Origin of the sequence: Shewanella sp. AS1 (assembly GCF_021412565.1) — a bacterium.
GTDB lineage: Bacteria > Pseudomonadota > Gammaproteobacteria > Enterobacterales > Shewanellaceae > Shewanella.
Window position 1 is genome coordinate 403101 of sequence record NZ_JAKCLJ010000001.1, and the last position, 55815, is coordinate 458915.

The 55815-nt window shown below is 48.4% G+C and carries 59 protein-coding genes and 1 other annotated feature (2 of these 60 running past the window's edge); of the genes, 36 read left to right on the top strand and 23 right to left on the bottom strand.

Annotated elements, in window-relative coordinates; translation table 11 throughout:
* Both LZP69_RS01835 and LZP69_RS01840 read right to left on the bottom strand, forming a co-directional pair.
* Positions 1–47, bottom strand: the 5' portion of a protein-coding gene (locus tag LZP69_RS01835; RefSeq protein ID WP_234198473.1) for an anhydro-N-acetylmuramic acid kinase. The gene continues 1063 nt to the left of window position 1, outside the view; 47 of the gene's 1110 nt are visible here — the first part of the coding sequence; its start codon is at positions 45–47; its stop codon lies off the left edge, out of view.
* A gap of 8 nt (positions 48–55) precedes the next feature.
* Positions 56–1444 carry a peptidoglycan DD-metalloendopeptidase family protein gene (locus tag LZP69_RS01840; RefSeq protein ID WP_234198474.1) on the bottom strand — a complete coding sequence of 463 codons (1389 nt, stop codon included), beginning with the start codon at positions 1442–1444 and terminating at the stop codon, positions 56–58.
* Between the two features lie 125 nt (positions 1445–1569).
* Between LZP69_RS01840 and tyrS the strand changes: the two genes are divergently transcribed.
* Positions 1570–2766: a tyrosine--tRNA ligase gene (tyrS, locus tag LZP69_RS01845; protein ID WP_234198475.1), complete on the top strand. Its 1197-nt coding sequence runs from the start codon at positions 1570–1572 to the stop codon at positions 2764–2766.
* A gap of 75 nt (positions 2767–2841) precedes the next feature.
* On the opposite strand, the gene LZP69_RS01850 is transcribed toward tyrS, so the two are convergent.
* The 5 genes from LZP69_RS01850 to mtnN all read right to left on the bottom strand — a co-directional run bounded on the left by LZP69_RS01850 (position 2842) and on the right by mtnN (position 6233).
* Entirely contained in the window at positions 2842–3321 is a 480-nt protein-coding gene (locus LZP69_RS01850; RefSeq protein WP_234198476.1) for a nuclear transport factor 2 family protein, read from the bottom strand.
* A 1-nt stretch (position 3322) separates the two neighbouring features.
* A complete protein-coding gene (locus tag LZP69_RS01855) occupies positions 3323–3943 on the bottom strand; it encodes a trimeric intracellular cation channel family protein (RefSeq protein WP_234198477.1) in 621 nt (206 codons plus the stop codon).
* The gene (locus tag LZP69_RS01860; RefSeq protein ID WP_234198478.1) at positions 3940–4329 is read right to left on the bottom strand and encodes a DUF2721 domain-containing protein; all 390 of its coding nucleotides are present in this window, start codon (positions 4327–4329) and stop codon (positions 3940–3942) included. Before LZP69_RS01860 ends, LZP69_RS01855 begins: the two co-directional genes overlap by 4 nt.
* Before the next feature lie 178 nt (positions 4330–4507).
* Positions 4508–5527 (bottom strand): cobalamin biosynthesis protein CobD/CbiB, encoded by a 1020-nt coding sequence (locus LZP69_RS01865; RefSeq protein ID WP_234198479.1) that lies wholly within the window; start codon positions 5525–5527, stop codon positions 4508–4510.
* Between the two features lie 13 nt (positions 5528–5540).
* Positions 5541–6233: a 5'-methylthioadenosine/S-adenosylhomocysteine nucleosidase gene (gene mtnN / locus LZP69_RS01870; RefSeq protein ID WP_234198480.1), complete on the bottom strand. Its 693-nt coding sequence runs from the start codon at positions 6231–6233 to the stop codon at positions 5541–5543.
* 200 nt (positions 6234–6433) lie between these two features.
* Here mtnN and LZP69_RS01875 point away from each other — a divergent pair, with 200 nt between their 5' ends.
* The 5 genes from LZP69_RS01875 to LZP69_RS01895 all read left to right on the top strand — a co-directional run bounded on the left by LZP69_RS01875 (position 6434) and on the right by LZP69_RS01895 (position 11572).
* Complete coding sequence (locus tag LZP69_RS01875; RefSeq protein ID WP_234198481.1) at positions 6434–6820, top strand: SirB2 family protein; 387 nt, start codon at positions 6434–6436, stop codon at positions 6818–6820.
* A gap of 8 nt (positions 6821–6828) precedes the next feature.
* Positions 6829–7608, top strand: coding sequence for a transglutaminase family protein (locus LZP69_RS01880; protein WP_234198482.1), 780 nt, complete (start codon positions 6829–6831; stop codon positions 7606–7608).
* 97 nt (positions 7609–7705) lie between these two features.
* Positions 7706–8956, top strand: a complete 1251-nt coding sequence (locus tag LZP69_RS01885; RefSeq protein WP_234198483.1) for a DUF819 family protein — start codon at positions 7706–7708, stop codon at positions 8954–8956.
* A 69-nt stretch (positions 8957–9025) separates the two neighbouring features.
* Positions 9026–9874, top strand: coding sequence for a 3-deoxy-8-phosphooctulonate synthase (gene kdsA, locus LZP69_RS01890; RefSeq protein ID WP_234198484.1), 849 nt, complete (start codon positions 9026–9028; stop codon positions 9872–9874).
* 159 nt (positions 9875–10033) lie between these two features.
* Positions 10034–11572: an AbgT family transporter gene (locus LZP69_RS01895; protein ID WP_234198485.1), complete on the top strand. Its 1539-nt coding sequence runs from the start codon at positions 10034–10036 to the stop codon at positions 11570–11572.
* 89 nt (positions 11573–11661) lie between these two features.
* Here LZP69_RS01895 and LZP69_RS01900 read toward each other — a convergent pair whose 3' ends face one another.
* A complete protein-coding gene (locus LZP69_RS01900) occupies positions 11662–12027 on the bottom strand; it encodes a DUF413 domain-containing protein (RefSeq protein WP_234198486.1) in 366 nt (121 codons plus the stop codon).
* A gap of 163 nt (positions 12028–12190) precedes the next feature.
* Between LZP69_RS01900 and LZP69_RS01905 the strand changes: the two genes are divergently transcribed.
* Positions 12191–13075 (top strand): LysR family transcriptional regulator, encoded by an 885-nt coding sequence (locus LZP69_RS01905; protein ID WP_234198487.1) that lies wholly within the window; start codon positions 12191–12193, stop codon positions 13073–13075.
* Here the strand turns inward: LZP69_RS01905 and LZP69_RS01910 are convergent.
* The 4 genes from LZP69_RS01910 to LZP69_RS01925 form a co-directional block, all read right to left on the bottom strand.
* Positions 13072–13176, bottom strand: a complete 105-nt coding sequence (locus LZP69_RS01910; protein WP_234198488.1) for a methionine/alanine import family NSS transporter small subunit — start codon at positions 13174–13176, stop codon at positions 13072–13074. The genes LZP69_RS01905 and LZP69_RS01910 overlap by 4 nt on opposite strands.
* Complete coding sequence (locus LZP69_RS01915) at positions 13173–14669, bottom strand: sodium-dependent transporter (protein WP_234198489.1); 1497 nt, start codon at positions 14667–14669, stop codon at positions 13173–13175. The genes LZP69_RS01910 and LZP69_RS01915 overlap by 4 nt, the downstream gene beginning before the upstream one ends.
* Before the next feature lie 78 nt (positions 14670–14747).
* Positions 14748–15737: a ketopantoate reductase family protein gene (locus tag LZP69_RS01920; RefSeq protein ID WP_234198490.1), complete on the bottom strand. Its 990-nt coding sequence runs from the start codon at positions 15735–15737 to the stop codon at positions 14748–14750.
* Between the two features lie 16 nt (positions 15738–15753).
* Positions 15754–16119: a VanZ family protein gene (locus tag LZP69_RS01925; RefSeq protein ID WP_234198491.1), complete on the bottom strand. Its 366-nt coding sequence runs from the start codon at positions 16117–16119 to the stop codon at positions 15754–15756.
* A gap of 201 nt (positions 16120–16320) precedes the next feature.
* Between LZP69_RS01925 and LZP69_RS01930 the strand changes: the two genes are divergently transcribed.
* On the top strand, positions 16321–16806 hold the full coding sequence (locus LZP69_RS01930; protein WP_234198492.1) for a YajQ family cyclic di-GMP-binding protein: 486 nt from the start codon (positions 16321–16323) through the stop codon (positions 16804–16806).
* A 45-nt stretch (positions 16807–16851) separates the two neighbouring features.
* Here LZP69_RS01930 and LZP69_RS01935 read toward each other — a convergent pair whose 3' ends face one another.
* The 4 genes from LZP69_RS01935 to LZP69_RS01950 all read right to left on the bottom strand — a co-directional run bounded on the left by LZP69_RS01935 (position 16852) and on the right by LZP69_RS01950 (position 20192).
* Positions 16852–18282 carry an AmpG family muropeptide MFS transporter gene (locus LZP69_RS01935; protein WP_234198493.1) on the bottom strand — a complete coding sequence of 477 codons (1431 nt, stop codon included), beginning with the start codon at positions 18280–18282 and terminating at the stop codon, positions 16852–16854.
* 160 nt (positions 18283–18442) lie between these two features.
* Positions 18443–18787: a hypothetical protein gene (locus LZP69_RS01940; protein WP_234198494.1), complete on the bottom strand. Its 345-nt coding sequence runs from the start codon at positions 18785–18787 to the stop codon at positions 18443–18445.
* Between the two features lie 185 nt (positions 18788–18972).
* Positions 18973–19557 carry a peptidylprolyl isomerase gene (locus LZP69_RS01945; RefSeq protein ID WP_234198495.1) on the bottom strand — a complete coding sequence of 195 codons (585 nt, stop codon included), beginning with the start codon at positions 19555–19557 and terminating at the stop codon, positions 18973–18975.
* A 68-nt stretch (positions 19558–19625) separates the two neighbouring features.
* Positions 19626–20192 (bottom strand): YajG family lipoprotein, encoded by a 567-nt coding sequence (locus LZP69_RS01950; protein WP_234198496.1) that lies wholly within the window; start codon positions 20190–20192, stop codon positions 19626–19628.
* 363 nt (positions 20193–20555) lie between these two features.
* On the opposite strand from LZP69_RS01950, the gene LZP69_RS16730 reads away from it, so the two are divergent.
* Positions 20556–20732 carry a hypothetical protein gene (locus LZP69_RS16730; protein ID WP_442800653.1) on the top strand — a complete coding sequence of 59 codons (177 nt, stop codon included), beginning with the start codon at positions 20556–20558 and terminating at the stop codon, positions 20730–20732.
* Positions 20733–20820: 88 nt separating this feature from the next.
* Here the strand turns inward: LZP69_RS16730 and LZP69_RS01960 are convergent, their stop codons facing one another.
* The gene (locus LZP69_RS01960) at positions 20821–21978 is read right to left on the bottom strand and encodes a methyltransferase (protein ID WP_234198497.1); all 1158 of its coding nucleotides are present in this window, start codon (positions 21976–21978) and stop codon (positions 20821–20823) included.
* Positions 21979–22199: 221 nt separating this feature from the next.
* Here LZP69_RS01960 and LZP69_RS01965 point away from each other — a divergent pair, with 221 nt between their 5' ends.
* The 12 genes from LZP69_RS01965 to LZP69_RS02020 all read left to right on the top strand — a co-directional run bounded on the left by LZP69_RS01965 (position 22200) and on the right by LZP69_RS02020 (position 32637).
* Positions 22200–22784, top strand: coding sequence for an alpha-ketoglutarate-dependent dioxygenase AlkB family protein (locus tag LZP69_RS01965; protein WP_234198935.1), 585 nt, complete (start codon positions 22200–22202; stop codon positions 22782–22784).
* Positions 22785–22994: 210 nt separating this feature from the next.
* Entirely contained in the window at positions 22995–23294 is a 300-nt protein-coding gene (locus LZP69_RS01970) for a BolA family protein (protein WP_234198498.1), read from the top strand.
* Between the two features lie 190 nt (positions 23295–23484).
* Positions 23485–23994 (top strand): S-ribosylhomocysteine lyase, encoded by a 510-nt coding sequence (gene luxS, locus LZP69_RS01975; RefSeq protein WP_234198499.1) that lies wholly within the window; start codon positions 23485–23487, stop codon positions 23992–23994.
* Positions 23995–24515: 521 nt separating this feature from the next.
* Positions 24516–25850, top strand: a complete 1335-nt coding sequence (locus tag LZP69_RS01980) for a Na(+)-translocating NADH-quinone reductase subunit A (protein WP_234198500.1) — start codon at positions 24516–24518, stop codon at positions 25848–25850.
* Positions 25850–27049 (top strand): NADH:ubiquinone reductase (Na(+)-transporting) subunit B, encoded by a 1200-nt coding sequence (locus tag LZP69_RS01985; RefSeq protein ID WP_234198501.1) that lies wholly within the window; start codon positions 25850–25852, stop codon positions 27047–27049. The genes LZP69_RS01980 and LZP69_RS01985 overlap by 1 nt, the downstream gene beginning before the upstream one ends.
* Positions 27042–27827, top strand: coding sequence for a Na(+)-translocating NADH-quinone reductase subunit C (locus LZP69_RS01990; protein WP_234198502.1), 786 nt, complete (start codon positions 27042–27044; stop codon positions 27825–27827). Before LZP69_RS01985 ends, LZP69_RS01990 begins: the two co-directional genes overlap by 8 nt.
* Positions 27827–28459, top strand: coding sequence for an NADH:ubiquinone reductase (Na(+)-transporting) subunit D (locus tag LZP69_RS01995; RefSeq protein WP_234198503.1), 633 nt, complete (start codon positions 27827–27829; stop codon positions 28457–28459). Before LZP69_RS01990 ends, LZP69_RS01995 begins: the two co-directional genes overlap by 1 nt.
* A 5-nt stretch (positions 28460–28464) precedes the next feature.
* Complete coding sequence (gene nqrE / locus LZP69_RS02000) at positions 28465–29073, top strand: NADH:ubiquinone reductase (Na(+)-transporting) subunit E (protein WP_234198504.1); 609 nt, start codon at positions 28465–28467, stop codon at positions 29071–29073.
* Positions 29074–29118: 45 nt separating this feature from the next.
* Positions 29119–30366, top strand: a complete 1248-nt coding sequence (nqrF, locus tag LZP69_RS02005; RefSeq protein ID WP_234198505.1) for an NADH:ubiquinone reductase (Na(+)-transporting) subunit F — start codon at positions 29119–29121, stop codon at positions 30364–30366.
* 140 nt (positions 30367–30506) lie between these two features.
* The gene (locus tag LZP69_RS02010) at positions 30507–31523 is read left to right on the top strand and encodes an FAD:protein FMN transferase (RefSeq protein ID WP_234198506.1); all 1017 of its coding nucleotides are present in this window, start codon (positions 30507–30509) and stop codon (positions 31521–31523) included.
* Between the two features lie 164 nt (positions 31524–31687).
* Positions 31688–31909: a (Na+)-NQR maturation NqrM gene (gene nqrM, locus LZP69_RS02015; protein ID WP_234198507.1), complete on the top strand. Its 222-nt coding sequence runs from the start codon at positions 31688–31690 to the stop codon at positions 31907–31909.
* Positions 31910–32109: 200 nt separating this feature from the next.
* Complete coding sequence (locus LZP69_RS02020) at positions 32110–32637, top strand: Mpo1 family 2-hydroxy fatty acid dioxygenase (protein WP_234198508.1); 528 nt, start codon at positions 32110–32112, stop codon at positions 32635–32637.
* A gap of 52 nt (positions 32638–32689) precedes the next feature.
* Here LZP69_RS02020 and LZP69_RS02025 read toward each other — a convergent pair whose 3' ends face one another.
* Entirely contained in the window at positions 32690–33961 is a 1272-nt protein-coding gene (locus LZP69_RS02025; RefSeq protein ID WP_234198509.1) for an HlyC/CorC family transporter, read from the bottom strand.
* Between the two features lie 125 nt (positions 33962–34086).
* The gene (locus LZP69_RS02030; protein ID WP_234198510.1) at positions 34087–34875 is read right to left on the bottom strand and encodes a cytochrome C assembly family protein; all 789 of its coding nucleotides are present in this window, start codon (positions 34873–34875) and stop codon (positions 34087–34089) included.
* Positions 34876–35178: 303 nt separating this feature from the next.
* Between LZP69_RS02030 and ffh the strand changes: the two genes are divergently transcribed.
* The 10 genes from ffh to LZP69_RS02080 all read left to right on the top strand — a co-directional run bounded on the left by ffh (position 35179) and on the right by LZP69_RS02080 (position 45076).
* The gene (gene ffh / locus LZP69_RS02035) at positions 35179–36552 is read left to right on the top strand and encodes a signal recognition particle protein (RefSeq protein WP_234198511.1); all 1374 of its coding nucleotides are present in this window, start codon (positions 35179–35181) and stop codon (positions 36550–36552) included.
* Between the two features lie 205 nt (positions 36553–36757).
* A complete protein-coding gene (gene rpsP, locus LZP69_RS02040; RefSeq protein ID WP_234198512.1) occupies positions 36758–37009 on the top strand; it encodes a 30S ribosomal protein S16 in 252 nt (83 codons plus the stop codon).
* Positions 37010–37029: 20 nt separating this feature from the next.
* Positions 37030–37560: a ribosome maturation factor RimM gene (gene rimM / locus LZP69_RS02045; protein ID WP_234198513.1), complete on the top strand. Its 531-nt coding sequence runs from the start codon at positions 37030–37032 to the stop codon at positions 37558–37560.
* A 15-nt stretch (positions 37561–37575) separates the two neighbouring features.
* Positions 37576–38322: a tRNA (guanosine(37)-N1)-methyltransferase TrmD gene (gene trmD / locus LZP69_RS02050; protein WP_234198514.1), complete on the top strand. Its 747-nt coding sequence runs from the start codon at positions 37576–37578 to the stop codon at positions 38320–38322.
* A 35-nt stretch (positions 38323–38357) separates the two neighbouring features.
* Positions 38358–38708, top strand: a complete 351-nt coding sequence (gene rplS / locus LZP69_RS02055; protein ID WP_234198515.1) for a 50S ribosomal protein L19 — start codon at positions 38358–38360, stop codon at positions 38706–38708.
* 448 nt (positions 38709–39156) lie between these two features.
* A complete protein-coding gene (locus LZP69_RS02060) occupies positions 39157–40248 on the top strand; it encodes a 3-deoxy-7-phosphoheptulonate synthase (protein ID WP_234198516.1) in 1092 nt (363 codons plus the stop codon).
* 13 nt (positions 40249–40261) lie between these two features.
* Positions 40262–41401: a bifunctional chorismate mutase/prephenate dehydrogenase gene (gene tyrA / locus LZP69_RS02065; RefSeq protein WP_234198517.1), complete on the top strand. Its 1140-nt coding sequence runs from the start codon at positions 40262–40264 to the stop codon at positions 41399–41401.
* Positions 41402–41749: 348 nt separating this feature from the next.
* Positions 41750–43414, top strand: coding sequence for a hydroxylamine reductase (gene hcp / locus LZP69_RS02070; RefSeq protein WP_234198518.1), 1665 nt, complete (start codon positions 41750–41752; stop codon positions 43412–43414).
* Positions 43415–43502: 88 nt separating this feature from the next.
* A complete protein-coding gene (locus tag LZP69_RS02075) occupies positions 43503–44555 on the top strand; it encodes a hybrid-cluster NAD(P)-dependent oxidoreductase (RefSeq protein ID WP_234198519.1) in 1053 nt (350 codons plus the stop codon).
* Positions 44556–44740: 185 nt separating this feature from the next.
* Positions 44741–45076, top strand: a complete 336-nt coding sequence (locus tag LZP69_RS02080; RefSeq protein ID WP_234198520.1) for a hypothetical protein — start codon at positions 44741–44743, stop codon at positions 45074–45076.
* A 109-nt stretch (positions 45077–45185) separates the two neighbouring features.
* Here the strand turns inward: LZP69_RS02080 and pheA are convergent, their stop codons facing one another.
* Together pheA and hpf are read right to left on the bottom strand one after the other, a co-directional pair.
* The gene (pheA, locus tag LZP69_RS02085) at positions 45186–47171 is read right to left on the bottom strand and encodes a prephenate dehydratase (protein WP_234198521.1); all 1986 of its coding nucleotides are present in this window, start codon (positions 47169–47171) and stop codon (positions 45186–45188) included.
* A 20-nt stretch (positions 47172–47191) separates the two neighbouring features.
* Positions 47192–47314, bottom strand: a sequence feature (Phe leader region).
* Positions 47315–48350: 1036 nt separating this feature from the next.
* Positions 48351–48716, bottom strand: coding sequence for a ribosome hibernation-promoting factor, HPF/YfiA family (gene hpf / locus LZP69_RS02090; RefSeq protein WP_234198522.1), 366 nt, complete (start codon positions 48714–48716; stop codon positions 48351–48353).
* Between the two features lie 275 nt (positions 48717–48991).
* On the opposite strand from hpf, the gene LZP69_RS02095 reads away from it, so the two are divergent.
* Positions 48992–49678 (top strand): cytochrome b/b6 domain-containing protein, encoded by a 687-nt coding sequence (locus LZP69_RS02095; protein ID WP_234198523.1) that lies wholly within the window; start codon positions 48992–48994, stop codon positions 49676–49678.
* 105 nt (positions 49679–49783) lie between these two features.
* Here LZP69_RS02095 and LZP69_RS02100 read toward each other — a convergent pair whose 3' ends face one another.
* On the bottom strand, positions 49784–50245 hold the full coding sequence (locus tag LZP69_RS02100; protein ID WP_234198524.1) for a c-type cytochrome: 462 nt from the start codon (positions 50243–50245) through the stop codon (positions 49784–49786).
* Positions 50246–50477: 232 nt separating this feature from the next.
* Here LZP69_RS02100 and trpR point away from each other — a divergent pair, with 232 nt between their 5' ends.
* On the top strand, positions 50478–50753 hold the full coding sequence (gene trpR, locus LZP69_RS02105) for a trp operon repressor (protein WP_234198525.1): 276 nt from the start codon (positions 50478–50480) through the stop codon (positions 50751–50753).
* 91 nt (positions 50754–50844) lie between these two features.
* Here the strand turns inward: trpR and slyD are convergent, their stop codons facing one another.
* Positions 50845–51423, bottom strand: coding sequence for a peptidylprolyl isomerase (gene slyD / locus LZP69_RS02110; RefSeq protein ID WP_234198526.1), 579 nt, complete (start codon positions 51421–51423; stop codon positions 50845–50847).
* 476 nt (positions 51424–51899) lie between these two features.
* Here slyD and thrA point away from each other — a divergent pair, with 476 nt between their 5' ends.
* The 3 genes in view from thrA to thrC are tightly spaced (at most 10 nt apart) and all read left to right on the top strand, a layout consistent with a single transcriptional unit that may run on beyond the window.
* On the top strand, positions 51900–54362 hold the full coding sequence (gene thrA, locus LZP69_RS02115; protein WP_234198527.1) for a bifunctional aspartate kinase/homoserine dehydrogenase I: 2463 nt from the start codon (positions 51900–51902) through the stop codon (positions 54360–54362).
* On the top strand, positions 54359–55312 hold the full coding sequence (gene thrB, locus LZP69_RS02120) for a homoserine kinase (protein ID WP_234198528.1): 954 nt from the start codon (positions 54359–54361) through the stop codon (positions 55310–55312). The genes thrA and thrB overlap by 4 nt, the downstream gene beginning before the upstream one ends.
* 10 nt (positions 55313–55322) lie before the next feature.
* A protein-coding gene (thrC, locus tag LZP69_RS02125) for a threonine synthase (protein WP_234198529.1) crosses the window boundary here: on the top strand, positions 55323–55815 show its 5' portion. 788 nt of this gene lie beyond the right edge of the window; only the first 493 of its 1281 coding nucleotides appear in the window; it begins with the start codon at positions 55323–55325; its stop codon lies off the right edge, out of view.

Consider the following 55815-nt stretch of genomic DNA (forward strand, 5'->3'; position numbering starts at 1 on the left):
TCCATGCTGGTGCCCGACATCAGGCCGATATAGTATTTTGCAGTCATCTGTTGTCCTATTGGGCGGCGAGTTGCACTTGCTTGTTCTTTTCCAGCTGCGCCATCAATTGCTGACTCAGGGCGAGGAACTGCGGCTTCTCTTTACTGTTGATGGCCTGAGATTGTGGCAGTTTTACGGTGCGGGGATTGCGGTGCACCCCATTGACGATAAATTCATAATGCAGATGGGCACCTGTAACCCGGCCTGTTGCGCCTAAGGTGCCGATGATCTGTCCCTGCTTGACGCTTTGCCCCTGTTTAACTTTGCGCTTTTTAAGGTGCAGGTACTTAGTTGTGTAAGTGTCATTGTGTTTGATGAACACATAGTTGCCATTGTACTGGCTGTAACCGGATTTGATCACCCGGCCATCGCCCGCCGACTTGATTGGGGTGCCGACGGCTGCGACATAATCGACGCCGCGGTGGGCCTTAACCTGACCGGTAACTGGGTGGAGTCTGCGGGGATTAAAGCTGGAGCTGACATATTTAAAGTCAACCGGCGAGCGCAGGAAGGCCTTACGCATGCTGCGGCCATCGTCGGAATAGTAGTTGCCGTCTGTGTAACGCACGGCCGTGTATCTGTCGCCCTGGTTAATAAATTCGGCAGCGAGTATATTGCCGTTCTTGAGAAAGACGCCATCGGCGTAGGTCTCTTCGAACAGTATGGCGAAGGTATCGCCCTCTCTGAGATCCAGCGCAAAATCGATATCCCAGCCGAATATGGTTGCCAACTGCATAATCTGATTGGGGGTTAAGCCTGCACCGACACCGGCGTTCCAGAAGTTGTTGTTAATGGTGGCGTTGGCAAATCGGGTGCGATTCTCTACCTGTTTACTGGTGACGTTTTCGCTGTAGCCGTCCTCCTGCTTGCTGATCACTAAGGTGGAGATGGCATCGAGATGGTAACGTAATTTTGTCAGCTCGCCCGCTTGGTTTTTGACTATCTCTATCTCTTCGCCGGGCATGATTTTAAGCAGATTCTTTTTTGCCTTGGGCAGCTGAGTGATCTCATAGACATCTTTTGGGGTCAGATCGGCGCGTTTAAAGAGTGCCGCCAGGGTATCGCCGCTGCGAACGGTAAACTGCTTGCTTATCTCCACCGCCTTAGTGGTGACATGCTCATCGCTTTGTGATTTTGATGATAGAGAGTTGCTCATCGGAGGATTGGGGGTACGAAACGCCAGTGGCACAGGATAAGCATTCACAGACGGATTTTGTGCTTGTGTGTCACTATCGCTCTGGCCTGCAATAGTGACGGTACCAGAGAGGGAATGGTTGGTTGAGCGTGAGGCTTGGGCATCCTCTGTGGGGATAAACAGGACGATTAGGGTGATCACCACTAAGATACTCAAGATGATTTGATGCAATCTGGGTAACAATTTTAAGAGAGTGATGACCTTTACCATTGACTCCGATACCATTTTCTAACTCTTAAGGCGATGCAGTTAGTGTACACTCTTTCATTTGTGCTGGCTAACAAGTAACATTGTTGCCCAATATTGAACTACAGGCTCTTAGGAGTAGCTGCCAGATGGCTGATTTAGACCAAGCATTAGCAGAAATTAAACGCGGAACCGACGAGATCCTTCTCGAAGCGGATCTGCTTGAAAAGCTCAAAGAGGGCCGTCCTCTACGTATCAAGTTAGGCGCCGATCCTACCGCGCCCGATATCCATCTCGGTCATACTGTGATCCTCAATAAGATGCGTACCTTTCAGGAGCTGGGTCATGAAGTGATCTTCCTGATCGGCGATTTCACCGGCATGGTGGGCGACCCGAGCGGCAAGAACAGTACCCGTCCTCCGCTGACCCGTGAGCAGGTGCTGGCCAACGCAGAGACCTATAAAGAGCAGGTCTATAAAATTCTCGATCCGGCCAAGACCCGCATCGAGTTTAACTCAAGCTGGTTGGAGCCACTGGGCGCCGCGGGTATGATCCGCTTGGCTTCGCAGCAGACCGTGGCGCGTATGATGGAGCGTGACGATTTTAAGAAGCGTTATGCCTCAGGCCAGTCGATCGCCATTCACGAATTTATGTATCCATTGCTGCAGGGCTATGATTCAGTTGCACTGCAAGCCGATGTGGAGCTGGGCGGTACCGACCAGAAGTTCAACCTGCTGATGGGCCGCGAGCTGCAAAAAGCCGAAGGTCAGAAGCCTCAGGCGGTGATCATGATGCCGTTGCTGGAAGGCTTGGATGGCGTGAAGAAGATGTCTAAGTCGGCCCACAACTACATTGGTGTCAGCGAGCCGGCCAATGAGATGTTCGGCAAGATCATGTCTATCTCTGATGATTTGATGTGGCGTTACTTCGATCTGCTCTCGTTCCGACCATTGGCAGAGATTGCGCAGCTGAAAGCCGATGTTGAGCAGGGCACTAACCCAAGGGATGTGAAGATCCTGCTGGCCAAAGAGATCATCGCCCGCTTCCATGACGAGGCGGCGGCTGAGGCGGCACATCAGGAGTTTATCAACCGTTTCCAGAAGGGCGCCTTGCCTGACGATCTCGCCGAAGTTGAGATCGCGGCCGCTGAAGGGATAGCTATCGCTAACCTGCTCAAAGAGGCGGGACTCGTGGGTTCAACCTCTGATGCGATGCGTATGATCAAACAGGGCGCCGTTAAGATGGATGGGGTGAAGTTAGATGATACCCGTATGCAGTTAACGGCTGGCACCTGCGCCGTGTTCCAGGTGGGTAAGCGTAAATTTGCCAAAGTGACCTTAGTGTAGCCTCACTTACTTTACTCAAATAAAAAGCCTGCTTTATGCAGGCTTTTCTGTTTGGGCTTATACCAAGCTGGCAGATTATTGGGTCGCCAGCTGATCATTCATTGTCTGGTAATCCATCAGATCTTCATGCTCCCGGATCCTGTGGTTAGCTAAGTCCACATCGACTGTGGTAACGCCGGGGATGGCCAGTTCAATCACCTTGCCCGGTTTACCAAATAGACTGCCGGGGCCGCGGTAATGATAGTTGCCTATCATGATGACTAGCGAGCCTGAGTTGTACATATGCTCGATATTAAAGTCATATTCCAGAACGCCGCGATGAGCACGCTCGAAAAACTCTAAGATATCACGGCGGCCCGTGTACTTCTTGCTGGCAGTTCTGTCGAAAAACACGCTATCACGGTTATAGAAAGAGGCGAGGGTGCGATAATCATGATCGGTAATAGCCTGAATATATTGCACCGCCATCTGCTGCTCGGCAGGCATATCGCCGGGATTTGCAGCTGCACCGCTCGAGAGTAGCGCCAGCAGGCTATAGAAAAAGTATCTGATCATCTTATGGTTTCTTTAAATCAAATGCTGGAAGTCTTAAATGCCATTTGATGGCTGCTAAACGTATAATCAGGGCACTCACCATAGCGATAGCCAGCGCCAATTTTCCCGCACCAAAAAAATGGTAGGCTAGGGTATAACTAATTCCCCCAAAAATCGAGGCGGTCGCGTAGATTTCTGTGCGCAATATCATGGGGACCTGGCGACAGAGCATGTCGCGGATCATGCCGCCGCCCACGCCTGTGATCAGTCCCATCACCACAGCTATCATGCCGCTAAAGCCCAGATTTAAGGCTTTTTCAGCACCGATGACAGTAAACAGTGCTAGCCCTAGGGCATCGGCGACAGGCAGTACATAGGGATTTATCCGCCAGGGTTTACGGATAAAGATCAGGGTTAAGAACACGGTAAGTAAAATCACCAGTAGATAGTTGGCATCGCGGATCCAAAACACAGGCGTCGCCCCGAGCAAGGCATCACGTATGCTGCCGCCCCCGATAGCGGTTACCGATGCCAGCACGATAACGCCAAAGGGATCCATACGATGACGTCCGGCCGCTAAAGCGCCGGATAGGGCAAATACCGCCGTACCGCAAAGGTCGAAGAAATAGATCCACTCTTTCATTGATCGAGTTCTTTCAGGTGGTAGTTGAGGGCATCGACCGAGATACGGATCTCGATCACCGACAGCAAGAGTGAATAGAGCAGCAGTAACAGACTCGAACCGAAGATGAGAGAGCCTGTCTTATTAAAACCTATGTAGATAAAGATCATACACAGGACACACAGGGCAAAACTGAGCACCCCCGCCTCCTGCATCCGGCGGATGATCACTATGCGTTGGCGCAGATTTTTCAGCTGTCCGCTGTGTACTGGTGTGCCCTGGCTGCTGAGACTTCGGATCAGTGCCGCCAGAGAGAAGAAACGGTTGGTATAGGCAAGCAACAGCAGTGAGATTGCCGGAAACAGCAAGGCTGGTGTTGTCAGTGAAATATGTAGACTTTCAAACAAGGAGTTTGCCTATTGTGAAAATTTGTTACGACTAATTGGCATAATACCAATACCCGGAGACTTGTCTAGTGAATACCTTGGCATGATCGGCGGCCATTTACCCAATTGCTTGAGCTTTATACTGCCGACCTTGTTCCATGGCCAGATAGGCATTGATTTGTTCTTAATTTCACCCAGATCATCCCCCGGCCTGCAGGTAGCGCAGCAAGGCCCAGATACAGGGCAGTAGTAGTACGCCGGCCAGCCAAATTCCTTGTCCGGTAGCCATCAGTTTGCGTGCCGCCTGAATATCCTTGGCGACGGGCTTGTTTGGGCTGCCGACCTTATCGACCTCAACTCGCATCCCATCCATCTGAATATGTGCGGGGAGGGAAAATTTCACCGGGCCGCCCAGCTCGATATTGAGTGCCTTGGCAGCGACAGCCAGAGTCGGCAGCTGGTGATTGACAGCTTGCCGACTCAAGGGCGGCCTGAGCAGGGTCAGTAGTGTTTGTGGTCCGCCCTGAATGGCCAGAGTGATATTCCAGGCCAGGCTCGGCAGGAAGTAGATCAGGTAACAGAGAAGGTAGACAGGTTTTCCAAAATGAGTATATCTGGGATGCAGCGCCGGCCAGCAAGACTCCAGCTGTTTTATCATGCTTGCCAGTAGCACAAGTGGCGCACCGCCTAAGATAAAAAATAGCACTGTCGCCACTGTGCCATAAATAGGCGTGGTGGCCAGTTGTTCTATGGTGGCCTTACTCAGGCCAATTTCTGATAGTGCGTCCAGATCCCGTTGCTGCCAGGGCTTGAGCAAGCGTCTGGCACTTGCCTTATTCTGGGCCTTGAGGGCGAGCTGAACTCGCTTGGCAATCCGATTAAACTGCTCGTCACTCAGGCAAAAATAGAGGATTAGGCACTCGAAAAACCAGGGATAAGCTGCAAGCTGCAGCAGAAAGACACAGATCAACCAAAAGGGCATAACCAGCAGCATGATAGCCAGTACGCCGGCGGTTATCTGTTGACTCGGAGCTCGGCTGTTGTGATTCACCTTTGCAGATAAGCTTAAGGCCAGCTGTGAAAGCCAAGATAAGGGGGATAACGCTTTTGGTAGGGGCGCCAGTCTGGCCAGCAACAGGGCGACTATCAAAACGAGTGCGCCCTGATAAAGAGCGCTCTCGGCGGCTATCTGTTGCAGAAATTGCTGTGAGAGCGCCATCAAAAATTCGCAGTTAGAGCTGCTGCAACAGGGCGATCACCATCAAGGCTGAATGGTGGCCAGCTTTCACCAGATAGCTGTCGAAATCCACTGGTGAGTCGTTGTTGGCGTTATCTGAGAGTGAACGGATCACCACAAAAGGCACCTTAAATTGATGACATACCTGGGCAATGGCGGCGCCTTCCATCTCACAGGCTGCCATAGTAGGGAAGTTGGCTAACATGGTTTGGGTGCGGGCACTGTCGCAGATAAAGCTGTCACCTGTGCAGATCAAGCCCTGAATCGCCTTCACCTCACCTAGGCTGGCAACGGCTTTTTCGGCTGCTTCAACCAGTTTGGCATCGGGAATAAAAGCCGCAGGTTGCTGAGCCATCTGGCCTATCTCATAACCGAATGCGGTCACATCCACATCGTGATGACGCACCTGGGACGAAATAACGATATCGCCTATGGCCAGGGTATCGACGAAACCACCGGCCGAGCCTGTGTTGATCACATAATCTGGGGCATATTTCTCAATCAGCAAGGTAGTGGCGACGCTCGCGGTCACTTTGCCTATACCCGAGCGGGTAACAACCACCTCTTTGCCTTCGAGCTGACCCGAGACAAATTCGATGCCGGCTATGGTCTGTGATGCAGGATTGCTAAGTGAGGCGATTAAGTGCGCGACTTCTGGCTCCATGGCGCCAATAATACCGATTTTCATAGATGACCTTTATGAGTGATAGAAGCACAGTTTCCTGTGTTTGATGGGCGCTAATATAGCAATAAAGTCTGTCGGTTGCGAGAGAGGGACGGGGGAGATGTGACCTGGACAATTCCCCGTTGGCAAAAGCGCAATCTTATTGGTGATAGCCGGTTTGATCGGGTACACTAGCGCCTTTGTGAGCAACAGAAGAACTTAAAATGGACAGTTTATACCCTGCTGTAAAACATATTCACATGACCTTCATTGCCTTGAGCGTACTGTTTTTTATCGTGCGCTTTGCCCTGCACATGAAGCAGTCGCCCGTTATGGATAAGAAGTTTGTTAAGGTCGCCCCTCATATTATCGACACTCTGCTGTTATTGAGCGGGCTTGTCCTATGTTTCCTTATCAAGCAGTACCCTTTCCAGGATGCCTGGTTAACGGAGAAAATCGGTGCAGTCGTGGCTTATATCCTGCTGGCGACCATCGCCTTGAAAGCCAACCGTAATAAATTATTTAAATCCTTTGCGGCGTTAGGCGCCTTAGCCTGGATAGTGTACGCCGCGAAAATGGCTATGTTTAAGCAAGCAATATTAATGGGTTAATAGCAGTAATGTTTGTTAATGATGAACTCTCGCTACCCGAGAGTGCGTTTGAAATCACACAACATCTAGGTTTTTCCAAGAAAGCGGCGGCAAACTGGGCCTGGCTCGAGTTAGCCGGAGCCGTGCTAAGCCATTATCACGTAGACAGGCAGGCGCGACTTAAGGCGCTCCTGACCTGGTTCTACCGGGATCTGGGCTTCTGCGCCAAGGCGGATTATTTCAGTGTCGAGGCGGCAGATCTTGCCCAGTGCCTGACTTCACGTCAGGGCAATAGTACAACCCTCTCTGTGGTCTTGATGCTGCTGGGTAAGCAGCTGGATCTGCAATTGGAGCCATTGCTCTTGCCGGACACCACAGTGCTTAGTTGTCGTATCGATGAGACTGTCACCTATCTCGACGCCTTGACCGGCACTGAGCTGAGCCGGCATCAGCTGCACGTATTGGTACGGGGTGAGTTAGGTAATAGCGCGCCGATGAAACCCAAATATTTAAAGCCTGTTGGGGTGAAACGCCTGCTATCGCGTATGTTGCATGAACTTAAGGCGGGAGCGATTTTATCCCATAAGTTTGAGAGTGCCATGGAGTGCTGTAACCTTTTGCTGCAATGGCATGAGGATGATTTGAATCTCAACCGTGAGCGAGCCTTTATCGCACAGCAATTAGGTTGCATCAGCGTGGCGGCGGCGGATCTGCAACATTTTGTCGATCATAGCCCTCACGACCCCATCACTGAGCTGGTTAAATTGCAGTTAAAAGAGCTCAATGAGGAGCATGAGGTTTACCATTAGTTAAATGGACTTAAATAAAATAATTAAATCAATAAATTAATAATATGAAATCCATCAATGCTCGTAAGAAGCAGTAAGATGATTCAGGGGAGAGAAGATGAGTGGTACGGCATTAGTGACCAATGATGCGACCGGACTTGGCCTGTTAGCGGCCATTTTAGGGTTTGTGTTTTATACCAACAGCAGTAACCATCCATTTTGGGTGAAATTTTACCGTTTTATACCGGCTCTGTTGCTGTGCTATTTTTTACCCTCGCTATTGAATTCGTTTCACATAGTCGATGGCGATACCTCTAAGCTTTACTATGTGGCGTCCCGTTACCTGTTACCTGCCTGTCTGGTATTGCTGATCTTAAGTGTCGATCTAAAGGCGATTTTAAGTCTTGGCCCCAAGGCGATTGTGATGTTCCTAACCGGGACTGTGGGTATCGTTATCGGCGGGCCTATTGCCTTGCTGATCATTTCCAGTATCAATCCTGAGGTACTGGGCGTTACAGGCCCCGATGCGGTCTGGCGCGGCATGACTACCCTGGCTGGCAGCTGGATTGGCGGCGGCGCGAATCAGGCGGCGATGAAGGAGATCTATGAGGCTGGCGGTAACATCTTCTCCATCATGGTGACTGTGGATGTGATTGTCGCCAACATCTGGATGGCGGTTCTACTGTTTATGGCTTCAAAAGCCAAAGAGATAGATGCGAAAACCGGCGCCGATACCCGTGCAATTGAGAACCTGAAACAGAAAGTTGAGAAATACCATGCCGAGCACGCACGCATTGCGAGTCTTAGGGATCTGATGCTGATAGTCGCGGTAGGTTTTGGTATCACAGGTCTTGCCCACATTATTGCCGACCTGTTAGGCCCCTTCTTCGAGGTTAACTATCCTTGGACGCGGGATTACAGCCTGACCTCCAAGTTCTTCTGGTTGATTGTGACTGTGACCACTATCGGCTTGGCCATGTCCTTTAGCCCTGTGCGCCATCTTGAAGCGGCTGGCGCCTCTAAAGTGGCATCGGCTTTCCTCTACATTCTGGTGGCGACAATCGGTCTGCATATGGATGTATTTAAGCTGTTTGATGCGGCCAACTTATGGTATTTCGCCATTGGCCTTATCTGGATGGTGGTGCATGCCAGCTTTATGCTGCTGGTGGCTAAATTGATCCGTGCGCCGCTATTTTATATGGCCGTGGGGAGCCAGGCCAACGTCGGCGGCGCGGCATCGGCGCCAGTTGTGGCGGCCGCATTCCATCCCGCATTAGCCCCTGTTGGGGTATTATTGGCCGTGTTGGGCTATGCTGTAGGCACTTATATGGCGTGGATTTGTGGTCAGATCCTGCAAGTGGTGGGTTAAGCACTAAGGTGTTTTCATAGCTTGGGCTGGCCCTGGCTTTTGTAAAGAGTTTTTCATGAGAGAGAAGCGATGAGTAATAAAACCATACCGTTAGGCAATATTGAGATCGCAAACGATAAGCCGTTTGTACTATTTGGTGGCATGAATGTGCTCGAGTCGCGGGATCTCGCCATGCAGATCGCCGAAACCTATGCCGAGGTGACTCAAAAGCTGGGGATCCCCTATGTGTTTAAGGCGTCCTTCGATAAGGCCAATCGCTCGTCGGTAAATTCTTACCGTGGCCCAGGAATGGAAGAAGGCCTGAAGATCTTCGAAGAGATAAAATCGACTTTTAATCTGCCACTGATCACTGACGTGCACGAACCCTACCAATGTGCGCCGGTAGCCGAGGTGGTGGATATCATTCAATTGCCTGCATTTTTAGCGCGTCAGACAGATCTTGTGGTGGCGATGGCAAAAACTGGCGCCATTATCAATGTGAAGAAACCCCAGTTCCTAGCTCCCCATGAGATGCGTCATATCATCACCAAGTTTAATGAAGCGGGTAATGATGAGATCATCCTGTGTGAGCGAGGCTCTAGCTTTGGTTATAACAACCTAGTTGTCGATATGCTGGGCATGGATGAGATGAAGCAGACGGGTTATCCGGTGATCTTTGATGCGACCCACGCGTTGCAGCGTCCGGGTGGACGAAGCGATAGTGCAGGTGGTCGCCGTGCCCAGGCGACTGAGCTGGCGCGCAGTGGTATGGCCCTTGGACTGGCGGGTCTGTTTATCGAGGCGCACCCGAATCCGGATGAAGCCAAGTGTGATGGCCCATGTGCTCTGCCGCTGCATCAGCTGGAAAACTACTTGAAGCAGATGAAGGCTATCGATGATCTGGTTAAATCATTCGAGCCAATCGACACCAGCAAATAAGTTGATAGATTCAGATTTTACTATCGAGCCCCGCCTATAAAGCGGGGCTTTTTAATGACTTATCCCGATAAATCCGAAGCAAGTTTCTATTGTGCGGCTATAGTAAAACCTAAGCTGCATTTCAGACGGCGCAGGATATAAGTCAAAAAGGATGGGATGATGGCAGAAAATCACGGGATGCCGAGGTTACTCGGTCGAGCATTGGATGGAATTGAGCGTGTAGGGAACAAGCTGCCGGATCCGGCCATGTTATTCCTTATTTTACTGTTTGGTGTTTGGGGATTATCTGCGCTGCTATCTGGGATGAGTTTCGAGGCGATCGATCCCCGTACCCAGTCGCCCATAGTTGTGGCTAACCTGCTCACCAGCGAGGCATTAACTCAGTTTCTCACTCGTATGGTGGCGACTTTTACTGCTTTTGCGCCTCTGGGCGTGGTCTTAGTGGCCATGCTGGGTGTTGGTGTGGCTGAGCACTCTGGCTTTATTAATACCGCCCTGAAACAGATGCTGAAGATCACCCCAGTTAAGTTGTTAACTCCGGCTGTGGTGTTAGTGAGTATCATCTCTCATACGGCGACAGATGCGGGCTATGTGGTGGTGATCCCCCTGGCGGGGGTGATCTTCTTTACCGTGGGGCGTCATCCCTTAGTTGGGATCGCGGCCGCTTTCGCAGGTGTGTCCGGTGGTTTCTGCGCTAACTTTATTCCCTCAGGAATTGATCCTTTGCTGCAAAGTTTTACTCAGTCGGCGGCGCGGATCCTAGATCCTGACATTCAGGTGAACCCGCTTAATAACTGGTTTTTTGCCGCCTCCTCCTGTATTCCCATCACCTTGATTATCTGGTATCTGACTGATAGAGTGCTGGAGCCCAGGCTGAACAAGAGTCATAGCGTCGATGCCGAGCAAGTGGAGACGCCCTCCATGGACGCGGCAACGCCACAGGAGTTAAAGGCATTTAGTATCGCGAGCTTAGTGAGCTTAGTGGCCATAGTCGCTTTCTTCTCATTGACCTTAGCTGAGGATTCCAGTCTGCGGGATGATCAAGGTTCGCTCACTAGCTTTAGTGCGCCTCTGATGCAGGCGATTGTGCCCCTTATCTTTATCTTCTTTCTATTGCCGGGCCTAGTGTATGGTTATCTGACCAAGTGTTTCACCAACTCCTGTGATGTAGTGCATGCTATGTCAAAAGCCATGTCAGGCATGGCGCACTATATAGTGATGGCCTTTTTCTGCGCTCAATTTGTTGCGGCCTTTTCGGCGTCAAATTTAGGGGCTCTGATCGCCATTGAGGGGGCGGTATTGCTGAAGGCGATGGCGTTGCCAGCTGAGATCACTATAGTAGGAATGATTATGCTGGTGGCCTTTGTCAATCTGTTTGTCGGTTCAGCCTCGGCAAAGTGGGCGCTGATTGGCCCTGTGCTGGTGCCTATGCTGATGCAGCTCAATATCAGCCCAGATCTGTCTCAGGCGGCCTATCGAGTAGGGGATTCGAGCTCGAATATTATTACGCCTTTGATGCCCTATTTTCCTTTAGTGGTGGTCTATTGTCAGCGTTATGTCAAAGGGATAGGCATAGGTACGCTAATCTCCATGATGTTGCCCTTTAGTTTGGCGTTGCTGCTTGTTTGGAGTGCCTGGCTGCTCTGTTATTGGTCTTTGGGGCTGCCGCTGGGGTTGGGGGCGAGTTATCTTTATTAGTTTTATCCGGCGCAATCAACAAAAAGCCTCCAAAGTGGAGGCTTTAGTGGGTTGAAAAGAGCGATAAATCGCCGCTTCAGTCTAGGCCGTTAGGCAACTTCATCCTCTGGATGAGACTCAACATAGGCGTACTCTTCACGGTCGATCTTCTGGTTCACTGTGCTGTTGAGTGTGTGAAATTTTTTCGGCTCGCGAGTAAGTTTGAGGTATTTAATCCAAACATGTTCAAGCTTAGTGTTGGCTTTGTTCGGATGTTTTAACACCTTAACGAAATGCTTTTCCTCAGGGGTTTCAGGATCCAGCTCACCGCGTTCGAAAGCTGACATGGTATCGCCGTACAGGCTGAGCAGTTCAGCTTCTGAAAGGGTAAATTCCCCGGATTTACCAAATCCTCTGGGAAAGTTTTTGTCGTCAAAAAAACGCTTTTGACCGAAACGGAATGAGTCTTCTGACATGGGAACCTCTAAGCATCCTCTAACATGGGTTATCACGCATTAACGACAGCGCTATTCGATCGCGAAATTATGATTTTTATCTATAAAAGAGAAGCAAAACATTTTTGTCGTCACCATTAGAATTAGTTGTTATTCTCGAGGTGAGATCGGTTGAGAAAATGAAATGGACGTAAAAGTATTTAAAACCTTTTTAGAGGTCGCCCGGACGCGTCACTTTGGCCGTGCCGCCGAGAATCTCTATATCACCCAAGCCGCGGTGAGTGCCCGGATTAAACAGTTGGAATCCTTTTTCGATACCAACTTATTTATTCGCGATCGTAACAGTATCAAGCTGACGACGTCGGGCGAACGTCTGGTTATCTATGCCGAGATGATGGTTACCACCTTAGAGCAGGCCAAGAATGAGTTGGCTCTGGCGAACAATAAGGCGCTGCAGCTGACCATGGCCGGGACGCCTAATATCTGGGATGCCTATCTGCAGCACTGTTTAAGTCGGGTGACCGATGCCTTTAGCGGTTATGGTTTTCTGGCCGAGGCCATGAGCCGTGAGCAGTTAAATCGCCAGCTGCTGGAGCGTACTCTGGATATGGCATTTGCCTTCGACCCACTCAAATCCGATGAGCTGATCTGCAAGCAGGTCGCTGACTTAGTGCTAGTGTTAGTCTCGACCCGCCCCTGTTCTCTTGAGCAAGCCTTGTCGGAGCATTATGTGTATGTGGATTGGGGCACCCGCTTTGGCTCTGAGCATGCCGAACGACACTATAAAATTCCGCCACCTTTCCTGCGCACCTCAACGGGGCGTATTGCCCTGGAGTTTATTCTTGATAAGTCGGGCGCAGCCTATCTTCCCCTCTCTATGGTTGAGCCATTTTTAGCAACAAAACAGCTGTTTTTGATTGAAAATGTCGAGCCATGGCAACGACCTATCTACCTCTCCTACCGTAAGGACAGCAGCTCTGTGGATGCCATTACTAAGATCCAGGCGCTGGTAAGAGACATTGAACCGCTGCGTTTGTATCCCTTTGCTGACTCGGAGCGAGTGGGTTAATCCTGTGGTTTTTGCTTGAGGGCGATGGCGATGCAACATGCCGCGCCGCCCCAGGTTAACAGTATGGCAAAGATCATTATGATAATGGCGCTGCTGGTCATAGGGGCATCTCCTTGTTATCTGATTTGCTGATGACATTGATCAAAATGGCGAAAAACAGCATGGTTCCCACCAGTCCCCATCCCAGAAAGAGTTGATCGGCAATGGGGTAATCGCCATAACCGTGGACTATGGTGTTGTAGAGGTTTTTAACTAAGATGGTGATCAGTATAGCTGGGCTGATAAAACGCAGGCAGACGGCTAACCAGGAGCCCACTTGAAACTCAGAATGGTGATTGGCATGTTGCCTGATTAGGCAGACATCCAGCAGCCAGGTTACGGCAATAAGTTCAAGCAGGCAACTGAGCAGCAGGGCAATGTTGTTGATGAAATAGTCTACTAAATCCAGTAGCAGCAGGCCTCCGTTGGTGGCAAAGGCCATAGAGATGAGGTAGCCAAAGGCACAGACAATGCTAGCTGCAACTTTACGTTCCAGTCCAAATTTATCGATAATCGCGCCGATCACCGCTTCGATAATAGAGATATGCGAGCTGAGCCCGGCGATCACTAAGGCGGTAAAAAACAGCGGGCCAATGATGTAAGGCGCAGGCATCAGGTTGATCGCCGTAGGAAGGGTGACAAACGCCAGTCCTATGCCTGAGTTGACCACTTCGGTCAGGGGTTTTATCTGCTCCTCAGCCATATATCCCAAGACAGCAAAGATCAGTATGCCCGCCAGAATGGAGAAGCCGCAGTTGATCAACACTGTCATGAAGGCATTATTGTTGATATCTGACTCATTGCTCAGGTAGCTCGAATAGGTGAGCATGATGGCAAAGCCCACGCTTAAGGTGAAGAAGATCTGTCCGTAGGCCGCCGACCAGACTTTAAAGTCCAGTAGACGACTAAAGTCAGGCTCGAACAAATAGTTAAGACCTAAAAAAGCCCCGGGCAGCAAGAGTATACGACCGATAAGCACTAGCACCATGATAAACAGCAGTGGCATCAGTATTTTATTGGCGCGCTCTATTCCCCCTTTGACGCCGCTGTAGACAGCCAGGAAACTCATCGCCCAGGCGAGTGTGATACTGATGGCGATCCCTGTTTGAAACTCACCCAGATTAGAGGGGGAGTTGGCACCGAGTTTCAGAAACTGCTCGAAGAAATAGCTGTTAGGATCGCTGCCCCAGCTTTGTTTAAATGAGAAGCCAAGGTAGGAGATGGCCCAGCCGATAATGGCTACATAATAGATGGCGATTATCGCGGCGATAAACACCTGGAACCAGCCGAGCCATTCCAGTTTAATGCCGACCGATTGGCCGAGCCTGGCAAAAATTGCCGGGGCTGTCCTACGCAGCTTATGTCCCAGACTGAACTCTAAGATCATAAATGGAATGCCTGCCGTGAGCATGGCAAATAGGTAAGGGATGAAAAAGGCACCCCCGCCATTCTCATAAGCCATATAGGGAAATCGCCAGATATTTCCAAGACCTATGGCGGAGCCAACCGCAGCCAGAATAAAGCCCACCCGTGAGTTCCATTGCTCTCGCTCCATCACTCGCCTCTCGTAGCCAAGTTGTAAAGTAAGTTTAGCCGTTAATGGCAGAGTGAGGGGCGGAGGGTAACAGCGGGGCTAATCTGCAGTTGCTTTCGATTCCAGCACAATGATTTTGTTTACGATTTCTTCATTTTTTGGGGTAGAGAGGCCATAAGATTTTGCCCGTTTGATCAGATAACCGTTAATGGCATCTATCTCGGTTTTGCGGCCGTGGTGGATATCCTGATGCATAGAGGAGAAGTTATTGGCGGTCAGCTTTATGACAGAAAACACCCGCTCGGTTAATGCGGCTTTTTCAAGCTCTATCCCCTCATGCTTAGCGACAGTCACCACCTCATCGAGCAATGCCAGAATTAACTTACGGTATTGAGGCTTTGCCAGTTCGCCGTTACGGCTGTTAAGTATTGCCGTCAGTGGATTGATGGCGATATTTACCGCGAGCTTTTGCCATAGCATGGGCAGAATGGGGCTGCACCACTGGCTGTCGGGAATGGCATGGAGCAGCAACTGTTTGAGTGATGCGCTCATCTCAGTTCCGGCATGATGGCCCAATTGAGTGAGCCCAGTCCCCGTCTGTTTGACTTGCCAGGGCGCCTGTTTTATCGCCCCTTGGGAGGTGGTGCCAAGGCTTAAGCCCAGATTTAAGCCCAGATGCAAGCCTTTGCCCTCTAAAAGCGGGGTAAGCTCAAGATGAGGGCCTAAACCGTTATGAAGCAGCAGCAGATGACAACTTGTCTTTAAGTGGGCTAATAAGGGGGTGAGCGCCCCTTGAACTTGATAGGCTTTGACGCAGACTATGATCAAATCCAGCTCTTTGAGGGCCGCTTTGTCATCGGCCTGTATCAGTCTGGCCTGGTGCTGCTCAGCTTCCCCAGAGAGTGGCAAAAAGGTCAGCTCGGGCTCAAGCTCTTTAGTGCTTTTCGAGGAATGAGTGCTTGTCGTGACGTCAGGGCGCAGGATAAGAGCGACTCCCTGGGTGAGGCGAGACAACTGATGGAAAACCAGTTGCCCTATGGCTCCCGCGCCGAGTATGGCAATTTTTTCTGAGGAATAAGTTGGCTTCATCTGCTCAAGCATAAAACTATTTGTTTGTGTTGATCATGCTTGCCCTTATATAGCGGCGGTAGAGCCATAAGGCGCAATAAAACAGCAGCACGCCACACATATCGGCGATAAAGTCGGCGCTGTCGGCGCTACGGTAAGGCAGGCGCGATTGCACCAGTTCGATAAATAGGGCATAGAGAGCCAAGATAGCCGTCACACCGTACCATTTAGGCCTGAATGCCAAATAGGTTAACAGGGACAAGAGGAAGAAGCTGCCCAGATGGCCTATCTTATCCATGTTGGGAACCACTTGGGGATAGTTAGGACGAGAGAAAACCAGATAACTGGTAACAAGCACTGCGAGCAGCAGGGCAAATTTAAAAATGAGCGGTTTAGAGATCACAGGGCAAAATGTGAGTGAGTTTGAGTCATGATAGAAAAATGCGCAGCTAAAGTCATTAATAATTCGTGACCGGACCCTTGAAGTTTTTTTGCTACCTGTTGCGGCAAACGGGTACACTAAGCCCCAATAGAATTGACAAAAACTGTGTTATCGAATGAATAGATAGCGTCGTTATCGAATAAATAGCGAGGAGAATTTTCCATGCCCTCAATGGACATAGTATCGGAAGTGAATGAAGTTGAAATACGTAACGCGGTGGACAATACCAAGCGTGAGCTCGATGGACGTTTCGATTTTCGCGGTGTAGAGGCGGAGATCACCTATAAAAACCACAACGTGACCCTAGCTTCTGAGTCAGACTTCCAATGTCAGCAGTTAGTGGACATGCTGCGTAATCAGCTCAGTAAGGGCAATGTGGATCCGGCGTCCATGGAAGTGGCAGATAAGGCTGTCCACAGCGGTAAAACCTTCTTGCTGAATGTCAGTTTCAAACAGGGGATAGACAGCCTGATTGCCAAGAAGCTGGTTAAACTGATTAAAGACAGCAAGCTTAAGGTGCAGGCGGCGATTCAGGGCGACTCAATTCGTGTAACAGGTAAGAAGCGTGATGACCTGCAGGCCGTGATGGCGATCGCCAGAGAGTCAGATCTTGGTCAGCCATTCCAGTTCAACAACTTCCGTGATTAGTACGTATAGCTAAACCGCCAAAAGGTAAGGCCCGTTAATCCAGTATTAACGGGCTTTTTCATTTACCGCCTCATTTATTATGGGCTGCGCACTGGTTTCTTGCTTTTGCTCTTTCTGCGCCTTGGGCGTGTATTTCTGTACCAGCCAGATCAAGCCTAAGACAGGGAAACCTATGATACTGGCGGCCACGAAGAAGTTCACATAGCCAAAAGCGTCGATATAGACCCCGCTAAAGCCTGCAACAAACTTAGGGAACAGCAGCATGATGGAGGAAAGCAGGGCATATTGGGTGGCGCTATAACCATTGCTGGTCAGACTGGAGAGGTAAGCGATAAAGGCGGCGGTGGCGATACCGGCGCTGAAGTTATCGATAGAGATAACCGCTGTCAGCAGCGACACGTTATAACCCACCACAGCCTGGTAGGCGAACAGTAGGTTGGTTATCGCCACCATAAAGGCGCCGAGAAAGAGGATCTTCATGGTGCCGTAGCGCGCCAGTAATACCCCGCCGGCGCCGGCGCCAACGAGTGTCATGATAAGACCGTAGACTTTACTTATTGTGGCGATTTCTGCCTTGGCAAAGCCCATATCTACATAAAACACATTGGCCATGATTCCCATGACGATATCCGAGATGCGATAGCAGGAGATCAGCAGCAGGATTAAGATGGCGCTGCGGCCATAGCGTTTAAAAAAATCGATAAATGGCAATACGCTGGCGGTGTAGAGCCAGGAAAGGGTTGCGGCCACAGGTTTTGGGTATTTCTGCGCCAGCGCGAGTTTAAGCTCGGCCTCTTTTTCATCGGCTTCACGACTCTCCACTTGGGGCTCGCGGCTCATCAGAGTCGTGATTATTCCTACCGACATTAATCCTGCCATCACCAAGTAAGCCATCTGCCAGGAGGCGAGGTTATAGACTTCACTGTCGGGGTCGAGCCAGGCGGCTATGGTGAGTGCTCCGGCGGTGGCGACTATCATGGCGCTGCGATAACCCACCTGATAGGCGGCGGCGAGGGCGGCCTGCATCTTTTCAGGGGCGGAGTCGATACGAAAGGCGTCGATAACGATATCTTGAGTCGCCGAGGCAAAGGCCACCATCAAGGCAAACAGGGCTAATCGCTCAAGATCTTTCAGGGGATCGCTCTGGCTCATGCCTAGTATTGCGATAACCAGCAGCAGCTGGGCGAACAGCATCCAGCCCCGTCGGCGACCCAGCAGCTTGGTAAAAATTGGCAGTGATAGGCGATCTACTAGGGGCGACCAGGCCCACTTAAAGCCGTAGGCCAAGGCTATCCAGCTGAAATAGCCAATGGCGGTGCGATCTATGCCTGCTTCTCGCAACCAAAACGAGAGAGTGGAAAACACCAGCATAAGCGGCAGACCGGCCGAAAACCCCAGTAACAGGAGTACCAGTACTCGCTTATGGCAGTAGATGGAGAGGGCATCTTTAAAACGGGATTGAGTCGAAGTGGTCACAGACGGCAAGAGTTAACAAACAGATGCAGCTAGCTTAAACCTTAAGGGGAAAAATAAAAAGGGCAACAGGCCAAAGAAAAAGCCCAGTCACAGGACTGGGCTTAGCTTTCGTAGTTTATCTTCAATGATAAAAAATCAGATGTGTGGATGAAAACATATTTTAAAAAATGCTGCTTGGCCGACATCCGTTACAGCAGGCTGGATAGGGGCCTCCAATGCTTAAGTAATCACAGCAATCGTCTATCTGCTTACGTAGAAATTGATTGCCGCGTATCACCCAATCTGGCCATCTGTCGAAGGCTTGCAGCAAGTGCCAAAACACTTTTTCAACTTCACTTTCTGTATCATTTTGCGCGTCCCCTAGATGAGTGAAAGCTTGCCACTCCTCTAAGGTGTCCCATAAATAAAGCTGGATCTCATGAAATTCCACTTGATCGTTTAAAAACGCTTTTCCATACAGAGCCAACTGGGACGCTTTGTTATCGATGAACTCATTGGGTGTCATCGTTTATTGCCTCCTTACTGCATTAGCACTACCAGTATAGTTGGCAATGCTCCAGGCGATTGTCTAAAAATCAAAACTGTTATTTCTAGTTTGGTTGCAGTTTTATGAAAGCGCGAAGATCCTTTAATGAAATTGTGATTACACCCTAATTTAATCTGATAGTTGCGATCAACTCGGCACAGTTTTTACTCTCTGGGTAGTAGGGTGGCTTTGATCAATAAAACATCTTTGACGGGAAAATCCGGCCAACCCAGCTGGCTATTTATGTGGGTTTCGACTAAAGCCATCTTCTCCAGTACTTCCATCCCCTCGGTGACTTCGCCAAATACGGCATAGCCCCAACGGCGGGATGAGGGATCCAGGCGTGTGTTATCGGCGACATTGAAATAAAACTGGGCGGTGGCCGAGTGGGGCTCATTATCACGGGCCATGGCGATAGTGCCAAGGCTATTGCTCAGTCCGTTACCTGACTCATTGACTATCGGCTTATCGGTTGGCTTCTCCTCTAACTTGGGATTCAGCCCACCACCTTGCACCACAAACCCTGGGATGATGCGATGAAACAGGGTGTTGTCATAATGGCCTTTGACGACATAGGTAAGAAAATTATCCACAGTGATAGGCGCACGCTTGCGATCCAGTTCAACGACTATGTTGCCCATGCTGGTTTCCAGTTTAACCTTGGGATAGATGGTATTTTTTTGGATATCAACTGCATGAGCCAGGCTACTGACAGAGAGTAACAGTATTGAACAGAGCCACTTTTTCATCTTATTTCCTTTTTATTAATAAGTAACTGCTAGTGAGTAAGAGTGAGTAAGAGTGAGTAGGTGAATGATTATTCTTGGATAAACTGATTCAGTTCAGGATCGTTAATGATCTTGCTGGTGAGCTGATCGAGCAATACATTCATTGCCAGTTCAAGGGTGGCAAAATCCGGGCTCAAGGGGCCAGAGACCTTGTTGTGGCCCGTATAGCGTTTGGTAAAGGTTTTTAGTGTGTTGCTGGCAATTACATTGATCACTATATCGTTTGTGGCTTCGTAGCCAAAAAATGACTCGTTGACATCGGTCAGGAGCTTTTCCAGTTGGATCTCAACGTGCTGTACTGAACTGGGATCGATAGTGTATCCCGCCTTGGTAAAGCCGAGTCTGAATACTTGATCTAGCTGCTGGCGCGGCGCTTCCGACGGGCTAACCAACTGGGCGGCATCATCTCCGCGATTGAATCGTGCGACAAAGTTAGCCGAACGAGTATCTATCATCTCGACGGCAAGAGGACTGACTTTTAGCACAGGGCTGGTGATGGCTGGTGTCTGCGGGTTTAACGCCATGTGGGTGGGCGCATGGGTGGCGCAGCCAGTGAGCAGTAGTGCGCCAACAAAAAATACAATAATCGCTTTCATTCAACATAATTGGTTACGGTAACGGTTGCATCAGCATAACAGAATCCTATTTTGATGCCACTTTGACAGGCTTTTGTGCTCAATACTCTGTGCTTAATGATATGTGTCTGATGCCCTATGCCTTGGCAGAAAGAAACTTTAAAGATGCGCCATAAGCGGGTAGAGTCAGAGATAGGTGCAGGGAATCGCATGAAAAGTCAGTGAGCAATGGTAAATCCTATAATGAATTAGGATCCGCTTTCGCCTTTAACGGTAAACACTGAGCCGCAAACGCTTATTCTCCCCTCGGGCAGGGTGCAATATGGTCATTTCGATAAACCGATGACAGATTTGGGGCTGAGCCATTTTCAATATTGCAACGCCATGGATAAACCATCAGGTAAGTTGTCGAGTTACTTCGGTTTTAAGCAGTTTCAGTTTGTGTCGATTATGACCCCTCGCCAATGCCGTCAGGAGAAACGTAATCTCTGGCTGCTTAAGAGTAATTTTCGTCAATATATAGGCTATTTCGATGGCTATGTTATCGACAGTGACGGTTAAAAACTGCAGTTCGAGCGGGTCTTAGGGCTGAGCGAAGATCACTATGCACTTTGGTAGCACTCTTAGGTAGCCTTAGGCTTTCACTCAGCTATTTCGGCAGTTTTTGAGCCTGCAAGATAACAAACTTGCCGTTGGCGGCTATGGTGGTGCAGTTCTTGAAAATCCGTTTTAGTTTAACGTGATAAGCCAGATGACGATTACCCACCACATGCAAAATACCGCCAAGCTTAAGTTGCCTGAAGGAGTCTAAAAACATCTGCCAGGCGATATGATCTGTGATGGCTTCTCCCTGATGGAAAGGGGGATTACAAAGGATAAGATCTGGCTGTACATTTTCGCCTAAGTGAGTCAAACAATCATCCCAATGAAAACTGGCCTGTGGCGCGTCAAGGTGAGCCTCGTCCAGCTGATTGAGCTGCCAGTTGGCCTTGGCACTGGCGATGGCCATTTCAGAGTCATCGACAAAGTGAATGTGCGCCTTGGGATAGCACTGCTTGGCCCTTAGTCCTAGCACGCCGTTGCCGCAGCCGAGATCAACAATAGTGTCAAACTCGCCTTGTGGCAGGTTATCGAGCATAAATCGAGCACCAATATCCAGTTTAGTAGCGGCAAACACATTGCTTAAGTTACTTAAGGTGAGTGCGTATTCTGGGACTTTCCAACTGCTGGCTTGGGCTATGGGGCGTTTGATGCCATCGCTGATGCAAGTGATCATCCGGCTCTTCTTCCAGGCCAGGCTGGCACTGGCTGGCCCCAGATTTTGCGCAATAAGGGAGAGCAACGCCTTATTAATCGACTTTGCCTTAGCGCCGATATACACAGGCGTACCCTCTGGTAACACTTGAGATAGACGAATAAGCTGATCGGCAAAGTAATTGAGGTTTTTGGGCAGTTTCATCAAAACCTGCTGAGTCGCTACAGGCAGAAGTTCCCTGCTGTGAAACCATTGAATATGGTCGCTGCTTAGCCCATTGCGCTCAAGGTTTTGGCTTGTGCCTAGCTGGCTGGTTTTTGCGTCGGTTTCGACAAAGAGCTTTCTCTGGGCATCTAGCTTGGTCAGTGATGCGGTGAGCGAACCGAAGCTATCATTAATAATGGCGCAGGGAAGGGGGGCCTCTTCTCTTTCTATCAGCTGCTTAACTAAATATTCGTCGGCGGCATCCCAGGCCTGCAGGTTGGCTTCCTGCTTGGGGGGATAACGGAAAAGTTCGAGTTGAAGTTCGTCGACGGAAAATTGAGTGGTCATCAGTGGGCTGCTAGATTGAAATCGGGGCTGAATTATCGCAGATTTGACCGATAATACCAACGGCAGCTAGCGTTTCCCATGGCAACTCATTTGCTAAAGAAGTGTTAAGAATAGAAGTGTTAAGCTGGAGAAGGAATAAATAACGGGTGCAGCAATCTCATTTAGATTTATTTGGCGATACGGGTGAATGGTCGCAGCAAGGTCCAGCGCGGCGCGAGGGGATTTTGCCTGGCCCGGATGCGCCTATCACCTTTGTGAAAGGTTATCTGAATGCGGCGCAGCAACAGGCCTTATGGCAAGAGGCGCAGACTTATCCCTTTTCACGGCCGAGTGTTCAAGTCTATGGCCGCTCTCATATCATTCCACGCAGTCAAGTATGGTTTGGCGATCCCGGTTGCGATTATATCTACTCGGGCCTGTTTATCCAGTCGCAGCCCTGGCCTAAATATGCCGGCCGCCTCAGGGAGAAATTAGCCCGTGACTGGTCTCTGAATAGCAATGGGGTATTAGTGAATCGCTATCAGGATGGGCAGGAATCCATGGGCTGGCACAGCGACGATGAGCCAGAGATATCAGCAAACAGTGATATCGCCTCTATTACTTTGGGTGAAAGTCGCCCCTTCTTTCTTCGGCATAAAAAGAGTCAACACAAGATAGAGTTGTTGCTGGAAAGTGGTGATCTGCTGCTGATGCACTGGCCTATGCAGCGCGACTGGCAACATGCTTTGCCCAAAAGGGCTAGGGTAAAAAGTACAAGGCTAAACTACACCTACCGTACCCTCATCCCTTTTTATCATAGCAAGTGAGCCACTACACTTTTATTTCTGCTTAGATGCACGGCTTGACTGAGTTTGATTCATACTTAAGTAGATGGGAAGGGAATCCGATGCTTGGTTTTTTGGCCTCCTTTACGCTAGGTCAAGGATAGGAGTAATAGCCGGGAGCGATAGTTGACCTTTTGAAGTTAGCCAAGTACTCTTCGGCCATCATTTTTGTACTCAATTAGAGACAACAGTATGTCAGTTGAACAGAACATTTATGAGAAGTTAAATGCGGCGTTATTTCCTGCGCACTTGGAAGTGATTAACGAAAGCGATAATCATCATGTTCCGCCTAACTCTGAATCTCATTTTAAAGTCATAGTTGTAAGTGAGCAGTTTGAAGGTAAGCGTTTGATTGCACGGCACCGCAGCGTAAACGAATTGCTGAGCCACGAGTTGCAAAATGGGGTTCATGCCTTGTCTATGCACACTTTTACCCCCGGTGAGTGGCAAGCAGAAATGGATGTGCCTGTCTCGCCCAAATGCCGTGGCTGATAAAAAGCGATAAATCGCTGACAATGCCATTTGTGTCCTTGTCATTGTCAGGCATAATACTCTTAAAAAAATAGCGCATAATAAATGCGCTATTTTTTACTGTCTATGATGAGCAATGCTTCATATATAGCAGGAGTTCATAAATATTGAGTAGGCGTATCGCCTCTCGCTGTAAACAAGGAGATAAAACATGCCCTTACTCGATAGTTTTACCGTCGACCATACACGAATGAATGCCCCAGCGGTGCGGGTTGCTAAGACGATGACCACCCCAGGTGGAGATACCATTACCGTCTTTGATCTGCGTTTTTGTGTACCTAATAAAGATATATTAAGTGAGCGCGGCATCCATACTCTCGAGCACCTATTTGCTGGTTTTATGCGAGATCACCTTAACAGCGATAGTGTCGAGATTATTGATATTTCTCCCATGGGTTGCCGAACCGGTTTCTATATGAGTTTGATTGGTTCGCCAAAAGAATCACAGGTTGCCGAGTCTTGGTTGGCGGCGATGGAAGATGTGCTTAAAGTTGCCGAGCAATCTGAGATCCCAGAATTAAATGAATACCAATGTGGTACTTATGAGATGCACTCGCTGGAGCAAGCCAAGGATATCGCCCGTAATATCATCGCGGCAGGAGTGAATGTAAATCGTAACGACGATTTGAAACTGAGCGATGAGATCCTCAAAGGCTTATGATCTGAGTTTCATTCCCAAAAAAAGCAGCCATTGGCTGCTTTTTTTATGGCTAAAAAAACTGCTTTTTGCTCGCAACATAGGCAAACAGTGGGGGATTGTGAACTTAATCCTGTTTCTCTGGCTGAAATTTGTGATTTAAGTTGCATGTTTTTTGTTCAGTTGGACATCAGGTAATTTATGGCGGATTACCGCATAAATTGCCTCTTTTGGGGGCTTGTAAATTGGTAATACCCTTGCTAGGTCAGGGGGCTATATTAATTCGTTTTTCACTAATAGAGAGTGAACACGCAATCTATGAGGCATAGCACATTCTCAAATTCGCCGTTTGGCATTTAAAACAACCACATTTTCCGTGGCGATAAGCAAATATTTACGGTAAAATGCGCCCGACCAGCGTGATTGCGATCGCATTTCTGTAATAAATCTGCGCTAGCTCAATGTGATAGCTTTGTGTTTGAAGTTTATCAATTAAGCAGGAACGCGACGCATTATCTTTCCTTCATAACGTAGTGCATGTGGATATGATTACAATTAAGAAAGGGTTGGATCTACCATTAATAGGTGGACCAGAGCAAGTTATCCATAATGGCCCAGCCATTAAACACGTAGCTACTTTGGGTGAAGAGTATATTGGCTTACGTCCCACTATGAAGATCAAAGTGGGCGATAAAGTGCAAAAAGGTCAGGTGATTTTTGAAGATAAAAAGAATCCTGGTGTTAAATATACTGCTTTAGCCAGTGGCACAATTTCAGAAATTAACCGGGGCGCTCAACGTGTTCTTCAGTCTGTTGTCATCGACATCGAAGGGGACGACAGCGTCACTTTCGCTAAATACGATGCATCGGCTCTAGCCACGCTAGATGAGCAGCTTGTGCGTGACAACCTGATCGAATCAGGTTTGTGGACCGCCCTGCGGACTCGCCCTTTTAGCAAAGCGCCTGCCGTTAACGCAACTACCCCAGGTATTTTCGTTACCGCCATCGACACACAACCTCTTGCTGCAGACCCTGCCGTGATTATTAACGAGCATAGGGAAGATTTTGCCAACGGTTTAACTCTGTTGTCGCGTTTGACTCAAGGTAAAGTTTACCTGTGTAAGGCGCCTGGTGCAGATATTCCTGTCGCAAATGCTCAGGTTGAAGAGTTTGCAGGTCCCCATCCTGCCGGTTTGGTGGGAACCCACATCCATTTTGTAATGCCAGCCTCAGCCACGCGTAGCGTTTGGCATATCGGCTATCAAGATGTGATCGCAATTGGTCAGTTATTTACTACGGGCGAATTGAACAATCAGCGCGTCGTTGCGCTGGCTGGACCTAAAGCGCTTAAGCCTAGACTCGTTCGTACCTTAGGCGGCGCAGCGACAGCCGAGCTGATTGCCAATGAAGCCGCTGACGGTAATGTGCGTGTGATTGCCGGTTCTGTACTGAACGGTAAAACCGCAACAGGTCCTCATGCTTATCTTGGCCGTTTCCATAATCAGGTCTCTTTACTTGAAGAGGGAACTGAGCAGGAGTTTATCGGCTGGATGATGCCAGGCGCGCAAAAGTTCTCTATTACCCGCGCTTTCCTTGGCCACCTGTCACCTTCGCGTCTGTTTAATATGACGACCAGTACGGGTGGTTCTGACCGAGCCATGGTGCCAATTGGTAACTATGAGCGCGTAATGCCGCTGGATATCCTTCCTACTATGTTGCTGCGTGACCTGGTCTCTGGCGACACCGATGGCGCTGTCAGATTAGGTGCCTTGGAATTAGATGAAGAAGATTTGGCACTGTGTACTTTCGTATGTCCCGGTAAGTATGACTATGCATCTTACTTGCGTGACTGTTTGGATACGATAGTGAGGGAAGGCTAATGGGCTTAAAAGAGTTTTTTAAAAGTATTGAACCCCAGTTTGAAAAGGGTGGAAAATACGAGAAGTGGTATGCGCTTTTCGAAGCGGCTTACACCATATTTTACACCCCGGGCCATGTAAACAAAGGCCGTACCCATGTACGTGATAATCTCGACCTTAAGCGTATGATGATCACAGTATGGGCCTGTACTTTCCCAGCGATGTTCGTGGGTATGTACAACGTGGGTCTACAGGCACAAGAAGCCTTAGTCGCGGGGTTTGCTACCCCTGATGTCTGGCAGGTAAGCCTGTTTAGCCTGTTTGGAACCCAGTTGGGTGCCGAGTCTGGCGTAGCCACCTTGATGTGGTACGGGGCCTGTTTCTTCCTACCTATCTATGCGGTGACTTTCGCCGTGGGAGGTATCTGGGAAGTCTTGTTTGCCGCTGTGCGTGGCCATGAAGTGAACGAAGGTTTCTTCGTTACTTCAGTGCTGTTCGCTCTGACTCTGCCTGCAACTATCCCGCTGTGGATGGTGGCCTTAGGTATCACCTTCGGTGTGGTGGTCGCTAAAGAGATCTTCGGTGGTACAGGACGTAACTTCCTCAACCCTGCACTGGCTGGCCGTGCCTTCCTGTTCTTTGCTTATCCACTGAACATGTCTGGCGACACGACTTGGGTTGTGGCAGACGGTTTCTCTGGTGCGACTGCACTGAGTCAAGCGGCGCAAGGCACACTGGAATATGGCTTTAATCAGAGCTGGTGGGATGCCTTCTTAGGTTTCATTCCAGGTTCTGTGGGTGAAGTCTCGACCTTGGCGATTCTGCTCGGTGGTCTGGTGATCGTCTATACCCGTATCGCATCGTGGCGCATTATTGGTGGTGTGATGGTGGGTATGATTGCCGTTTCAATGCTGCTGAATGCGATTGGAAGTGATACTAACCCTATGTTTGCTATGCCTTGGTACTGGCACCTTGTATTAGGTGGTTTTGCCTTCGGTATGATGTTTATGGCGACAGACCCTGTATCGGCGTCGTTTACCAACCAGGCTAAGTGGGCATACGGTATTTTGATTGGTGCAATGGCCGTGTTTATCCGTGTCATTAACCCCGCTTTCCCAGAAGGTATGATGTTGGCGATTCTGTTTGCCAACCTGTTTGCGCCGCTATTTGACCACTTCGTGGTTCAAGCGAATGTTAAGCGGAGGATTGCTCGTGGCTAGTAATAAAGATTCGTTCGGTAGAACGCTGTTCGTTGTTGTTGGATTATGTTTTATCTGTTCGGTATTTGTATCAACTGCCGCAGTATTGCTAAAGCCTACTCAACAAGAGAACAAGTTGCTCGATAAGCAAAAGTATATTCTTGAAGCTGCTGGTTTGATGGATGAGAACTTCACTAAATCAGAGATTCTGAAGACTTATGGCAAGCACGTAGAAGCCAAGTTGGTTGACCTTAAGTCAGGTGACTGGGCTGAAGGCGATGCCGATACCTTCAATACTGAAAAAGCAGCGCGTACGCCTGCCACTTCTTTTAAACCACAAAATGACATCGCTTCGGTGAAGCGTGTGGCAAATAAGGGTGTGATTTATCTGGTGCGTGACGATGCGGGTAAGCTACAGACTGTGATCATTCCTGTTAAAGGTTATGGCTTGTGGTCAACCATGTATGCATTCCTTGCTGTGGAAGCAGATCTGAATACTATTCGCAGCTTAGTTTACTACGACTTTTCAGGTTCGGGTGAGACTCCTGGCCTTGGCGGCGAAGTACAAAATCCTCAGTGGATTGCTAAGTGGGAAGGTAAGAAGCTTTATGATGAACAAGGTAACTTGGCCATTAAAGTAACGAAGAACCCTGCGATTGCGGAATCACAACACGGTGTTGACGCACTATCGGGTGCAACGCTTACGAGTAACGGTGTGCAACACTCGCTTGATTTCTGGTTGGGTGATGAAGGTTTTGCTCGCTTTCTTGAAAAAGCGCGCAACGGAGGGCTTAGCTAATGGCTACTGCTAAAGAACTTAAACAGGTTCTCACTGGACCGATTATTAGTAACAACCCGATTGCACTGCAGATCCTCGGTGTATGTAGTGCCTTGGCTGTAACCAGTAAGATGGAAACAGCTTTGGTAATGACCATAGCCCTGACGGCAGTAACGGCATTATCTAACTTGTTTATCTCGCTTATCCGTAACCACATTCCTAGCAGTGTGCGGATTATCGTGCAGATGACCATTATTGCATCTTTGGTAATTGTCGTTGACCAGGTACTGCAGGCTTATGCCTACGATGTGGCTAAGCAGCTGTCAGTATTTGTTGGTCTGATTATCACTAACTGTATCGTAATGGGCCGCGCCGAAGCTTACGCCATGAAGACACCGCCTATGATGAGCTTCATGGATGGTATAGGTAACGGTCTTGGTTATGGTGCGATTCTGCTGTCGGTTGGCTTTGTTCGTGAACTCTTTGGTAACGGCTCACTCTTTGGTATCGAGATCTTAAGTAAAATCTCTGATGGTGGTTGGTATCAGCCTAACGGTCTGTTATTGCTGCCACCCAGTGCCTTCTTCCTGATCGCTGCACTGATCTGGATTATCCGTACCATGAAGCCTGAACAAGTAGAAGCAAAAGGGTAAGCGTAATGGAACATTATATTAGTCTGTTGATTCGTTCTGTTTTCATTGAAAACATGGCGTTATCCTTCTTCCTGGGTATGTGTACTTTCCTAGCGGTATCGAAGAAAGTCACTACGGCCATGGGCTTAGGTGTTGCCGTTATTGTGGTATTGGCGATTTCAGTACCCGTTAACCAAATCATTTATCAAGGTCTATTGGCTCCTGGCGCGTTAGCCTGGGCTGGCGTACCAGATGCGGATTTGAGTTTCTTGAAATTCATCACCTTCATCGGTGTGATTGCAGCCTTAGTGCAAATTCTTGAAATGACACTGGATAAGTATTTTCCACCTTTATACAACGCGCTGGGGATCTTCCTGCCGTTGATCACAGTAAACTGTGCAATTTTCGGTGCTGTGTCTTTCATGGTTGAGCGTGACTACAACCTAGGGGAAAGCTTTGTGTTCGGCGTGGGTTCAGGTATCGGTTGGGCATTAGCGATTGTGCTGCTGGCCGGTATTCGCGAAAAGCTCAAATACGCCGATGTGCCTAATGGTCTGCGTGGTCTAGGTATCACCTTTACTACTGCGGGTCTGATGGCGTTAGGTTTCATGTCGTTTTCAGGTGTGTCTCTGTAGGGACTACTTAACGGTTTCTGATTTTGAACCTTAAAGGATAATTTCATGGGTATTATTGAAGCTACTCCAATCGACGTTTACCTCGGTGTGAGTATGTTTACTGCCATAGTACTGGTGCTGGTTTTGGTGATTCTGTTTGCCAAATCTAAACTGGTACCCAGTGGCGATATCACCATTGGCATCAATGGCGATGCCGATAAAGCAATAAAAACCGGAGCCGGCGGCAAGCTACTTGGCGCACTGGCCGAAAACGGTATCTTCGTCTCCTCAGCCTGCGGTGGCGGTGGCTCTTGTGGCCAGTGTAAAGTGATAGTGAAATCCGGTGGCGGCGATATTCTGCCAACCGAACTGGATCATATCTCTAAAGGGGATGCCCGTGGCGGCTGTCGTTTATCTTGTCAGGTAAACGTGAAGAGCGACATGGAGATCGAACTGGACGAAGAGATCTTCGGTATTAAGAAGTGGGATTGTGAAGTTATCTCTAACGATAACAAGGCCACTTTCATTAAAGAACTGAAGCTACAGATCCCTGATGGCGAGTCTGTGCCATTCCGTGCCGGTGGTTATATTCAGATTGAAGCGCCAGCGCACCATGTTAAGTACGCCGATTTCGACGTACCTGCAGAGTACCGCGGCGACTGGGAACACTTTGGCTTCTTTAACCTTGAGTCTAAGGTTGACGATGAAACCATTCGTGCTTACTCGATGGCGAACTATCCTGAAGAGGAAGGCATTATCATGCTTAACGTTCGTATCGCGACTCCACCACCACGTAACCTGTCACTGCCATGCGGTAAGATGTCTTCTTACATCTGGAGCCTGAAGGCCGGTGATAAGGTGACTATCTCTGGCCCATTTGGTGAGTTCTTCGCTAAAGAAACCGATGCTGAGATGGTGTTTATCGGTGGTGGTGCGGGTATGGCGCCAATGCGTTCACACATCTTCGACCAGCTTAAGCGTCTTAAGTCTAAGCGTAAGATGAGCTTCTGGTACGGTGCTCGTTCAAAACGTGAAATGTTCTATGTCGAAGATTTCGATGGCTTGGCGGCCGAGAACGACAACTTCGTGTGGCATGTTGCGCTATCGGATCCACAGCCAGAAGATAACTGGGATGGATACACAGGTTTCATTCATAACGTGCTGTATGAAAATTATCTTAGAGATCATGAAGCACCGGAAGATTGTGAGTTCTATATGTGTGGCCCGCCAATGATGAACGCTGCCGTGATAGGTATGCTAAAAGATTTGGGCGTGGAAGACGAAAATATCCTGCTGGATGATTTCGGCGGCTAATTCTAGTTATCTTATGATAATATCTGCCCTTTGTTGCTTGGTTTGTTTCTCTGTTCAGTTTGGTATTTCAATGAACGAAATGAATGATGAAATGAACTTAGCAACCAATGGGCAGCGCAATTATTAAGGGATCTGGTCACATGTATATGACCTTAATAAAAGGGTTAGTCTTAATCGGACTAACCTTTTTTGTTTCAGCGTGCGGTAAACCCGCGCAAACACTCTCACTGTCAGGCAGTACCATGGGCACGACTTATCACATTAAGTTTGTGTCTGGTGAGCAGTCACCCGATGGACAGTTACTCCAGGCAGAAATCGATCTGGCGCTAGAGCAGGTCAATAATCAGATGTCGACCTACCGTAAGAAGTCTGAACTTTCTCAGTTTAACCTGATGGCAGCTGCAGCGACCATGGACGTATCTTTCGACACCGCGAAAGTGATCCAAACCGGCATCGAGCTCTATGGTAAAACCCATGGCGCCCTGGATATTACGCTAGGACCTTTAGTCAATCTGTGGGGATTTGGCCCAGATAAGCGGCCGACGAAAGTGCCTGCTCCCGAGCTGATTGCTGAGATTAAAGCCAAAACAGGAATCGCGCATCTCACGCTCGATGGCCGTAGGCTGAGTAAAGATATCGGCGAGCTTTATGTGGATCTCTCCGCCATCGCCAAAGGTTTCGGTGTCGATAAGGTGGCCAGCATACTGGCTAAGTATCAGCCTAAAGGCTATCTGGTTGAGATAGGCGGCGAAGTGAGCGTCTTTGGCAACAAGGCCGACGGCACAGCTTGGCGTATCGCCATAGAGCAGCCCGATGAGAATGAGCGTACGGTACAGCAGGTGATTGAGCCGGGTAATATGGCGATGGCGACCTCAGGTGACTATCGTAACTATTACGAGGAAGAGGGGCAGCGCTTTACCCACATTATCGATCCCCGTACTGGCTATCCTGTGGAGCATAAACTGGCCTCTGTGACCGTATTACACAGCGAATGTATGATAGCCGATGGCTATGCCACCGCCATGATGGTCATGGGGACAGAGGCTTCTCTCGCGCTGGCGAAGGAGCAGAACCTGGCTATTATGCTGATTGAGAAGCAAGACACAGGTTTTAAGGTCTATTACAGCGATGCCTTTAAGCCTTTCGTGGGTTTGTGATAAAATAAGTGTTATTGAGCCGGGTCGCTAATACTGCCTCTGTGGAGGTAAGCGAGTCCGGCGGTAGCAATTCTAGATAGTAAATAGCTAAGCTAGATAGTAAATAGCTAAATTGTCATAGTCGATTATAAGCAGATTTCGGTTATCTGCTGTTGGAGTGATTCATGGGCACCTTTGTAGCGGCATTTGTAGTATTACTACTGTTTTTTGTATTGATGTCGATTGGTTACATAGTTAAACAGAAAGCGGTAGCTGGCAGCTGTGGTGGTTTAGGGGCTTTGGGGATTGAGAAAGCCTGCGACTGCGATGAGCCCTGTGATAAACGTAAGGCTAAGATGGCCGAAGAAGCACGTCGTGAAAAGTTGACCAAAGACAGGATCATCTAATAAACGACTCTTATCTTACTGATTGATTTCTGAAAAGGCGCTAACGATAGTGCCTTTTTTACACCGTTTTTCTGTATTAGCCTCTTTGTTGCAGCTTGTGGTCTTCGCTTTTCCTATTGGCTTTTTGTGCTAGCAAAGGGGCGGTTAATGCTTTAGGTTAGGCTGTGAGTCGGACAGTCATACCATGAGGGAGCATATCTATGAAATCGGCAGTCGAGCAGCTTGCCACCTATAAGAGCGTTCATTTGAACGCGAGTAATATCAAGAGTCATTTTGTCGGGATCCCGCTGATCATCTGGTCACTCTTTGTGGTGCTTAATCTTATTCCTTTTAACCTCACTGTTGATTTGGCGGGTTTTGCTGTCAGTATGGATCTAGCTAATATCTTCACTTTAGTCGTGTTGATTTACTACTTTAAGCTGCATTTTCGATTAGCACTGGGTTTACTGCTGTTTATTCTTCCTGTGAACTATACGGCCCAGTTGGCAGCTCAGACGGATATGGCGCTCTGGATAGCCACAGGGGTATTTGTGATAGGCTGGATATTCCAGCTAATTGGGCATCAGTATGAACGTGCTAAGCCAGCCTTTGTCGATGATATCAACCAGCTGCTGATTGGTCCCTTTTTCCTGATGGCTGAGATCTATTTTGCGCTAGGCTGGGAGTCAGAGCTCAATCAAACCATCACACCCTTGGCCAGAGAGAAACGGGCGATACTAGACAGTTAGCTTGGCTAGCAACTATAAAAAAAGGCGCAATCTGCGCCTTTTTTGTGTGACATTACTTTAAGTGTTTATAGTGCTGGGGCATGACCCGCACTATCTTCACCATGTTATCGCCGACTTCTACTACTTCTATCGGGTAACCTGCGATACGCATCGAGGTATAGGGTTCAGGGATCTCTTCTAGGTATTCCAAAATCAAGCCGTTAAGGGTTTTAGGACCGTCGATGGGAAAGTCCCAATCCATCTCTTTGTTCAGATCACGAATGTTGATGGTGGCATCGATGAGATAGCTGCCATCGGGTTGCTTGGTGATATCTTCACTAGGCGTTGTGATCATAGAGGTGGTAAAGTCACCGACTATCTCCTCAAGAATATCTTCCAGAGTGGCCAGTCCCTGAATATCGCCGTATTCATCCACCACTAAGCCGATGCGCTCTTTGTTGCGCTGGAAGTTAGCCAGCTGCACGTTCAGCGGCGTGCCCTCGGGAATAAAGTAGATCTCTTTTACGGCGCGCAGCAGGGAAGATTTGCTGAACTGCTCTTTCGATTGCAGACGCAGCGCATCGCGCAGATGCACAAAACCGACCGCATCGTCTATGGTATCGCGATAGAGCAATACCCGAGTGTGCGGGCTCTGGATCACCTGTTTATTGATGCTCTTAAAGTCGTCATTGATATTGATGGCATAGAGTTCCGAGCGGGGGATCATGATGTCTTCTACTGTCACTTTTTCCAGATCCATGATCGACAGCAGCATCTCCTGGTGTCGTCTCGGGATCAAGGCGCCGGCCTCATGCACTACGGTTCTTAGCTCCTCTTGGCTCAAGGCGTCATCCTCTTTCACCGAGCGAATACCTAATATATGCAGGAAGGTGGAGGTAATCAAGTTGACGATTTTTACCAGCGGCGACAGTAGGGTCAATAATACCTTAAGCAGGATGCTTGATGGAAAAGCGATCCGCTCAGGGTGCAGGGCGGCAACGGTTTTGGGCGTTACCTCGGCAAAGACCAGAACTATGAGTGTCAAAGCACCGGTTGCAATTGCCACCCCCACATCACCAAACAGGCGAATACCGATAATGGTCGCGATGGCCGAAGCCAGAATATTAACCAGGTTATTGCCGATCAGGATTAGACCTATCAGTCTGTCGGGACGATCGAGCAGTTTAATTGCCCGCTTTGCCCCTTTATGACCATTGTTGGCCAGGTGGCGCAGACGATATCGATTGAGTGACATCATGGCAGTCTCTGAGCCTGAAAAGTAGGCAGAGATGATGATAAGTACAAACAGAATAATAAGAAGTACGCCGGTGGATATTGCGTCCAATCAGTGGCCCCGCTTTAGCGAAAATAACGAAAATTGCTGTAAGGAGTAGTAAATACAGCGATTTGAATCAAGAGTCAAGTGAACCTGAGGCGAGGTAAATCCCATAAAGCCCCAGGTTATCTGACTTATTGTAGGATTAGCTCTTTAACAATACGCGCCCCAAAATAGGCCAGTGACAGCAGCACAGCGCCTGTTAGTGTGTAAGCCACGGCAGTACGCACCTTACAGCCGACCCAATATTGCTGGGCCAACATGGCGATATATGTAAACCAGGCAACGATAGAGAGTATCGCTTTATGGCCCTGGCCATCGGCAAACATATCATCGAGGAAAATAAAACCGGTCGCCAGAGACAAGCTGAGTAAGACCACGCCAATAATCACCAGATGATAAAGCTGTTTTTCGACCGTCATTAAAGGTGGGATAGCCGGGCTCAGCATCAACTGCTTTTTCTTTAACTTGCTCTGGATAAGTGACAACTGAATGGCATAGAGGGCGGCGATCATCAAGGCGCTGTATGCCATCAATGAGAGCACCACATGGGCCAGCACTTCAGGGTAAAGCTCGAAATGGATAATAAACTTAGGTGGCAGCAACCATAGTAGGGCGACTGAGATAATCGAGCAGGCGTAGACCACAGGGACAACGACAATCACCTTGAGCCTGAACATTAAGATGGTAAAAGCAAAGGCGATGATCCAGTTCACCATGGAGATCACATTGGTTAGGCTGAAGTTTTGCCCATCGCCAGTAAATACGGCTTGATACAGTGCGGCAGCATGGAGAATAACTGCGATGGCGGCACATACTGCAACGGCTTTGCGGTTAGGTCCTTCGGCATGAAACAGGCGAGTGACCACCAGAATAAACGCGATTGTATAGAATAAAATGGCTGGAGCCGAAAAAATAACCATCGAAATTTAACCTATAGTTTGTTAGCTTTCCCGCGCAATCACAATGTCATAGCGAGCACGAGAACCTGCTTAACGGATGTGGTTAGAATAACACGACCTTGAGGCAAATGGGCAGAGGCATTGCACACAAAAATTAGCCATTTCTGAGCGTTGCTCCTAAATTTTAAACATTCGTTATCGCTAAAGTTGTCCTTGGGTTCGACATAGAGATCGAATAGTTAAAGGCCTGCGGTAGCATAATCTCCATGCATGGTTATAATACAGGCCATTGTTCACCATGACTCAACAGTAAAGAACGCGATAATGTTTGATAACCTCACCGATAGATTGTCACGAACCCTGAAGAACATCAGCGGACGTGGTCGCCTAACTGAAGACAACATAAAAGAAACGTTACGCGAAGTGCGTATGGCACTGCTGGAAGCCGATGTGGCTCTGCCTGTGGTTCGCGCCTTTGTTAACAGCGTTAAAGAGCGTGCCGTAGGTCAGGAAGTTGCTAAGAGCCTGAGCCCGGGTCAAGCCTTCATTAAGATAGTGCAAAGCGAGCTGGAAAACGCCATGGGCGAGGCCAACGAAGCACTGAATCTTTCGGCGCTGCCTCCAGCCGTGATCATGATGGCCGGTCTTCAGGGTGCGGGTAAAACCACCAGTGTCGCTAAGCTGGCTAAGTTTTTACGCGAGCGCGAAAAGAAATCTGTGCTTGTGGTCAGTGCCGACGTCTACCGTCCGGCGGCGATCAAACAGCTGGAAACCCTGGCGAATGAAGTTAGTGTCGAGTTTTTCCCATCGGATGTCAGCCAAAAGCCTATCGACATAGTCAATAGCGCCATGAGTCACGCCAAGCTTAAGTTTATCGATGTGGTGATTGTCGATACCGCAGGTCGTCTGCATGTGGATGAAAGCATGATGGACGAAATAAAGGCGCTGCATGCGGCGGTCAAGCCCATCGAGACCCTGTTTGTTGTCGATGCCATGACAGGTCAGGATGCGGCCAATACTGCCAAAGCCTTCAATGAGGCGCTGCCACTAAGTGGTGTGGTACTGACTAAGGTCGACGGCGATGCGCGTGGTGGTGCGGCGTTATCGATCCGTCATATCACAGGTAAGCCGATCAAGTTCCTGGGTGTGGGCGAGAAAACCGATGCCCTAGAGCCTTTCCATCCGGATCGTGTCGCTTCACGTATTCTGGGCATGGGTGATGTGTTATCGCTTATCGAAGAAGTTGAGCGCGGCGTCGATAAAGAAAAGGCGATGAAGCTGGCTTCGAAAGTGAAGCAGGGCGGCAGTTTCGACCTTGAAGATTTCCGCGAGCAGTTACAGCAGATGAAAAACATGGGCGGCATGATGAACATGCTCGAGAAGCTGCCTGGCGTGGGACAGCTGCCGCCGGAAGCACTGGCTCAGGTTCAAGATGGCAAGATGACTGGCCAGATGGAAGCGATTATTAACTCTATGACCCCGGGTGAGCGTAAGCGCCCCGAGATCATTAAAGGCTCACGCAAGCGCCGGATAGCCTTAGGTTCTGGTACTCAAATTCAGGATGTTAACCGCCTGCTTAAGCAGTTTACCCAGATGCAGAAGATGATGAAGAAGATGTCGGGTAAAGGTGGCATGAAGAAGATGATGCGTGGCATGAGTGGTATGTTGCCACCAGGCATGAAGATGCCGGGGCGATAATCCCCTCATTTTATGAAGATTTAGCCTAATTCACTGGGTCGGACACCGATTCGGTGGATTGGTTGTTAAGTGTGAAAAACGTTGCATTTGCCGCTGATTCAGGTAGAATCGTGCGGCTTTCTTTCTGGGACTCTTCGCGAACACGGGGTTCCAGTTTTTATTTTTGCCCGATTAAAAGGGCAAATCATTAGAGGATAAAAGACGCATGGTTACCATTCGTTTAGCTCGAGGCGGCGCAAAAAAGCGTCCATTTTATAACATCGTTGTAGCTGATAGCCGCAATGCACGTGACGGTCGTTTCATCGAACGTGTTGGTTTCTTCAACCCGGTTGCCCGTGGTCAAGAAGAAGCTCTACGTTTAGACCTAGATCGTGTTGAGCACTGGGTTGCTAACGGTGCTGCTACTACTGAACGTGTAGCAAAACTGATCAAAGACGCTCGTAAAGCTGCTGCTTAATAGCGTTAAGGTATAGATTGATGAGTAGTCACCAAGACCCTGTCGTGCTGGGTAAATTAGGTTCCTGTCACGGCATTAAAGGTTGGTTGAAGATCACTAGCTATACCGATTCTGTCGAAGATATTTTTGACTATTCTCCCTGGTTGATTAAAGAGCAGGGACAATGGCGCGAGGTGAAGGTTGAGCAGTGGCGCGTTCAGGGTAAAGCAATTATTGCAGCCCTCGAAGGTGTGACGACGAGAGACCGAGCGCAAATGCTCACTAACTGTGAGATTGCGATTCCCGCTGAGGCGATGAAAGCGCTGCCGGAAGATGAGTTCTACTGGCGTGACTTAATTGGCTGTAAGGTGGTGAATACCAAAGGCTATAGCATGGGTAAGGTCGATCAGATCGTGGAAACAGGATCGAACGATGTTCTCTTAGTGAAGGCCAACGCGAAAGATGCCTTTGGCAAAACGGAACGTATGATTCCTTTTGTTACCGAGCAGTTCATCCTTGAGGTGAACCTAACGGAAAAACAAATTTTAGTGGATTGGGATCCGGACTTCTAAGTCGAGGGACAACAGATGTGGTTAGGGGTAGTAACCCTGTTTCCAGAGATGTTTCGTGCCGTAACAGACTTTGGGGTAACGGGTCGAGCCGTTAGCAACGGCTTACTGGAGTTGCAAACCTGGAATCCTCGTGATTTCACCCATGATAAACATCGTACCGTGGACGACAGGCCTTATGGCGGCGGACCGGGAATGTTGATGATGGTGCAACCCCTACGCGATGCTATCCATGCTGCCAAAGCGGCAGCGGGTGACAAAGCTAAGGTGATTTATCTTTCTCCTCAGGGGCGCAAGCTGACACAGCAAGGCGTCGAAGAGTTAGCTAAATCGGAGCGTTTGATTTTAGTGTGCGGTCGTTATGAAGGTATCGATGAGCGCATTATTCAAACAGAAGTGGATGAAGAGTGGTCGATTGGAGATTACGTGCTTTCGGGCGGTGAACTTCCAGCAATGACGCTAATCGATTCAGTATCTCGCTTGGTGCCAGGTGTACTTGGTAAGCAAGCATCGGCAGAGCAGGATTCCTTCTCTGACGGATTGCTGGATTGTCCCCACTACACTCGGCCTGAAAGCTTAGAAGGCATCGACGTGCCCAGTGTGTTGCTAAGTGGAAACCACGAACATATTAGACGCTGGCGTCTAAAACAGAGTCTCGGTAGAACTCTGCAAAGACGACCAGAATTATTTGAAAATCTAGCTCTGACTGACGAACAAACCCAGCTATTAGCCGAGTTTGTCGATGCCGCCAAACAAGGCGAGTAACAAGTGGTCAGTTATTACTAGTATGGAGTTTATTCATGAATAACATCATTAAAATGCTCAACGAAGAGCAAATGAAACAAGATGTACCAGCATTTGGTGCAGGTGACACAGTTGTTGTTAAAGTACGTGTTGTAGAAGGCGGTAAAGAGCGTCTACAGGCGTTCGAAGGCGTTGTTATCGCTAAGCGTAACCGTGGTCTGCATTCTGCATTCACAGTGCGCAAGATCTCTAATGGTGAAGGTGTTGAGCGTGCGTTCCAGACTCACAGCCCACTCATCTCAAGCATCGAAGTTAAGCGTCGCGGCCGTGTTCGTCGTGCTAAGCTTTACTACCTACGCGATCGTTCAGGTAAGTCTGCACGTATCCGTGAGAAACTTGCTAAGTAAGAAATTACTACAAGTAAACAAGATGCAGTGTTCGCACAATAAACCGCCTTATGGCGGTTTTTTGTTTGTCTGATAAGGTTTTTTTGGTTTGCCTTATGGCGGTTTTGATTTTATTTAATCGCTAACTCTTCACTCCTCACTCTTCCTCTTATCTTTGCCAATACACATTTTTGTGGTTGTTTTCTCTGTTTGTTGCTGCGTGTTCAAGAGGTGCGTCAGATATTTTACAGTGAGCAAATTTAGTGCTTGATCTGTGTACAAACAACAGGCATAGTGACTACGAATGTAATGGCGTACCGTTACAGTATTGCGATAATGTATAATCGAAACAGATACGCTTATACAGACAAGCAAAAACAGACACTAATACAGACAAACTATAGGTATAAAGCGGATTTTGGCAGTATTCTTTAGTGAATGGTAATTTGAATTTAGGTTGGTAACAGCTATGCAGCAAGACACAATTAACAACGTCCATATCAGCTCAGAGCAAGTGTTGCTCACCCCAGAAGCGTTAAAGCAAGAGTTTCCATTGTCGGATACCGCTTATCAGTTTGTTCTCAACGCACGTAAAATTGTCGCCGATATAGTGCACAAGCGCGATAATCGCGTGTTGGTGGTCAGTGGGCCTTGTTCAATTCACGACATCAAATCTGCTAAAGAGTACGCTCTGAAGCTGAAAAAGCTGCATGATGAACTTAAAGATCAATTCTATATTCTGATGCGAGTTTATTTTGAGAAGCCGCGCACCACAGTCGGCTGGAAGGGGATGATTAACGATCCCGATATGGACGAGTCCTTCGATGTGGAAAAAGGCCTGCGCATGGCCCGTGAGCTGATGATCTGGCTTGCCGAACTTGGCCTGCCCGTAGCGACAGAAGCACTCGATCCCATCAGTCCTCAATACCTGTCTGAGTTGGTGACCTGGTCGGCCATCGGCGCCCGAACCACTGAGTCACAGACTCACAGAGAGATGGCGTCGGGTCTGTCTATGCCTGTGGGTTTTAAAAATGGCACCGACGGTAAACTCGGGGTTGCGATCAATGCCCTGGAATCGGCAGCCAGTAGTCACCGCTTTATGGGGATTAATCAGCAAGGTCAGGTAGCACTGCTGCAAACTGCCGGGAATCCCGATGGTCATGTGATCCTGCGGGGTGGTAAAAAACCAAATTACGATGCGGTTAGTGTAGCCGAGAGTGAACAGCAGTTACACAGTGCCAATTTGACCGCCCGTTTAGTGGTGGATTGCAGCCATGGAAACTCATCGAAAGATCATAATAAACAGCCGTTAGTTTGCCGGGATGTCTTTAACCAGATTGCTCAGGGTAACAAGTCGATCATAGGTGTGATGCTCGAAAGCCACTTAAATGCCGGTAATCAAAGCAGCGATAAACCGCTAAGTGAATTGGCTTATGGTGTCTCTGTTACCGATGCGTGTATCGACTGGCAAACTACCGAACAATTGTTACGTCAGGGGGCGGCGCAATTAGCTTCGGTTTTACCCACGAGATTTGATATGCTCAACAAAATCAAGGTGTGATGGAAAAGCTTACATGAATGAAAAAACCACTGAAGAGTTAGAGAAGTTACGTGGGCATATTGATAACCTTGATCAGCAGTTACTGCACTTATTGCGGAGACGACTCGATCTTGTGGGGCAGGTGGGGGCGGTAAAGCACGCCGCGGGTGTGCCTATCTACGCGCCGGAACGCGAAGCCTCCATGCTGGCCAAGCGTCGTGAAGAAGCGGCAAAGATGAATGTGTCGCCTCAATTGATTGAAGATATTTTGCGGCGTTTGATGCGTGAATCTTATCTGAATGAAAAAGATGTTGGGTTTAAGCAGGTTAAGACTGACCTTGGCCCTATCGTCATAGTCGGGGGTAAAGGTAAGCTGGGTGGCCTGTTTAAGCAGATGTTCAGCCTGTCTGGTTATCAGGTGAAGACTTTGGATAAGGATGACTGGCAGCAGGCTGAAACCATCTTTGATGGCGCCGGGATGGTGATAGTCACTGTGCCTATCAGTATCACCTGCGAACTGATTGCCGCTAAGCTGACTCAGCTACCTGACACTTGTATTTTGGCTGATCTAACCTCTATCAAAGCTGGGCCATTGGCCGCCATGCTAGCGGCGCATAAGGGACCTGTGGTTGGGTTACACCCCATGTTTGGTCCTGATGTCGGCAGCTTAGCTAAACAAGTGGTGGTAGTGTGCCACGGCCGCGAGAGCGTTCAATATCAGTGGCTGCTGGAGCAGATTAAGATTTGGGGCGCACGTATTGTCGAGGCCGATGCAGTGCAACATGATAAGGCGATGCAGTTGGTACAGGCGATGCGCCACTTCTCTTCGTTTGTGTATGGCCTTAACTTGTATCGCGAAGCGGCCGATATCGACTCCTTGCTGCAGTTCAGTTCACCCATTTACCGGCTCGAACTGGCCATGGTTGGGCGTTTATTTGCCCAGAGTCCAGAGCTATACGCCGACATTATTTATGCTCAGCGAGAAAGCTTAACCGCGATTGGCGATTATTTAGATAATTATGCCCAGGCGGTTGAGCTGTTAAAGTCAGGCAATCGCCAAGGCTTTATCGATCAATTTAAAGAGGTGGCCAACTGGTTTGGTGATTTTGCACCGCAATTCCAGCGTGAAAGCCGCGCCATGTTGCAGTCTGTCAATGATATGAAAATGGATTAGCCACGGCTTCAGTATCGCCTAAGTCGCTCCCGCTTTATTAGGCCAAGATAGCTTAAGTTTTCTTTAGGCATCTTGGCTTTGTTGTTTGTATCTATGGTTAATTTTGTTGTTTGATAAATCACTATTCTACATATCTTGGGTAATATTTTTTATTGTAATCATCTGACTTAATTCAATAAATACTGACTGGGTCATGAGGCGATTGTCTTTAGTTTGGCATTTGCTAATTTGATCTGTCTCATAGTTTATTGTTTTAGGTTGAGAATTTCCTTTCGATTGTTTTGCTGTCACAGTAGACTCGCTCTAAACATGTAAAAAATATACATGATTATAAATAGGAGCGGTATCATGTTTTGTATTCAGTGTGAGCAAACGATTAGAACCCCAGCAGGTAATGGCTGCAGTTATGCCCAAGGTATGTGCGGCAAGTTATCAGACACCTCTGACCTGCAAGATCTCTTAATCTATCTACTGCAGGGGGTATCAGCCTATGCGGTCAAGGTACGTGAATTTGATATTATCGATAGCGAAGTTGATACCTTTGTGCCTAAGGCTTTCTTCGCCACATTAACCAATGTTAACTTTGATGATGACCGCTTAATTGAGTATGTAAGACAAGCGGATCTGCTACGTAGTCGTTTGAAGTCTGCTTATGAAACAGCATGTCAGCAAGCGGGTGTGGAAGTAGAAGCCCTTATCCCGGCTGCTTCATTGGTTCTTGGCACATCTAAGCCAGAGATGCTGGAGCAAGCCGCTCTTGCTGCACCAAATCGCGGTAAAGAGAGTGTACATGAAGATATCATGGGGCTGAGATTACTCTGTTTATATGGGCTTAAAGGCGCTGCCGCTTATATGGAACATGCCAGGGTATTAGCGCAAACAGATGCTGATATTGCAGCGAATTTTCACCAGATCATGGCCTTCCTTGGTTCGGATTCGGAAGATGCCGATAAGCTGTTTGCCACCGCGATGGAGATTGGCCAGTTAAACTACCGCGTGATGGCGATGCTGGACAAAGGTGAAACCCAGGCTTTCGGCCATCCAGAGCCGACACAAGTCAACACAGTCGCGGTGAAAGGCAAGGCGATTCTGGTTTCCGGCCATGATATGAAAGATCTCGAACTTATTCTCCAGCAGACCGAAGGTAAGGGGATCAATGTCTTTACCCATGGCGAGATGTTGCCCGCGCTGGCGTATCCCGCCTTCAAGAAATACCCGCATCTGGTGGGTAACTATGGCAGTGCCTGGCAGAATCAGCAGAAAGAATTTGCTAACTTCCCCGGCGCCGTGGTGATGACCTCTAACTGTATTATCGATCCCAATGTCGGCGATTATGGGGATCGTATTTTTACCCGCAGCATAGTGGGCTGGCCGGGAGTGACTCATATTGTGGGTGATGATTTCTCAGCCGTTATTGATAAAGCCTTATCTTTGAATGGTTTTACCTATGATGAGATCCCCCATCTTATCACTATCGGTTTTGCTCGTAACGCGCTGATGGCAGCCGCCCCAGCAGTGGTCGAGAATGTCAAAAATGGCGCGATTAAACATTTCTTCTTAATCGGCGGATGTGACGGCGATAAATCAGAACGCAGTTACTTTACCGATATCGCCAAGGCAGCGCCGCAAGACTCGATTATCATGACCTTAGGTTGTGGTAAGTATAAGTTTAATAAGTTGGCCTTTGGCGATATCAACGGTATTCCACGCTTACTGGATATCGGCCAGTGTAACGATGCCTATTCAGCGATTCAGTTAGCCATTGCGCTTTCAGAGGTGTTTGAATGTGAGATCAACGAGTTACCATTGAGTCTGGTACTCTCCTGGTTTGAACAGAAGGCGATTGTGATCCTGTTAACCTTGCTCTCCCTTGGGGTGAAAAATATCCGTACAGGCCCTTCTGCACCGGCATTTTTAACGCCTAACCTGGTTAAGATCCTACAGGAGCAATTTGGTTTACGCACCACCACCACGGTAGATGCCGATCTCGCCGATATTCTTAGTGTCGCTTAACTGAGCTTTCTCAAGAATAAGACACCTGCTGATTTCCCTGCGTAGCAGGTGTCTTTTTTTGCGGAATTGAGTCAGAGGTACAAATTTCATGAATAATCATATATTTCAATCACCAAGCTGGCAGCGTGGTGAAAGCCGTCTGGTGTGTGTAGAGCGCTGGCAAGAAACCCATGATGTCACAAGCTTTCGTTTTCAGGGGGAAAGTCGGGTAAAGTTTCATTTTAAACCCGGACAATTTCTCACTTTTTTATTGCAAATCAATGGTGAGGGTGTTGCCCGTAGTTACACCATCTCATCTTCACCTTCGCGTCCCTATTCTCTGGTCGTAACCATTAAACGCATACCTGGCGGTTTAGTCTCTAACTATCTCATCGATAATTTGCAGGTCGGTCATAGTGTCAATGTGCTTGGCCCCGATGGCGCCTTTAATCTGATTGATATCCCGGCTGAAAAGTATCTGTTCCTCAGTGGGGGTAGCGGTATTACGCCCATGTATTCGATGACAAGATGGTTGCTCGACACTCAGATTGGCAGCGATATTGCTTTTATCCACAGCGCGAAGTCGCTAGAGGATCTGATTTTTAACAGAGAACTGGCAGAGATGGCCCGGCGTCATAGTCAATTTCGCCTGAATTACACCCTTGAAAGTGGCGAGTCATGCCCAGATCTAGACACTCTTGATGGGCGGATCTCCCTGGCAGCATTGCAACAACTTGTGCCCGACTTTCATGAGAGAACCATTTTTGTCTGTGGGCCTGCGCCTTATATGAAAGCGGTAAAAACCCTACTACAGCAGGCGGAGTTTGATATGAGCCGTTATCACCAGGAGAGTTTTGGTGATGGTGCCAAGGCGACGGTTGAGAATCTGGATAATGGCAGCCAATTCATGCTGCAAGTTGATGAAACCAATGTAGCATTGTCTGCAGAGCAGTCTGTGCTAGATGGGGTTGAGCAGCTCAAATTGCCTATCATAGCAGCCTGTCGTTCGGGTATTTGTGGTGCCTGTAAATGTAAAGTGATAGAGGGTGAGGTGGAGTCCAGTAGTCAGATGACCTTAACGGCAGATGAAATCGCGCAAGGTTATGTACTGGCCTGTTCGACGAAATTAAAATCCGATGTCACATTAAGCCTTAATGGCTAATATTTAGTATTGGGCAGAATTTGTTTGAAAAGCCATTCAGCTAGGTTGGTATATCAGTTGAATATATCGATATTTATGGTTATTTCAGTTAAGTCTATTTGCGCAAAACAGGATGACAAAGTATGGTTAACAATGTAGGAATTTTAAGCTTGAATGATATTATTCTGTTTTAGAGTGGGCTGCTTATGACATCTATAACCCCCCAAAGCATGGTGATTAATGATCATAGTTTAGGGCATCTGTTGTATGGCATGATGCTGGCGTTTCCGCTGTTTTTATTGCCACCCATTTTAGGCTTAGTGATCAATTTTGCCCAGAAACACAATAGAATGGATGAGCTGCTTTATAGCCATATTCGTTGGCAAAGGTGGTCGCTGCTGAGCCTGTTTTCCTTACTGATTTTAGCTTATAGCTTGCCTCATATTGGCTTCAGCCTAGTGTTAAGTCTGTTAACCTTAGCCTGGTTTTGCCATCGAACTATAAAAGGCTGGATGGCATTAGCCGATGGCCATTATATTTAGTTTGGCTGCTTATGCCTGCCTAAGCCCAGCAAAAGTGGCAACAGCTGCTTTGTGATAGCAATAAAAAAGAGGACCTTGAGTCCTCTTTTTTATTTATCAGTTCAGGGATTTAGTCAGATTCACTGTGATAGATTTCCCGTAAGCACTGACTTGCATTATGCAACAGGGCTTGCTCCTCTTCAGGTTCACTCAGTGAAAAAGGTAACACTATGCCGTCTGCATTAAGCTGTTTGGCTGCTAATGCCTGAGTTGTCAAAGTATCGGAAGTGCAGGCATAGCTGGTATTCACTATGACAGGGAGGTGACTTGTGGATTTTAGGGTCACCAGTGCGGCCAGATCCAGCGTAGGCTTAAGGGTTTCATTGAAGGTTCTGATGCCAGACTCGCATAAAATCACTTGCTGATTACCATTGGCGAGAATAGTCTCTGCACTGGCAAGCAGTTCATCGACACTGGCCATGGTATTGCGTTCTAAAATGACAGGCAGATGCAGTGAACCTATCTGCGTGAGCAGGGCGCTATTGTGCATCTGTTTACCGCTGATACAAAGCAGCTCCCCCTGTTCGATTGCGAGCGATAACTCATTTTCATATTCTATGCTGATGATGCAGCTTAAATCGAACTGTTCCAGTGCCCGTTTCATCTCGTTGATCAAAGCATAGGCATCTTTAACTGTATGCAGACCAGTAATGAGCACTGCCTGGAAACCTGCTTCTTTAAGCTGTTTGGCCTGCTGAATATAATGCTGAGGATCTTCGCCCAATCGACACTGGGCTATGGCGCCAAATTGGCCATCCCCAATATTCAATCGACCATGAATAATTTGCGTGGATTGAGGTTTTTGATCGATATTGACCCGTTTGATCTCTGGCTGGGTGCTTGTGGTTCCCTGTTCGAGCCGACTGGTATTAGGTTCGATCATCAGCTGACTGTGGCTTAACTGAGTTGGGCTTACCGTTTCACTGGGATAGCATCCCAGTACCTTGATAAAACGTGTAATACGTTCCAGTTCCTGCAGGGCGGTTTGCATCTCAGTGCTGGTTATATTGGCATCAAGATCTAGGTAAAACATCTCTTCCCATGGGGTGCCCGGAATAGGGCGAGATTCGAGCTTACTCATGTTGAGATTGTGGGCCTTTAATACCAGCAGCGCCTCGACCAAGGCGCCGGGTTTTTGGCCTGTGGCCATGATGAGTGTGCACTTTGCCGGCAGCTGCTCAGGCACGGCTATGGCCTTGCGTGCCACCACAATGAAACGGCTCTGGTTGATCTTTTGGTTGGCCAACTCTTCTTCTATCACTTCCAGTTGGTACAAGGCCCCCCCTTCGGCGCTGCCTATGGCGGCGACTGACTTATCTTTGCTTTGGGAAACTTTCTCCATCGCCTCGGCGCTGCTAGAACAATAGGCTAATTCAAAGTTGGGATGATGACTCAAAAAACGGCTGCATTGGCTGATGGGTTGAGGGTGAGCATAGACAGTTTTGATCTGTTTTAACTGCGCATCTTTATGACCCAGCAGGCAATGACCGACTTCGATTGTGGTTTCGCCCACAATGGCCAAGCTGGTGTGCTGCAGTACATCATAGACCTCATTAATGGAACCCGATGAGGTGTTTTCGATAGGCAGAAAACCATAGTCGGCATGGCCAGACTCTACCGACTGCACTATCTCATCGAAACTCTTACAGCCTAGATCTTGCATCTCTACATTACGGCGCTGACAGTAGCGGCTGGCGGCTAAGTAGGAGTAGGAGCCGCGTGCACCTAAATAGGCAATATTGTACTGCTGTTTTTGGAGATCGGGATTGGCTCGGCTCTGTAGATAGGCCTGTTGATTAAGCACTGAATCTTCGATGATATTCTGGTAGAGAGACAAGACATAGTGTGCATCCAGTCCCTGTTCCCGTCCTTGTTGTACCAGCCGCCCTAGCAGTTCTTTTTCACGTTGTGTATCGCGGATTGGGCGAATATCGACCTCTTTACTGCGGGCGACATCTAAACTCAAATTTCGTCTTTTGGCTAACAGTGCCAGCAACTCATTGTCCAGGGCTGTGATCGCTTCTCGAACCTGATTTAGGGAATCTGTTTTACTCATGGGTTGCCTTTATTTTTATCAATAAAAAAGCCTCCTTGATGGGGAGGCTTTGGAATTTTTACTGTCGTTTTTACACCAGCATTCCGCCTCCCTAGAAGGGTGGAATAAAAAAGAAAGTAAAAAATGTGCTTTGAATTTTCATACCCAACAAATTAAAACGCTCATGGGGGTGTGTCAATCAAAACATGGGAAATGGGCCGATTTATCATAAAAGTGCGCTGAGACTTGTAAAAATGAAAAGCGCACCTAAGAAGATGCGCTGGATAAAACGATTAACAATACAGTTTACTGGAGGGAACTGAGTTGTAAGTATTTACTTACTTCGGTCTTGCTGATTTACATACAACTCAGGTGTTTACTCAGTTAAATGACCAAATTTAACTAAAAACTAAATTTAACTAAAAATATCGGTCAAACTTACGCTTTCAATGTAACTCACAAGGTATCAACGAGGCGACATAGGCTATGACATTAGCAATGTTCCAAGGCATCTGTTTACCTGGTTAGGTTAGTCGCCCCGACTGATTTACTCTTTTATCGTGCAAAATTAACTTTCTCCTCATGTTGTCATGGCAAGTTTGCACCCTTAACGGATCATTTTGCCTCAGTTGATAGAGGGACGGCGCTTGATTAGCTCATGGGCTTCACTCGGCGGTTATCTTTAGTTTTAAACATTGACTAAATAGCCTAAGTTGGGGCGTCGTCAGTTATGTTACAGCATTGCAATAATAAGTAATCTTTACCGATTTTAAGTGTTAGCTATCTCCTTAAACTGGGCGTCGATTTTTACTAAACTATTACTGGGCTTCTTTTGACCCGTTTTTGAACTACTTTGAACCACTTTTGAACAAGTACATTTGTTGCTGATGCCTATACCTGATCTCAAGAGGGGTTTGAGCCAGATCAGAGCCCTGTAATTGCGGGCTCACTTGAAAAAAGAATCGATTACCTCACTACCATTTAAAGTATAACAAGGGCTGACAGCATCGCTAGCTCGTTAGCTAATTTCCTTCGACTTTCCTTGCTGGAAAGCTTATCAGGCTGATATCACTGTGAGCCCCTGTTTTACTTTTATCAGGCACAGCTCTCTTTTGAATGGCTAGCGAAATACCTTATCTTGATTTGGTTCACCTAGCTTAAGCTTAGGTGCTTAGGTGGTGCTCGCCAGCCTGTTTTATTTTACGCTACATACTCCTGTTCAAAGATTTCTTCATCATTTGGGGTTTGAGTGAGTTCGTCTGTATAAATCTGGGTAATTCTTCTGGCACCTTCGGCTTTATGGGTGACACGATTGAGTTGTTTTTCGAGTTTTTGCCCTAATGCATTAATGGCAGCATAGAGATCGTCGTTGGTCGCCTGCGCAAACAGCGTATTGTTTGGGATCCCGACATTCGCTTCAATTTTAAAACCTTGCTTCTCTTGGGTGATGATGATGTGTGGATTGATCAGCTGAATATCGTGTCTGCTTAGCTTGTCTAGGCGGCTGCTAATGCGATCGCGGATAGGGTTGGTGACTTCGAAATCTTTACTCGTAATCTTCATCATATGTCTCACCTTCTTTTGCTTTCTTGATTTCAGATTACCAATTAATACCTCAAAAATTGTGATCTGGATCAAATTAGTTAAAGGCGAATAAACTGTTCGCTGTTTATTTGAGCCCTTAGACATTTTTGCTCAATAAAGCCTGAGATTTGCTTGTAATCCCATTCATTTAGGCTCATATTCGATTAGATAAGGTTAACCAGGTAAATCTATTTGCCTCCCGCCAGTGCTTCAAATATCATCGATCTCATCTTAGTTTTGCTGTTTGAGAGAGTGTTATGTCTGCTAGTCATTCCAGTTCCACCCACCTAACCCAAAAATTAAAGATATGGGATCTGCCGACCCGTCTTTTTCATTGGAGCATGGTACTACTGCTGGCTGCATTGTGGTGGAGCGCTGAGGTTGGCGAGATGCAATGGCATCAAATCTTTGCCTATAGTCTTATGGTGCTGATCCTCTTTCGTTTATTATGGGGCTTTATCGGTAGCGATACGGCGCGCTTTAGCCATTTTGTTAAGTCGCCAGCCCAGGTGCTGGCCTATATACGTCAGCCTAAAAGTGTGGTGATTGGCCATAATCCCCTCGGTGGTTATATGGTTGTCACCATGATTTTGGTGTTGCTACTGCAGTTGGTCACCGGCCTGTTTGCCACCGATGAGGTATTTACCGAGGGGCCACTCTATTCCTACGTCAGTGAAAGTGTCAGTGGTACTCTGACTTGGTTACATAAAATGAACTTTAATCTGTTACTCGTGTTGATCGCGCTACATATCCTGGCTGTGATCAGTCATGTTGTGAAAGGGGATAAGCTGGTGGGGGCCATGATCACAGGGCATAAGCGAGTAGCAGCCGATCTCTCTCCTCAACTGCGTTTTAGTTCTAACTTACTGGCGTTACTCTTGGTGGGTGTACTGGCGGGGCTAGCGGTCAATTATCTTATCTTGCCTCTAACAGCAATGCTCTAGGACACCTTGTTGTTAAAGTCAGCGGTAGCATTGGGAATTCAGCGGAAACATTGGAAATTGAGTTAGCGGCAAGGCCGCTAACTCCTTACTTCGACCAGGATAAGCTTAATCAGCCTTGTAGACGTCGTGACACCCTTTACAGCTCTTGCCTGTATTGATGAAGGCGGCCTTGATCGCATCTTTATCGTCAGATTGTGCAATCACAGCTAATTTTGCGGCATTCTCTTGGAATTGGCTCATTTTGCTGTCGAAATCGGCTTTATCTGTCCAGATTTTAGCTAAGGCTTCTGTATTGCCTTTATCTGAACCTGTAATGAATCCCTCTTCTGGGATCAGACTCAGTGCGGCAACATTGGTTGCGCGTTTGGCAAACACTGTTGCATCGAATGGCTTTTCACCTTTAAGCATGGCGCTCATGTCACCAAAGTTGTAGGCGATGACCTGGTATGCCGATTGGCGGTATTTGATTGCATGATCTGTGTCTTTAAAGTTGTTTGCCTGCACAGCCGTTGCGATAGCTAGGCTTCCTGTAAGGGCTAGTAGGCCAAGTTTTAGCTTATTATTCACTGTATCTTCCTCACGAATATCGTTATTGTGTGATCCTTCGCAAGCATTCTACGCGTAATTAAGCGCCAGATACCACCCATTTGTGATAAAAATTGTTGATATTTACTGGGGCAACTCGGGTTTGTTTTACGGTGGGAAAACTCAAATTTTTCCCAAACATCAATACTATTTTATTGGTGCAGGGTTTCTTGATACACTCGTGTAATGGTTTGTGAATACAAAGGTGTGTCGAGTGCGGGCTAATTGGGATTTAGTGTTAGAGAAAGTGATCACCCATCAGGACCAAGAAGCATTAATGGAGCTGTTTGAATTATTGCTGACAGAGGAGGAGCGCAGCGCCATCGCCGGGCGTTTAAAGGTGTTTCAGACTCTGCTGCGAGGGGAGATGAGCCAGCGTCAAATCGCTGCCGAATTCGAGATAAGCATTGCGACTATTACCCGCTGCTCCAACTATTTAAAGCATATGCCGGCAGCCCAGCGAGAGAAGATAAAAACCTTAATCTTATAGTCATGGCAGAGTCTCAGCACTCTACTTGTATCAAGATTCAAATAATAAAAAAGCTGACAAAATGTCAGCTTCTTTATTGGAATTTAATAGCTTAGTGGCGACAGCCACATCCACCGTTGCCATCGCAGCCTTCTTTGGCTTCTTTTTCGCTGTCATGACTACAGCAGCCGCCTTCGTGACTGTGATCGTGTCCACCACAGCTACCGCCAGCATGAATATGGCCATGGGCAATCTCTTCTTCGGTTGCATCACGTACAGTTAATACTTCGACATTGAAATTCAATGACTGTCCAGCAAGCGGATGGTTACCATCGACAACGACGACATCATCTTTCACTTCAGTGACCTGAACAGGGCGTTGACCCATTTCGGTTTCGGCGATAAAGCGCATGCCAGGGACGATATCTTCGATATCACCGAAGGCCGACAGCGGCACATCCTGACGAAGACCATCATGATATGGACCGTATGCTTGCTCTGCTTCAACTGTGACGTCGATTTTGTCACCAGCAGCTTTCCCTTCTAATGCGGCTTCAAGGCCTGGGATCATGTTTTCAGCACCATGAAGGTAAAGCATAGGCTCGCCTTCAAATGAGCTTTCAATCAGCTCACCTTGTTGGTTGGTTAAGCGGTAGTGAATGCTAACTGCTTTATGTTGGGTGATTATCATATCGCCTCCAATTCTAAATGTGGCGGCATTTTAGCTTGCTTTTTTGGCTTTGGCGATGACCTAGCTCTGTTTCTTGAACGAATTTTGTTTAAGTCACTTTACTTTTTGTTAGCTATTTGAGCTAGCGCTAATAAACTTGGCTATGGCATTTGAACTATGCCATTTGAACTATGACACTTGCCATTTAATGCCTTGACTTATGCCAATGAGATTAATTTTAATAAAAGTGAATGGGAGGCTTGACAGCTGACTATAAAAAAAGCAATTCTGTTAGCCTTAATTTATTAAAGAAGATAAATCACCCATTTTTTATGTTTAGCCTCAACTTTGTAATGACCACCATTATTACAACCACCACGATTACCAACGTGGGGGCAGGCTGAATATACGCAAATTTTAGGTATAGATTAACAAGCCCGCTCCCCTCAAAGGAGCGGGTTTTTTGTTTCTAGGGCGCGGTACACAAGGAGATAATGATGAAAGTGATGAAATTTGGCGGTACTTCGCTCGCAAATTGGCAGCGTTTTAAAACGACTGCCGAAATAGTGGTTAACAGCGCCGGTCAGGAACAGGTTGCCTTGGTGCTGTCGGCGCCGGCAACCGTGACTAACAGTCTGCTGGAAATGGTGGATCTTGCCGTTGAGGGGGAGTTTGCCCCTGTGCTTGACAGGGTCTCCTTGCTGTTTAAGCAGTTGTTTGCCGATGCGGCGCTTCTGTTATCGGCAGAGCAGCAAGAGGCTCTGGCCGGAGTATTAGCATCCCAGCTTGAGTTATGGCGCTGTAAGTTACAAGGCGTCGAGCTGCTCGGAGAGTGCCCCGATTTTGTGCGCGCCGAGATAGTGGTTGGTGGCGAGAGGATGTCGGCAGCCTTGATGGAACAGTTGCTCCTCGCGCAAGGATTAACGGCGCAGCTGCTGGTGCCGCAACAGCTGTTTCTGGCCAGCGGGGAGGTGCTCGAATCTGTGGTGGATATCGCCGCCAGTAAAGCCCGTTTTGCACAATTACCCTTGAGTCAGAGCCAGGTCTGGGTGATGCCAGGTTTTACCGCAGGCGATAAACAGGGACGGACAGTGACCTTAGGTCGTAATGGCTCAGATTACTCGGCGGCTGTGCTCTCTGCCTGTATCGATGCCAGTTGCTGTGAGATCTGGACAGACGTTGATGGTGTGTACAATACCGATCCCAGGGTTGTCAGTGACGCCAAACTCCTAACCCAGCTCAGTTATCAAGAGGCGATGGAGCTCTCCTATTTCGGCGCTAAGGTGCTGCACCCTAAGACTATTGCGCCTATCGCTCAGTATCATATCCCCTGTTATATCCGTAACAGTTTTAATCCCGATGCGCCCGGCACCTTAGTTTCCAGTCAAGCGGATAAGACAGGACTGAGAGTGAAAGCCATCTCTAATCTGGATCACCAGACCATGTTCGATATCGCTGGCCCCGGCATGAAAGGTATGGTGGGCATGGCGAGCCGCACTCTCGGCGCCATCTCCCGTGCTGGAGTGTCGGTTTCACTGATCACCCAAAGTTCGTCCGAGTACAGTATCAGTTTCTGCGTGGCGACCCAGGATGCTCAAAAGGTACGCTCGGCGCTGGAGCTGGAGTTTGAGCTGGAGTTAAAGAGCGAGATCTTAGAGCCTATCGCTATGCGCCATCAACTGGCTATCGTCTCCTTGATCGGCGATGGCATGCGAACCCATACCGGGGTGGCCGGCAAGTTCTTTCAGGCCTTAGCTCAGGCGAATGTAAATATAGTGGCGATTGCCCAGGGCTCGTCCGAGCGTTCTATCTCCGCGGTCATTGAACTTAGAAAGACTAAGCATGCCATCTCGGCTTGCCATCAGAGTTTCTTCGATGTGCAGCACTATTTAGATCTGTTTCTGGTTGGCTGTGGCAATATAGGCGCCGGGTTACTCGAGCAGATAAAGCTGCAGACAGAGATGCTCAAGGCTCAGCACATCACGATTCGCGTCTGCGGCATCGCCAACTCTAAGCAGATGGTGTTGGACGCCATGGGGGTCGATCTTAGCCATTGGCAGGGCAGGCTGAGTGATAGTCAGCAGGAGTGCGATCTGGACAAGATGCTACTCTGGGCCAAAGATCAGCAGCTACTCAACCCTGTGCTGGTGGATTGCACTTCGAGTCATCACGTAGCGGATAAGTATCTGGATGTGATGAATGCCGGACTGCATGTGGTCACTCCTAATAAGAAAGCCAACACCCGGGATATGGCCTATTACCATGCCTTGCGTCAGACCGCCCTAAAGCAGCGGCGTCAGTTCCTCTATGAAACCACGGTTGGCGCAGGTTTACCCGTTATCGATAATCTGAAAAAGCTCCTGTTTGCCGGTGATAAGTTGCAGAAATTTAATGGTATTTTATCTGGCTCTCTGTCATACATCTTCGGTATGCTGGATGAAGGAATGAGTTTGTCTGCAGCGACTCATATCGCCCGGGAAAAATGCTTTACTGAGCCCGATCCCAGAGATGACTTGAGCGGCATGGATGTGGCCCGCAAGGTGCTTATCCTTGCGCGGGAAGTGGGGATGGAGATAGAACTGAGCGATATAGTTGTAGAGTCTGTGCTGCCAGCTCATTTCGATGCCTCCGGCGATGTGGAGACCTTTATGCAAAATCTGCCTCAATTAGATGAGGCGGTGGCACAGCGGGTGACCAATGCCAAGGCGCAGGGAAAAGTGCTGCGTTATGTGGGGCAGATTGATGAGCAGGGCTGCCGCGTCAGCATAGTGGAGGTGGACAGCCAGTCGCCTCTCTATAGCGTGAAAGGCGGTGAGAATGCGCTCGCCTTCTATAGCCGTTATTATCAACCCATTCCTTTTGTGCTGCGAGGTTATGGCGCGGGTACAGATGTGACCGCTGCCGGCGCCTTTGCCGATCTACTAAGAACTTTAAACTGGACTCGTGAGGTAGGAATATGAGTTTGACTGTGTATGCCCCAGCATCGATGGGGAATGTGGGTGTCGGCTTCGATCTACTCGGCGCCGCGCTCGCCCCTATCGATGGCAGTCTGTTGGGGGATAGGGTCTCAATTGCACCGGCAATAAGTGATGTGAGCCTCACAGTTGTTGGGCAATGGGCTGGTAAATTGCCGGGCGATCCTAAAGCGAATATCGTGTTTCAGTGTGCACAGTTTTTCCTCTCCAAACTGGGGCGCAACCATGGCATTGCGATGACGCTGGAGAAAAACTTGCCGGTCGGCAGCGGTTTAGGTTCCAGTGCATCGTCCGTGGTGGCGGCTCTGTTTGCCCTCAATGAATATTTTGATCGCCCCTATGATGAGCAGGCGCTGCTGCGTTTAATGGGACAGTTTGAGGGGCAGATAAGTGGCTCAGTCCATTATGACAATGTGGCGCCTTGTTATTTAGGGGGCATGCAGCTGATGCTGGATACGCCAAGTCAGGTCTGCGACAGTCTGCCCATCTTTAAGGAGTGGTATTGGCTGGTGGCTTATCCTGGGATCTCACTCTCGACCGCTAAAATGCGCGCCTTGCTGCCTGAGGCTTATGAAAGATCTGTGGCGATCGATTTTGGCCGCTACTTAAGTGCCTTTGTCCATGCCTGTTATAAACAGGATGCTGCTCTCGCCATTGAGATGCTCAAGGATGTGATTGCCGAGCCTTACCGCGCCGATGAGATCCCAGGCTATCGTCAGGCGAGCGCAGCCCTGGCCGAACTTGGCATGTTAACCACAGGGATCTCCGGCAGTGGCCCGACTCTGTTTTGTGTGACCGATGATTTATCCAAGGCGCAAGCGGCTAAAGCCTGGCTCGATGGCAACTATATTCAGCCTGGCCTGGGATTTTCCCATATCTGTCAAATCGACTCCCAGGGCGCCCGGCGCGTAGACTTTGAAGAATCAAGTAATTAAGGCATAAACCATGGAACTGTATAATTTAAAACACCCAGAACAGAAGGTCAGTTTTACCGAGGCGGTCAAGCTGGGACTGGGACGAGACAGGGGGCTGTTTTTCCCAACCTTGATCCCTGTTATGGATAATATCGATGAGCTGTTAAACATGCCTTTTGTGGCGCGCTCGAAAGCGATATTAGGTGCCTGGCTGGCCCAGGAGATAGGTCAGAATTCGGTCGATAGATTAGTTGAAAACGCCTTTAATTTTGAGCTGCCACTGGTGAGTGTCGATGAGAAGCGTGCCTGTCTGGAGCTGTTTCATGGACCGACGCTGGCCTTTAAAGATTTTGGCGCTCGCTTTATGGCCCAATGTCTTAACCAACTGGCTGTGCAGGAGCGGGTCACCATTTTAACCGCCACCTCGGGCGATACCGGCGCCGCCGTAGCCGATGCCTTCTTTGGCTTAGATAAGATCAAGGTGATGGTACTCTATCCTAAAGGCAAGATAAGCGCGCTGCAGG

What these genes read in the sequence shown, in the direction of transcription:
- LZP69_RS01895 (WP_234198485.1), top strand. Translation starts at nt 10,034, where the DNA reads ATGGCAGAAAATCACGGGATGCCGAGGTTACTCGGTCGAGCATTGGAT.
- LZP69_RS01960 (WP_234198497.1), bottom strand. Translation starts at nt 21,978, where the DNA reads ATGACCACTCAATTTTCCGTCGACGAACTTCAACTCGAACTTTTCCGT.
- LZP69_RS01840 (WP_234198474.1), bottom strand. Translation starts at nt 1,444, where the DNA reads ATGGTAAAGGTCATCACTCTCTTAAAATTGTTACCCAGATTGCATCAA.
- slyD (WP_234198526.1), bottom strand. Translation starts at nt 51,423, where the DNA reads ATGATAATCACCCAACATAAAGCAGTTAGCATTCACTACCGCTTAACC.
- LZP69_RS02060 (WP_234198516.1), top strand. Translation starts at nt 39,157, where the DNA reads ATGCAGCAAGACACAATTAACAACGTCCATATCAGCTCAGAGCAAGTG.
- LZP69_RS01880 (WP_234198482.1), top strand. Translation starts at nt 6,829, where the DNA reads ATGTTTGTTAATGATGAACTCTCGCTACCCGAGAGTGCGTTTGAAATC.
- ffh (WP_234198511.1), top strand. Translation starts at nt 35,179, where the DNA reads ATGTTTGATAACCTCACCGATAGATTGTCACGAACCCTGAAGAACATC.
- LZP69_RS02080 (WP_234198520.1), top strand. Translation starts at nt 44,741, where the DNA reads ATGACATCTATAACCCCCCAAAGCATGGTGATTAATGATCATAGTTTA.
- LZP69_RS01910 (WP_234198488.1), bottom strand. Translation starts at nt 13,176, where the DNA reads ATGACCAGCAGCGCCATTATCATAATGATCTTTGCCATACTGTTAACC.
- LZP69_RS01995 (WP_234198503.1), top strand. Translation starts at nt 27,827, where the DNA reads ATGGCTACTGCTAAAGAACTTAAACAGGTTCTCACTGGACCGATTATT.
- nqrE (WP_234198504.1), top strand. Translation starts at nt 28,465, where the DNA reads ATGGAACATTATATTAGTCTGTTGATTCGTTCTGTTTTCATTGAAAAC.
- thrA (WP_234198527.1), top strand. Translation starts at nt 51,900, where the DNA reads ATGAAAGTGATGAAATTTGGCGGTACTTCGCTCGCAAATTGGCAGCGT.
- LZP69_RS16730 (WP_442800653.1), top strand. Translation starts at nt 20,556, where the DNA reads ATGGATAAACCATCAGGTAAGTTGTCGAGTTACTTCGGTTTTAAGCAG.
- LZP69_RS02095 (WP_234198523.1), top strand. Translation starts at nt 48,992, where the DNA reads ATGTCTGCTAGTCATTCCAGTTCCACCCACCTAACCCAAAAATTAAAG.
- LZP69_RS01875 (WP_234198481.1), top strand. Translation starts at nt 6,434, where the DNA reads ATGGACAGTTTATACCCTGCTGTAAAACATATTCACATGACCTTCATT.
- mtnN (WP_234198480.1), bottom strand. Translation starts at nt 6,233, where the DNA reads ATGAAAATCGGTATTATTGGCGCCATGGAGCCAGAAGTCGCGCACTTA.
- LZP69_RS01885 (WP_234198483.1), top strand. Translation starts at nt 7,706, where the DNA reads ATGAGTGGTACGGCATTAGTGACCAATGATGCGACCGGACTTGGCCTG.
- tyrA (WP_234198517.1), top strand. Translation starts at nt 40,262, where the DNA reads ATGAATGAAAAAACCACTGAAGAGTTAGAGAAGTTACGTGGGCATATT.
- LZP69_RS02020 (WP_234198508.1), top strand. Translation starts at nt 32,110, where the DNA reads ATGAAATCGGCAGTCGAGCAGCTTGCCACCTATAAGAGCGTTCATTTG.
- tyrS (WP_234198475.1), top strand. Translation starts at nt 1,570, where the DNA reads ATGGCTGATTTAGACCAAGCATTAGCAGAAATTAAACGCGGAACCGAC.
- pheA (WP_234198521.1), bottom strand. Translation starts at nt 47,171, where the DNA reads ATGAGTAAAACAGATTCCCTAAATCAGGTTCGAGAAGCGATCACAGCC.
- LZP69_RS01985 (WP_234198501.1), top strand. Translation starts at nt 25,850, where the DNA reads ATGGGCTTAAAAGAGTTTTTTAAAAGTATTGAACCCCAGTTTGAAAAG.
- LZP69_RS01980 (WP_234198500.1), top strand. Translation starts at nt 24,516, where the DNA reads ATGATTACAATTAAGAAAGGGTTGGATCTACCATTAATAGGTGGACCA.
- LZP69_RS01950 (WP_234198496.1), bottom strand. Translation starts at nt 20,192, where the DNA reads ATGAAAGCGATTATTGTATTTTTTGTTGGCGCACTACTGCTCACTGGC.
- LZP69_RS02030 (WP_234198510.1), bottom strand. Translation starts at nt 34,875, where the DNA reads ATGGTTATTTTTTCGGCTCCAGCCATTTTATTCTATACAATCGCGTTT.
- hcp (WP_234198518.1), top strand. Translation starts at nt 41,750, where the DNA reads ATGTTTTGTATTCAGTGTGAGCAAACGATTAGAACCCCAGCAGGTAAT.
- LZP69_RS01920 (WP_234198490.1), bottom strand. Translation starts at nt 15,737, where the DNA reads ATGAAGCCAACTTATTCCTCAGAAAAAATTGCCATACTCGGCGCGGGA.
- LZP69_RS01850 (WP_234198476.1), bottom strand. Translation starts at nt 3,321, where the DNA reads ATGATCAGATACTTTTTCTATAGCCTGCTGGCGCTACTCTCGAGCGGT.
- LZP69_RS01940 (WP_234198494.1), bottom strand. Translation starts at nt 18,787, where the DNA reads ATGACACCCAATGAGTTCATCGATAACAAAGCGTCCCAGTTGGCTCTG.
- LZP69_RS01900 (WP_234198486.1), bottom strand. Translation starts at nt 12,027, where the DNA reads ATGTCAGAAGACTCATTCCGTTTCGGTCAAAAGCGTTTTTTTGACGAC.
- trmD (WP_234198514.1), top strand. Translation starts at nt 37,576, where the DNA reads ATGTGGTTAGGGGTAGTAACCCTGTTTCCAGAGATGTTTCGTGCCGTA.
- LZP69_RS01915 (WP_234198489.1), bottom strand. Translation starts at nt 14,669, where the DNA reads ATGGAGCGAGAGCAATGGAACTCACGGGTGGGCTTTATTCTGGCTGCG.
- LZP69_RS01930 (WP_234198492.1), top strand. Translation starts at nt 16,321, where the DNA reads ATGCCCTCAATGGACATAGTATCGGAAGTGAATGAAGTTGAAATACGT.
- luxS (WP_234198499.1), top strand. Translation starts at nt 23,485, where the DNA reads ATGCCCTTACTCGATAGTTTTACCGTCGACCATACACGAATGAATGCC.
- LZP69_RS01905 (WP_234198487.1), top strand. Translation starts at nt 12,191, where the DNA reads ATGGACGTAAAAGTATTTAAAACCTTTTTAGAGGTCGCCCGGACGCGT.
- thrB (WP_234198528.1), top strand. Translation starts at nt 54,359, where the DNA reads ATGAGTTTGACTGTGTATGCCCCAGCATCGATGGGGAATGTGGGTGTC.
- LZP69_RS01970 (WP_234198498.1), top strand. Translation starts at nt 22,995, where the DNA reads ATGTCAGTTGAACAGAACATTTATGAGAAGTTAAATGCGGCGTTATTT.
- nqrF (WP_234198505.1), top strand. Translation starts at nt 29,119, where the DNA reads ATGGGTATTATTGAAGCTACTCCAATCGACGTTTACCTCGGTGTGAGT.
- rplS (WP_234198515.1), top strand. Translation starts at nt 38,358, where the DNA reads ATGAATAACATCATTAAAATGCTCAACGAAGAGCAAATGAAACAAGAT.
- nqrM (WP_234198507.1), top strand. Translation starts at nt 31,688, where the DNA reads ATGGGCACCTTTGTAGCGGCATTTGTAGTATTACTACTGTTTTTTGTA.
- LZP69_RS01855 (WP_234198477.1), bottom strand. Translation starts at nt 3,943, where the DNA reads ATGAAAGAGTGGATCTATTTCTTCGACCTTTGCGGTACGGCGGTATTT.
- LZP69_RS01945 (WP_234198495.1), bottom strand. Translation starts at nt 19,557, where the DNA reads ATGAAAAAGTGGCTCTGTTCAATACTGTTACTCTCTGTCAGTAGCCTG.
- LZP69_RS02010 (WP_234198506.1), top strand. Translation starts at nt 30,507, where the DNA reads ATGTATATGACCTTAATAAAAGGGTTAGTCTTAATCGGACTAACCTTT.
- rimM (WP_234198513.1), top strand. Translation starts at nt 37,030, where the DNA reads ATGAGTAGTCACCAAGACCCTGTCGTGCTGGGTAAATTAGGTTCCTGT.
- kdsA (WP_234198484.1), top strand. Translation starts at nt 9,026, where the DNA reads ATGAGTAATAAAACCATACCGTTAGGCAATATTGAGATCGCAAACGAT.
- LZP69_RS02075 (WP_234198519.1), top strand. Translation starts at nt 43,503, where the DNA reads ATGAATAATCATATATTTCAATCACCAAGCTGGCAGCGTGGTGAAAGC.
- hpf (WP_234198522.1), bottom strand. Translation starts at nt 48,716, where the DNA reads ATGATGAAGATTACGAGTAAAGATTTCGAAGTCACCAACCCTATCCGC.
- rpsP (WP_234198512.1), top strand. Translation starts at nt 36,758, where the DNA reads ATGGTTACCATTCGTTTAGCTCGAGGCGGCGCAAAAAAGCGTCCATTT.
- LZP69_RS01865 (WP_234198479.1), bottom strand. Translation starts at nt 5,527, where the DNA reads ATGGCGCTCTCACAGCAATTTCTGCAACAGATAGCCGCCGAGAGCGCT.